Genomic DNA, 57,671 nt, shown 5'->3' with positions numbered 1-57,671 from the left:
GCGATTAGACATTCATCCAATCTATTCCATCCAGAGCGCACTCTTAGCTAAACCCAGGCTATCAATATTACACATACAGCCACATATTAACGGTATCTAACGGAAATGTGTGATAGGCACACCAACGTTGGATCATATCTTTATCTAATGTTGAGGGTATTCCATGTACCCCAGAAGTCAGTTTTTCTTTCAGAAAGGTTAAAGCAACCAGATTATGGATATAAAATTCGGGATCAATATACTTCATTGGTGTAGGGTCATTCAGTACAAAATTAACTGGCATTTTATGATTTAAGACTTCATCATCACTAAATTGAGGACCAAATTCATCATAAACCCCTAAATTGGCAAGTATCTTGCCACTAAACCAGGAGTGAGGGTAATTATTCATAATCGCTTTTTTTCCGGTCGCAGTAATCACCACATTTGCGTCGATTAATGCACGTTCGAGTCCGCTGAAGTCTTGGGGATCGAGCGCTTTGATACCTAAGTTTTGAGCGAGATTTCTTTGTTTTTCATTAGGATCTACAACTACAACAGGTACTTTATTTTGAGTACAGAAATAGGCAAGCCCACGACCAATCTTGCCAAAGCCAAAAATAACCCATGATGTTTCAGCTGGATTAATTCCTGTTAATTGAGTCAGAGCCATGTGGCTGCTCTCCGCGCATCCAAAAACTGTTTCCAATTGTTTTGTGAGTGAGCGATCAACACTGATCACTGGAAAATCAAGCACTTGTTGGCTATAGAGTTGATCTCCTGAGCCGGTTAATTCGATTGCTCCAATTTGGGGTTTTCCAAGAAATTGATGCAGTTGGGCACCACAATCAAAATAAAGATCAAAAGTTTCCCCAGCTAGAGTATGTGGATCCTCAACATAACGAATTTTTGCTTCATTTAAACAAGAGATTGCCTGTGGTTGTGCAAAACAAAAATCGGAAGGATTGGTTACCGTTATATCCGCACCTGCTTCAACTAAACAGGCTATTTTTAATAAGGTATTCATCACTAAGGGAACATGGTGGACTACTCGTAATCCGGTTAAAGGACGTGTATTACTCCACTCAGTGAGTTGTTGGTGCATAAAGGGAGCTTCTGTTTGAGGATATTTTTGAAAGAGTTTTTTTAAAGCGTCCTGCATCATGTTTTCAAAATTAGTAGATAATAGCCAATCCTATCATAATTTATTAATGTAGAAATATTTTTTAAGATAAAAAGAGAATTGCTATCTAGCTCCATTGCTTTTAGCCCGGATTATACTGAGATAATCTGGGCTAAAAGACTAAAATAATGCTACAAGGACAATTTATTTTTCTCAGTAGCGGTGTTGTCATCACCGAGCCAGCTTTCAATCCATTGCAAAAATCGAGATATTAAATCGGGTTTTGGGGCTTGGAAAAATGACAGCGGCTGCAATGTCCTTTGGTGATTACGTATTTGTCCTAAATAGCCCAACTCCTCTTTAAATAAGCTCTTTGTATCCGTTTGCTCATCTGTATTAATTTTTTGATTGAGCGAATCAATCCAGTTATCTAATTGAGATAAGTCGTTCGATGTAAAGGCATAGGATTTTTTAATTCGTGCTTTGAGTTGTTCTTGAGCAGTGTACTCATCTTTGAATTTGAGTTGGTCTGCCAAATCTTTCTTTAATTGTGTTCCATTCTCATTCGTTAAAATAGCATATTCTAAAAGATACAACTCTTGTTCGGTTTGCGCCGATGCAATTAAATTCTTGTAATGTAGGGCACGAGTTTGTCCACGATAATAATCAAAATAATAAGAAAAAAAGCTTAAATTTTTATCGCGATTGTTTAGGTAATAATTTAAGGCTTCGGCGCATTGCGTTCTCAAAGCATGGAAATCGGATTGTGCACTCATCGATTGAGTAGGCGGTTCTCCTTTTTTGTGTTGTCGATTTTGGTTTGTTTGAGAAGGATTTAACTGTTGCTGAATTCCGCCATCTTGAGGTTCTCTGGGGTGTGGCGAACCCGGTATGGTTTTTGAAGGAGCTCGATGAGCCTGAGTTTCATGACCTAAGTTCGATTCTTCAATGATTGCAGTGGGTAACACCTCTTCTTTTGTTGGTTGAGGCAAATACTGCAAAATTTCTGGGAGAACAAAATGTGTAGGCAAGTTTGTTACTTCCAAAGCATGCAGGAGTGACTGGATTTTTGTATTGAATTCCTTTCGAGTCTCCTCACTTTGTTCTAAAAGTGGCTTTTTAAATAGTCTGAGTAAACGATAAAGCTCGAGTTCCAATAGGCAAACCTCTTTAAATCGAGGGTTTTCTATTAATTTTTCCAACAGATTATAATGGTTTTCGTCGAGATAATCAGGAGCAATATCTTGTCCTGCAATGATGATTTTTATTTGTGCCAGATGATTCACTATTTCAGAGGATTCAATGGCTTTATCAAGATCAATGTTTTTCTCTTGAATGACCTTTTGACACTCTTCGAATATTTTGTCGAGTTGCTCAAGTGCTCGCTTGAGTGGCAAAAGATTAAATGTATAACGGTAAATTTGATTATTTAAATCAAGTTGTTTTTGCAGCATATCAAGCTCAATTTCTTCGAGTGCTTTTTGAATTTCCTCTCGATGCGGGATTGCCAATTGAGCAAGTACTTGAGGATTTGTGCTTTCCAGTAGTTTAAACAACTGAGGGCGAACGTCCGTCTTGTCATAATGCGCTTTGAGATTTGCAACATATGCTTTAATGATATCCATCCCGTGATCTTGTATCGGTTGTTGCAGCTCAGCATCCAAATCACTTAATTTTTGCCTCTCAATAAGATTTGCTAGAGCAGCCCATTCCTTTTGTTTTAGCGCTTCAGTTAATAATTTTTTGTAGCCATATTTTCTTTCAAATAAAGGGGCGATGCCTTTAAAGAGTACCGGATCTTTCAAGAGGTCTAGAATACTTTTATCGGGATCACTTGGAAGGTCACTTTGAGTAAATAGGCTTTTAAATACCGCTTCATTTTTTTCTTTAACAGCTCGTTTTAAAGGACTTAAAAAGTCTGAACTTGTAAACAATTTTGTATTCTGGAATGTAGGATCTTGTTCCGGATTTTTAATAGAGCTCAATAAGGAAGCTTTAGGGTGTGGTACGTTAGCTTTTAAAAATAATTGATATAGTCTACCGAGCCCCTGGGCATAAACTTTTTCAAAGAAAGCTGAAGCGGATTGATCACCAGCTAATTGCTGGACAGCATATTGTTGTTCACTAGTGCTTAGGATAATTTCCCGCGCCAGTAGCTGATTGGCTATTTTTTCTTGTTTTTTTTCGCAACTAAAAAGAAATAATTCTTTAAAATCCAGTCCGAAGTTAAGCTTGGATTCAATAAAAGGTTCTAAAACAGCATCATTGCCTTTTTCTATGGCTTGTTTTAATAATTCTAAAAGAGGTTGTTTTAATTGAGTTTTTGGAGTTACTCTTCCTTGACTCAAAAATCCAGCGACAACGTTTTTATTGTTATTAACTAGAGCAGAGGTAAAAATTTGCTCCGTTAATTCTGGCTCAATCACCACATTTTCTTTATCCAATAAAAAATCCAATGGAATTAGCATGTGATTTTGTGCCAGCAGCGGAATCAGCTTTGGATTTTCCTTTAAATTGGGAAAAAGTTGCAGCAGTAATTTGATCCCATTTTGATTTTTATTCTGAATTAATTCAGTAATGAACTCTTCAAGTTCAGTTTCTTCCCAGGTTACCTTGGGACATAACGATTTAGCTAGATAAGGAAGCTTATTTTGAAAACAACTTTTGACTAGCTTTTTTTGTTCTTCTGGTGTCAGTTTCTTTAACGAAAGCGCACTGGGTGGGATCTCGGATCCAGCTCTATTGAGTTTAGCCAGTTTTCCAGGGTTTGTAGCTGAATTACAGAGGTGCTCATTAACAAGTTCGGGGTCTTGTTGGACACAAGCCTTTATTACGGAAGGAATATTCCAATTTAAACTGTGTTCAAAAGTGAGTTCTTTGATCTTAGGGCTTGCTTTTGCAAGACTTTTTTCGATGATTGTGTAATCCTCATAATCAGAACACAACAGGAATAATTCACGTATATCCTTAGTATTATGCAGCACATTGTAATTTAGCTGAACTAATGTGGATAGAATCGATAAGTCTTCTTCTTGTAATCCTTTGGCATAGAGAAAATCCAAGGTTTCTGGTTCAAGCTGACTTTTCTTCGCGTTGAGTTTTTCCTGAAGAAATAGGCTCATTTCTTTATTGCCATTCAATAGGGCAAGAGTAAGTGCGTTTTTAATCGTTTCTTCAGAAATATTATCTTTCCATGAGTTCTTTACAAGCTCATTTTTTCTCAAGAAAATCAGTGCATTAAGTAGCGTTGTAGAACCAAGGGCTGTATTTAAATCAATTAAATGATACTGATGCTCATCAATGTTTTTCCAAAGTGTTGGCTGATGCGTTTGTTCTGCCCATGCACGTGCATAAGTTTCAAAAATGGTTGTATCATTACGTTCCGTGCACAAGGTGAGCAAATCTGGATCGTGAGTATCTACAACAAAACCAATTTCAAGAAGTCTTTTCAAAGTTATCGCATCAATATTTTGGACGAGCTCTTTGTTGAAAATGGATGGGAATATCTTGGGATCAATTTTCGCTGTGGTTAAATAAGGTATTAACAGATTTAAAACTTGATGTTGGTTAGTGATGGCTGCATGCTGGATTTGTTTTATGATTTGTTCTGGGGACAACTTATTTAAAAACTGATTTGTTTGAACCGACGGTGTTTCCTGTTTAACAAAAGTTAGAAATTGTAGATGGTTATAAGCAGTTTGATTTTTAGGTTCCTGAGAAAGATTTAATTGATCGAGTACCTTCAATAAGTAGCTGTGATCGGTTTCTTTTTTCATTAACAAACGGTATTCCGTTACTGAGCTGTTAAAAATGAGGCGCAGTTGGTCTTTTAATTCATTTTGTTCATTAGTTGCAGTATAGGTCTGGAGATAATGATCAATTAATTTTTCTGCCTCTTTTTGATTTCCCATACACAAAGTGAGAATAATTCCTTTCAAAACAGCTTTTTTTAGAATGGGTGATTTAGACTTTTGCAGTAAAAGATCATTGAACTCAGGACGAAAATATTCTTTTGATAAGTTGTCGTAATCGATTTTATCTTGTTGAAATAAGTATTTGAGTGTCTCGACATCTCCTGCCATGGCAGCAAAGAAGCTTGAGCGTGTATCGATCTGATTTGCGAAGGCAATTTGATGTAATTCATCATGAGAAGGGTAGTGCTCGGGAGTTGCATTGGGATGAGCAAATGTACGAATAAGGAGACCAAAAGAATTATCCTTGTAATCAAAGCAAATCTTAATTTCTTTGATTAACTCATCAATTGTCTCAAACTCTTTTATTTTTCTATTGTAGTTTGGATCGTAAACGACATATTTTCCGTTTTCAAAAGATAATGCAATTCCATGGTTATGACTGAAAACTAGGTAGGACCGATTCTCTCGGCCAATTTTTTTGAATATTTCTTCCCAGTGTGACTGCTCTGTAGTGAGTCCTAAATTAAATTCATTTTTTAAGGGTTTATTACCTATATTCAAGATTTTTTCAATATCACTTTGCTGAATCTCGTAATTACTATACTCATCAGCATGAAATGTTTTTTCGATTTGGATAATGAAATTGTCAATAGCAGAATTATCACCAATATGATAAGTACTAGGTAGAGAGGCTAACTGATCGAGTAAATCAAAAAACTGTGCCCTTTTATTTTGTAACGTATATTTGATGTATAAAGCAGCAAGTGCGGCACAAATTCCTTTTTTATTCAGTATAAAAGAGATATTTTTTTTTTGCTTTAGGCAAACGTTAACTGCGCTAATAATTTTGCCTTGGTTCGGCATGGGAGGACCCTCTCAATTTTAAATTTTTGACATTATAAGTGACACGTTAATTTAATACAATTCACTATGAACAAAAATTAATCATTCAGAGGTGATTAAGAATTTAAGTAAAGGAAATATAAAAAATATTATGCTTCTAAAATAATTTCTTTTGCAGGCGGTCTTAAATTGTAATTGGAACTCATGCAGTGTCCATAGGCCCCGGTATTGGCAATTAACATGATATCTCCTTCTTGAGTGATAGGTAATAAGCGGTCATATCCCAGTGTATCACCTGATTCACAAATCGGACCTACAATGTGTGCTACTCCGGATTGTTCCGAATAGAGCCGACTTAAGTTAACAATTTCATGATAAGCCCCATATAAAGAAGGCCTAATTAATGAATTCATTCCCGTTTCAATTCCTACAAATTGCACCGATGCTTTTTCTTTACATTGAGTGACCTTAGCTAAAATGATGCCACTTTCTGCGACAAAAAAACGCCCGGGTTCCATCCAGAATCTTAAATAAGGATATTTGGATTTGATTGCGAGTAGTTTTGAGTCAAGTTTTTTCAGATCTAAAGGGCTTTGTCCTGGTTTTTCAATGATTCCCAAGCCACCACCTAAATTAATGAACTGAACCTGAGGGAATTGCTTAAGAAATGAGGTAAGTACTAAAGCAGTTTGTTCCCAAAGTTCTGGAGTAAGAATCCCACTGCCTGAATGGGAATGCAGACCAATGACATGGATGTTATGTTCCTGGGCTAAAATTTTTAGTTGTTCTATATCCTTTTGAGCGATACCAAACTTTGACTCATTGCCTCCAGTCACAACATGTTTGTGATGACCCGCACCAACACCTGGGTCAATACGGACTATGACCTCGCGATTTTTAAATAACTCAGGCCAATTCCTTAGTGGGTACAAATTATCTATTGTCACATAACATCCTGAGTTCATCGCAACTTGATATTCCCTCTTTGGAGCAAAATTCGGAGTAAATAAAATTCGCTTTTTATCGATGTGAGGAAATAGATTATGTATGTGACTTAATTCCTGGATGGAAACGCATTCAAAACCAATACCTTCTTTTTCTAATGTTTTTAAAATTGATGGATGAGGATTGGCCTTGATTGCATAAAATAGCGTGTCGATTGCTTGTAGCGCCAATAATTTTCGTGCCTGGGATGTTTGTGTTGGGCAGTGATAAACATAACAGGGTGAATGATCCTCTGCAAGGGCGAGTAAATGTGTGCGTTCCAGTTCCCACCATGGAATAGCTCGAGTAACTGGTTTTTCCTTTTTTTTGGGGTGGAACACTTTTTCCAGTTGAATGATAAAATTATCCAAAATTGGATTATCCCCAATGAGATAATCGTTAGGTATAGCGCATAATTGGGCCAATGCCTCAAAAAATTGTTCCGTTTTATTTTCTAGAGCATAGTTTTCATAGAGGTTGGCAAGCCCTGCATAAGCAGATGAATTATCTAATTTAAAATCCTTAGTGGATTTTTGTTTGAGACATAAAGTGAGCGCATCAATCATTCGGTTGTGTGTGGGCATTATGAGCTCATGATTCCATTTTTGTCATATGAAATTATAATGCACAGCTTGCTTTAATTCAATTCAAAATGAATTTGGTTTCGTATTATGCACTATGGTGTTTTAAATTTATGCTTGCAATTTTATTGGCACTCAAATAGGCTGTATTGAAAAATAATTATCATAAGGAGTTGATATGTCACAATCTAAAATCAATATGGATGATGCTGGAAAGACGGGCGCATTGCTGGCAATTGGAAATACCCTTTTAGCGCCACTGTATTGGCTTGATGCAAAATTCGGTTTGACTACAGCCATTGTGGCAACCGGCGCTTTTTTATATGGTGCGCACGAGATAGGAAAAAAAAGAAGAGCAGTTGAGAATGGAGTAAATAACATGAATTCTTTTTTTGGTGGTAAAACGGGTGATAAAAGTACAGAGGTTCAAAATGCTCTGGCAAATATTTCCGTTGGAGGCGCAGCGATATTTGATGAAATTATGCCTAGTGATAAAAATGCTCGCCCTTAATGGGTACGTTTTCAAATTATGTATCAAGGAAGTGTAGTATGCCTAGAGATCAAGTAAATCCTGAAAAAACCCTCAAGACTGGTGCATTAATCAGTTTTGGAAATTTATTTATGTCCCCTTTTTATGCCAGATTAGGCCCATTTGCCTCTTTAACTCTAACCGCAGCAGCGGTGTTTGGATTGCATGAGATTGGCAGAAGCAAACAAGCAGGGAATGGTTTTTTCGGCTTTTTTTCAAACAAGCCTAATCCCGGTGTCTCTGATGTAAATACAGCGATGAAACATGTAGTGGAAGGTGGTGCAACGGTATTTGATCAAATTTTTTCTCCTGGGAACAAATAAATGTTGTAAGCTGATGCAGATCAGCGAAACCGGTGATCTCATTGACCTTCACTTATAAAAGCTTCTCCCTTCGTTATGCTCGGGAAGACGGGAATAGGAGAGAAGGGAAGTTTCTTTATGACTCCAATTGGTGAATCTTAACTAACATGCCTATTTGAGCATTATCTAAATAATACACAACATTCTCTTTAAGGCGTTGTTTTTGTGAAATAGTAAATGACGATTGTGGATTATTGGGCGGTGATACTTGGAACTTTGCATCAAAAAAATAATAACTCGCTTGCTTCACATTTAAAGTCCCTTGCATTTGCCAGCCGTTATGTTCAACCATCGGAAAAGCGACACTACTTTGATTATTTGCTGGTTGCCTCCATGAATAATGGGCTAGGACTTGATAGTGAGATTTACGAGTTAGCAAATAGTATTCATCACGCAAGCTTGAAGAAGATGGGGGCAACAATCGGTAAGGTTTTCCTGATTTGTCTGTATCAGTCTTTAAGGATATCGCGTTTGCACCGATTGGAATGAGCGGTGCGTCGATAGCTAGGCCAGTGTTTTGATTTGGGTGTGCAAATAGGATCAAATCAATTTGATAGGGAGATTTGGCTAAGGCCAGACAGGAATACAGAATACTTATTGCTACTATTATTAATCGTTCCATGGCTAATTTATTTTTATTGTTATTGATGTACCATCGTAGTTTAGGTGCAGAATAATTACCCTTCTCCCTATTTAGGGAGAAGGTGTCCACCAGGGCGGATGAGGGCTACGATGATCCTATATTAGTTGAGCAAGTATACCCCCTCTGGAAGAATTCACTCAACAACAATTTTAGGAAACTTGTCTGCATAATTAACTGGTTTTTTGGCCAATTCAATCGCGCTCTTCATTGCTGTTTTAATTAATGTATCCGTTAACTCATCACGGGCTTTAGTTGCAGTGGGAGTGCCTTCATCACAGTTTTCTCTAATGCGTCCATCTAAGGGAAGTTGTCCTAGTAATGTCGTATGGTGCGCAGTACAAAGTGTTTCTGCACCACCTGCACCAAAAATTGATTCTTGATGTCCGCATTGGCTGCAGATATGAGTGGACATATTTTCTATGATACCAAGAACATCAATTCCTGTTTTAGAAAACATATGTATTGCTTTTTGTGCATCAAGTGTTGCTACGTTTTGTGGGGTAGTCACTACTATCGCTGCAGTCAATGGAATTTTTTGTACTAAAGTCAGTTGGATATCACCCGTACCAGGGGGTAAATCAATCAATAAATAATCCAAATTATCCCAAAGGGTAATATCCAGCATTTGGATTAGGGATTTGGCAAGCATCGGACCTCGCCAGATTATCGCTTGGTCACTGTCTGTTAGATAGCCAATAGACATGCTTTCTATTCCATGGGCTTTTGCAGGAAGATAATGTTCGCCACTCACTTGCACCGGTTCTGTTTCGCCGAGCATTAAAGGCATACTAGGGCCATAGATGTCTGCATCTAAAATGCCTACCCGCGCACCTAATCGAGCTAATGCAGTTGCTAAGTTAACGGTTATAGTAGATTTCCCGACTCCTCCTTTTCCGGACGCTACAGCAATAGTATTTTTTACTCCACGTAAACCTTTGCCTACGAGTTGTGTTTTGTGAGGTTTAATCCATTGATTGACATGAATTACTATCTCTTGATTAGGAAATGCTGATTGTAAGGCTGCGAGAAACAGGGGTTTGTAATTTTCTTCAAGCAAATTACAAGGAAAGCCTGCGGTAAGAGTGACGAGCAACTGATTGTCAGCCATTTCAAGGCTAAATTGTAAGTTCATTTCCTTACCTGTGAGGCCGAGAAACGGATCTTTTAGAGTATTTAGTAAGTGAATTACAGTATTTTCAGTGGTCATGGCTTAACCTTGAATGGAAAAGAGGAATGATAGCGCAGAGGTGGGTCTGTTTACAATTCTACTATCTTGGCCAAAATGGCTCAATCTAGCGAATTGTAAATAGACCCTAGGAGAAAAGATTCTATGTGATGAGCATTTCGGAGGGCTCGTATTGCCAATTAGTCCAATGATTGCTCAGGAGATAATAAATCCCGCAATAGATGGGTAAAGGTGTTTGTTTTGATATATAAGAACCGTACTCATTCAATTGATCTCGGTGTTTTCTCAAGGATGTTTCATCCTCTTTTCCTGTTTTGAAGTCGATAATCCAGCGTTTTCCTTGATCCTCAAAAGTACGATCAATAATCCGGGTAATCGGTCTATTTTGCTGTTCTACCAATAATTCGTATTCGTTTTGTTCTTGATGATGTTTGCTAATAATCCACAACCCTATTTGATCCTTAAACATTCGGGTGATTTGTTCTTGCATATTGAGCAGGGCCTCATGTTGCATTGATTCATCGAAGCCTAGCTTCCGTAATTCATAACGGGCTAAACTCCAGGGGATTTCGGTTAGGGTTTTAGGATGATTATCACATATCCATTGCAATAATTGGTGCGTTACTATACCGATGAGTCGAGGAGTAGTCGTTGATAAAGAGGAAGATGTTGTCTTGGCATGGGTGAGCATTTCAAGGGTTTCAGAAGTTTTATTTTGATAATAAACGAGGGGTAAGCGTCCGATTTTCGGTAAAAGCTGGTTTGATTCTTCAATACTGGATAAAGGCTCTTCTGCAATAAACTCTATATTTTTCAGAAGATTTCGAAATGAAGTTTTAGAAGACTTTTCTGAGTGATCCGTTAAATACAAACGCGACTTTGCTCGTGTTACAGCAACATACAGTAATCGTTGTGCTTCATAACGACTTTTTACTTCATCTAACTGACTTAAGTAATCATATAAAGCACAATGGTCTTGATGTGCCGCGTGGATAGGGGACATCAGCAACAAATTACCATGTTTCTGAGTAGGTAAATTGAGCCAACGTAACATTGGATTATCACCACGATTGGGTTGTGCTCCCAAACCAGGTAGAAATACAGTATCAAACTCCAATCCTTTAGATTTATGAATCGTCATCACGTGTAACCGAGAAGGATTTGCTTGTTGTGAATAGAGTTTATTAAGTTCTGCGAGAAATTCATTCATATCCGATAAGCGACCGTCTTGTTGATAACGATCAAGCAAGGTCCAGAATTGTTCCAGGTCATTGAGTTGATTGGCATTTAGAATATGTTCAATATGTAATTCTTTTAAGGTTCTGATCACCCAGGCTGAGAGTTGGGTTTCATATCTTTGGCTGAGTGATTTGTGCATGACACGTATCAAATAACTCGCGCGAATCCTGCCTTCTTCACTGAGGCCTGAGATCTTGTCTAAATGTAATAAAGCGAAGTAAATCGATTTTTTCTTATTGAACTGGGCTATGGCATGAATATCACTTAAAGACAACCCACAATAAGGACTACGCAGGACAGCGAGCCAGGAGAGGCGATTGGCGGGTGTCAATAAAGCTTGAGTTAGTGACCAAACATCACGTAAGTGGCCTAGATTGGCCAATAAAGTAATATCAGTGCCTTGATAGCGGATTTGATGTTGGCGTAAGAGACGAATGATTTCGCTAAGTTGGGTTCTTGAGCGCACAAGAATCGCCATAGTTTGCTCAGGATCAGTTTGCAGCTCCTGTTGGATGATTTCTATGAGTTTTTTTGCTTCCTGTTTTCGATTTTTAAATTGCAGGGCTTGTACCATGCTGCATTCTTTATTTTGAATGACATTGACACTAGGATGAAATGAAACGGCCCCAGATTCTATATCGACTTGCTTAGGGAAAATATGGGTGAACTGATTATTTACCCAATTAACAATGGTTTGTGTAGAGCGAAAATTACAGCTTAACTCTAGAGACTGAAGTGTAACAGGACCTATACCTTGTTCTTTAGCACGAAAGAATAAGCCTACTTCCGCTTGCCGAAAACGGTAGATGGATTGCATGGGATCGCCCACAATAAAAAGGGTTCTTCCATCGCCTTCTTCCCATCCCAAAACTAGTTTAGTTAAAAGTTCAAATTGGGTAATCGAAGTATCCTGAAACTCATCAACCAGAATATGTTGAAGAGTATGATCTAAATACAAAGCTAAATCAGTTGGATTTTCTTCATTACCTAAGGCATTTAATGCTTGCTGAGCTATGGCAGTAAAGTCAATTTCATTGTGTTCGCTAAATAAAACGTGCAAATGACCTACAAGGATAGGGAGCAACACAAACAGGGCTTGCAGAACTTCCCATTGCTCAGGATCATATTCTGGTGCAGGTAAGTTACTGACTTGGATTAACGCTTCCAGGAAATCAGGGTACTCATTTAAATCAGTGAGTAATTCTTTGCTTGCATTTTTAAGTCTCTTGTATTCATCAGCAGGGCAGGAGGAACTAAGCAAGCCAACATGATGATCAAAACTTTTACGTAAATTGCCATCACCAGTAAGCAATAATTTACTTAAGGCGGTTGCAGTTTCTTGATTTGTCTGTTGAAAATCATACCAATCTTTGAGACGGTAACGTGGCGAACTCGGGTTGTTTTCTATAATCGCTAATTCACGTGCAGATCGAGTCAATTCCTCACATAGATGTGGGGGGAGACTTTGTTTGAATCGCTTTAACTCGTGTTGCTCTATAAGTTGGAGTGCTCGTTCAAAAGTCGATTTTTCTTGAGTGCGCGCTTGAAATAAAGGGGCTAACCATTGATCCCTTTGAGATAGGAGTGTGGTAAAGAGTTCTAGCAGTCGATCTTGACGGTTATCCACATGCAACAAGAGCGTTTTTATTGCTTTTTGGTATTCTGGTGTTGTCAGAGCAAATTGAATACAGCGTCGTCCTGCATTTAAATAATGATTCTCTACTTTTTCCGTAATTTGTGAATAAGCAATTTGTTTTTCCAAAAGAGGAATTGCTTGATTGATGCTTTGGCATAAGGAGTCAATCGTAATCACTCTCAATCGATTCGGCTGTTGCAATAAATTCCATTGAAAATGTGCATCTCGTTGAAGCGCTTCTCCAGCGAAAGCAAGTGTCTTTTGTTGATGGGGTGTATCGGCTTTTTTTTTATTTGCTGCTTGCTGTAAGGCATGCACAATACGTTCGCGCATTTCGCTTGCTGCTTTACGCGTGAAAGTTAGTGCGATAATTTGTTCTGGGGCAGTGACTGTGCTTAACAGTCTCAAATAACGTTGGGTGAGAATTTCAGTTTTGCCTGAGCCTGCAGGAGCTTGTACGATAAATGATAAGGAAGGATCCGTAGCTTGGCTTCGTTGATCACTGTCGACTAACATTGTTTTAATCCCTGTATGTTTATTTTTTGAGAATGTAAGATGTCTTCACTCGTCTTGGCAGGCACCTTATCCCCATGTAACTTAGGCCTTGGCCCAACATCACTGAATCACAATCGTCGTTGAGCCAAGGCCATAAGCTATATGGGGAGAAGGAAGACTTATTCAATAACGATTTCTTGTGCTGGTGGGCGCAAATTGTAATGTGAACTCATGCACCGGCCATAAGCTCCTGCGTTGGCGATTAATAATACATCACCTTCCTCTGTCACGGGCAATAATCGGTCATAGCCCAGGGTGTCACCTGATTCACAAATTGGACCAACTATATGGGAAAATCCGGCTTTTTCTTCATACAATCTGCTTAAGTTAACAATCTCATGGTAAGCACCGTATAAAGAGGGACGAATTAGGGAGTTCATCCCTGTTTCGATGCCAACAAATTTTACCTTACCTTTTTCTTTACATTGAGTTACTTTGGCAAGAATAACACCACTTTCTGCCACAAAAAATCGTCCGGGCTCAAGCCAAATTTTAATTTGTGGATAACGTGTTTTTACTGCCATTAACAGGGCATCTAAACTTGTAAAATCCAATGGTTGTTGCCCTGGTTTTTCCACTACGCCCAATCCTCCACCTAGATTAATCGATTGAACGTGTGGGAATTGTTCCGTTAAAGACGCGAGCATTAAAGCTGTTTGTTGCCACAATTCTGGGGTTAGAATGCCGCTTCCTGAATGAGCATGCAATCCCACCACTTGGATATTATGTTTTTTGGTTAATGCGACAACTTGCTCAATATCATTTTGTGTAATACCAAATTTTGACTCATTGCCTCCTGTTGAAACGTGCTTGTGATGGCCAGCTCCAGTACCTGGATCGATACGAATAATGACTTCACGGTTTTTAAAGAGATCTGGCCAGTGCTCTAAAGGATACAAGCTATCAATGGTGACATAACAACCTATATTGAGCGCATACTCATACTCAGTTTTTGGTGCAAAATTTGGTGTAAATAGAATACGCTTTCGGTCTATCTTAGGGAAAAGTTCCAATACTCTATCCAGTTCTTGAATAGAAACACATTCAAAACCGATGCCTTCTTTTTCCATAGTTTTTAAAATCGAGGGATGAGGATTGGCTTTTATCGCGTAAAACAGCGTATCAATCGATTTTAAAGCCAGTAGTTGCTTGGCTCGGGCAGCTTGGGTTTCGCTATGATAAACATAGCAAGGTGAATTGAGTGAGGCAATAGTTAATAAACGATCGCGCTCTTTTTCCCACCACGGAATACTACGCACAGTAGGTTTACCAAATTCTTCATGCCAGCTTTTTGAGTAATAAAAAATTTGAGGGTTATTTTCTATGAGCAAATGATGCAGCTTTTGGCATAATTGATTTGCTTGTGATTCATCAACAACAAACGTGAGGTTCAAATCATTGGATGCAAGCGACATTAAATAGACTTGTTTGGCTTCAAACACTTCTAAAGCTGGGCCAAGTTGTGGCAGTACCGTTCTGATGTGATGACCAACGAGACTTACTGCACTACAGGGTTCAATGAGTTTCGCTCGACCGAATTGATTTAATTCTGCTAATAAAGCATTAATTGCCGGTCGATCATGTATCTTACTGTTGATATCGAGAGATAATGTCACGTTAAACTCAGAAGACGAGAGTAAGTCTACTGAGAAACCATGATGTTTAAAAGCAGTAAATACATCAGATAAAAAACCCACTTGTTGCCACATGTGTAATGTATCAATAGAGATCAATAGGATACTGTTTTTTATCTGAATGGATTTAATGAGTGGGGCCGTTTCATCAATATCTTTAGTGATGAGCGTTCCTGAATGTTCCGGCATTTGTGTAAATTTGACTGACATTGGAATATTGGCTCGACGAACAGGAGGTATGCAATTGGGGTGTAATACTTTGGCACCCATAGTTGCAATTTCCTGCGCCTCATCGTAGTTTAATTTCTTCAATAACCGGGCTTGTGGCAGTTGGTGCGGATTGGCTGTATATATTCCAGGAACATCCGTCCAAATTTCACACGATGCAGCTTGAAGTTTCCCTGCGAGCAGAGCAGCTGAAGTATCCGAGCCTCCTCTGCCTAGCAAAACGGTTTCACCTTGTGGATTTGCAGCAAAAAAACCTTGAGTAATAATGGCTTGAGCGCCACAGGAGATAAATTTTTCAACTAATTCAGGATCATACTCACTCTCACAACGAGCGGATAGATAATTCGCTGGCCCTCCATCAGGAAATGGAATACTGGTTAAGAGTTCACGAGCATCATACCATGTACAATGGATTCCTTCTCTTTCGAGAAAAGCATGGCCTAGGCGAGTCATCATGAGTTCGCCCATACTTAAAATTTCCGCATGAGTTTTGGCAGGAGCTTGTTTCAATAAGGCAATACCAGTGAGCCATTGTTCTAATTGAAGCAGATCTTTAGCAATTAACTCAGGATCTACCTCAAGTTGTTCCGCAAGATTGAGATGACCATTACGAATCTCAGTCAAAATGCTCTGATGTTCATTGATTAAAGCAGCCTCAATGGCTTTTTCAAGTTTATTGGAAACTTGCGTCAGCGCGGAGCAAACAATAACAGGTTGTACCCCAGAATTTATATGTTTCTTAGTAATGGAGGCGATATTATTCCATGTGTTACGAGTTGAAACGCTGGTACCACCAAATTTGGTTACTATTTGTTGCATGATTCATTTCCGCACAAAATTAATACACATTACCATGGAGGGGAGGAGCAGCACAAGTCTCCAGAACACGAATTAAAAATTCAATGGCAATATTACTCATTAATTAACCATGATGGAGTTAATTGCTTCATTATGGATTAATATTCATTAGCTGTTGAATCTAAATAAGAAAAAAGTATTTTGAAGGTGTTTTTAATGATTTGAAAACAGGGTACACTCGCTTTTTAGCGGACGTATTTTATTCGAATTTTGAAGTATGTTATTAAGGAGTAATAAGGAGTGAAAAATATGCACAAACCTTTAAGGACACTAGTTAATGCAGCTGTTATTAGTGTTCTAGCTGCTGCTGGTGGCGCTCATGCAGCTGGATTCTCTTTATACGGAGAAAGCGCTGGATATGCAGTTGGTAACTATGCCGCAGGTTCTGCAGCTGAAGCAGCCGACGCATCAACAGGCTGGTATAACCCTGCCGGTTTAGCTTTGCTTCGTGAGCAGCAAGTGGTTTTCGGTGGTATTGGCATATTTCCCACCCTGAAAATGGATGGCTCAAGTACATTTACTACTTCAACTGGTCTTCCTCCACCTTTCCCTCCTGTCGTTCAATACGTACAAAATTTCGAAGGAGTTGATGGCAGTTATGATGCGTTTGTTCCTTCATTCCATTATGCTTTGCCATTAGGTGAGCGTACTACTTTTGGTTTAAGTGTTACTGCTCCATTTGGATTAGCTACTGATTGGGCTCCTGATTCCCCAGTACGCTATTCCGCGACTTATACCGAAATTTTAACGACTAATATTTCGCCAGAATTGGGAACTCGACTGACTGAGCATTTTGCATTGGGAGCTGGTCTGGATCTGCAATGGGCGCGTGCAAAGTTTAATCAAATGATTGGTGCGCCGACTCTTTTCTTGCTTCTGCAAGAAGATCCCGCTAAGGTTGATTCTTTAAGTTATAACAAAGCTTCATCTTGGGGCGTTGGATTCCATGTCGGTGCGATGGGAATGTTTAATGACAACCACACTCGCATAGGTCTTAATTATCAATCCAGAGTGCGCCATGTTTTCTATGGACATAGTCGCTTATCCGGAATATTGGCTAATAATAATTTTGAATTGGTTTTTCCAATATTGCCTCCTTCAGCATCCCGTACAAATGATGACTTATTTAGTAACCCACAAGAATTCCCAGATGTGGTTACATTAAGTGCTTATCAAGACATCAATGACAAATTGGCCTTATTAGGTTCGGTTGTCTATACCGGCTGGGGTGTGTTTAAAAACATCCAATTAAATAATGTTGCGGTACCCAATATTGGAGCACCACCATTTTTTAATGTGACTCAAGCAAATATTGATAGTAATGTAATCCAAGATTACCATGATTCTTGGCGTGTTGCTTTGGGTGCCAATTATTGGGTAAACCCAAAATTAATGCTTCGTTTGGGTGGTGGTTATGATCAGACCCCTACAAATGATACGTTTAGAAATATTCGCTTACCTGACGTGGATCGTTGGGCTATTGCTGTTGGTGCTCATTATCAATGGCGACCCAATGTTGGTGTTGACGTAGGCTATACTCATTTGTTTGCTGGGTCTAGACCAGATGTTGATTCCTCCCAGGCTCTTTCAACAACCTCTGTATACAATGTAGATATTGATGGCGGTCATTTTGCTGCTGATCTAGTGGGTGCTCAATTGACATGGGTTATTGATAAAGTGCCTGAAGCACCAACAAAATAAATAGTTCAGACATTCTGAATAGTAAAAAGCCACTTTATGTGGCTTTTTTATTTTATGAATTAATGTGTCCAGTTATCAGCCTATTACGCATAAACATCATTCCATGGGTAGAGGAGGCAATGTGCTACCAGCGTTATTGATATTAAATCAAGAGATCCTTTGTTGTAAAATCCTCAGGATGTCGAGGCGGTGAGGAATTTCTAATGTATCTTGGGGGCAGGGCCGTTTTGCTATTTGTTACTTAATTTTATGATTTATCGATAGGTGAATACCGAGATGGAGGCGAGCTCCGCCCCCTAGAGTATATGGAAATTTATCCTTTGTTTATAGTCGCTTCACCAGGTCCATTTACGGTCAGCGTATATCCATTCTTTGATAAATATTTTGGAGTAATATCACCAGAATCAAGATCCATATGAACCTCACCTACTTCTACTGGATTAGAAGTATTAGTAGCCATTTTAATTACTGCTGTACATTGTTTGCCAGTTGTATGTCCATAGCAGGCTAATTTTACGAGATTCCAATAAACTTTTTGTGTTGAATTGCCAGCAGTTGGGTACGCAGAAGGAACGCCTGCTATATAAGCATTTGATTCTTCTGGGGTATTATTGTGAGTGACTAGATAAGCTGGACTTGCAAAAGCTGTGACAGCACTTAAACTTAAAGCAATTGCTGAAAAACCTTTAAATAATAAATTCATTATATCTTTTTCTCCGTTTAATTATAAATGATTGGTTCGTGTTGTCCTTTTCAATCTCTAAAGCAAACTTAATGTTCTAAACCAATCGACTTTTCTACATCGTAAAACGCACCAAGAGTATATCGCAAAATATCTTAGTGTCTATCACCATCAGTCTTAGGCCATTTAATAGCTTACTAAGACTTAAGTTTTTTAGGAAAATTTATTCTGAGATATTAAACGTGCGATATCTTTAGCAAAGTAAGAAATAATAAAATCCGCCCCAGCACGCTTTATCGCAGTTAAGCTCTCTATGATGGCGTGTTCTTCATTGATGAGTTGGTTTTGGGCGGCTATTTTAATCATTGAATATTCACCACTTACCTGATAAGCACAAAGGGGCACCTCAGGGAAATGTTGCTTGAGTCTTGCGATAACATCCAGGTAAAATCCGGCCGGTTTAACCATCATCATATCAGCACCTTCCTCCAGGTCTAATGCGGTTTCTCTTAAAGCTTCAGCACCATTGGCGGGATCCATTTGATAGCTCTTGCGATTGCCAAATTTGGGTGCTCCCTGTGCGGCCTCTCTAAAAGGTCCATACAGGCAAGAGCAATATTTCGCACTGTAACTTAATATAGGGATATGCTGATATCCTTGGGCATCTAATGCATTACGAATCGCATGGACCATCCCATCCGTCATTCCGCTAGGCGCGACCCAATCAGCACCAGCTTTTGCATGACTTACAGCTTGTTTTGCAAGAAAAGTTAATGTCTTATCGGTATCAATACATTCGCCATTGAGTACACCACAATGTCCATGATCTGTGTACTCACAAAAACAAAGATCAGTAATAATTAAGATGTCTTTATTCACAGTGCGAATTTTTTTTATCGCTTTTTGAATGATGCCTTCATCATTGAATGATTCACTGCCGTATGCATCTTTATGTTTAGGAATACCAAATAGCAGGACTGCAGGAATACCTAAAGAACTAAGTAATTCAATTTCCTGAGGAAGGCAATCGAGGCTTAATTGAAATTGACCAGGCATAGCACTTATTTCTTGAGGCTCATGAATGAGTTCGCTAATAAATAAAGGAGCGATAAATTGCTGAGGATGCAACCGTGTTTCTTTAACTAAAGCACGAGACATCGCATTGCTTCTTAAACGAGTCAATCTTAAGGGAATGGTGTAATCGGTCATGGAATTGATCCTGTTATTTGTTCATTTTTGTAAGGCTCGTAGTGAAGAGCCAAAATAAAAGTGGAGGTATTTTAACATAACTCATGTAGCGTGAGTGAAAATGCATGGAATTCGAGTTGCGAAATTTCCCCATCCCGATAAAGGGATCTCCGTGCGAAGCAGGGGTGTTATGATGGGAGAACCCTCGCTACGCTCGGATCGCTTGATTACTTCAAGAGATGAGGCAGATGATAACCAATTTAGTATTTCCTTTTTTTAATTTTCTTATTTGAGGTATACAAAAAATCAATGGCGCTACTGGTATCACTGTTGCTTATTTGAATACTAAAAAATCTGTTGAGTAAATATCTGAGGGTCAACATATTGGTATCTGTTTGTGAGAGACCAATGTTATAGCTTAAATAAAGGCGTTTTGAGAGCGATTTACCAACCACCAATGAAGTTGTGTCACTTGAGGTGTTCGTGATTTGATTGTAATTCGTATTGGTTTGCACATTAAAATCAATACCTGCAGTTTGTTTGAGTTGCTCTAAAAGTTGGAGGCTGTTGGTATTACTTCCCAAGTTCATCGACGATATCGCTGCGAGCAGCAATTGTCCTCCAGCCTTATTGGCCTGATTTGCTGGTCGCCTTAGAACAAGCATGGAAAGAATATCAGCTTGAGAAAGAACAGCAGGCTCAGAAAATAGTTGAATTTTCGGACGAGTTAACCGACCTGTTACTTCCACTCCTAAAGTCATGGTTTCCCCATAATTAATGTTTTGCAGGTTCGTACTATTAAAGTCTAAAAGTTGGCTGGAGCTGGCAAAGGTTGTGGGAGAAATACTAATTTTTTTTGCTGCACGCACATTAATTTCTGGAGTAGAAATCGGTCCTCCAGTAAAAATGAGTTGTCCTTGTTGTATCGCTAAATCTTGTCCATAAGCCTTATAAGTACCGTTTCTAACTGATAATTCTCCATATGCATTAATTGAATTCTGTTGCGATTGTTTTACATGCAGTGTTCCATCCAAATTCCCTTTTAATCCTTTAACATTGATGGCCACTTCTTTACCCATTTCAAGATCAATATCCATGCCGTTAATTAGTGTAAAGGAGGGGGATGCTTTCTCTTTACGCTTATAAACTACGTCATCGGGTAATGAAATACTGTTGTGGAATGAGCGAGGTTGAATTTCAGCATAAGGAACCAAAATGGTACCCGAAAGAGTTTGGGTTGTTGGTGTGATATTCAGATTAAGTTTTGGGGAAATATGGATTTTATATTCGCTGGTTTGAACCAATGGAAAATTTTCTCCTTCTAGAGTGAAATTCCCCATAAATTGGGTACTTAAATTTCCTTTTCCGCTAAGTGATAAATGATGGCCTGCAGAGACTACCGAACCTATTGCTTCCCAGGATCGTTGTTTACCGTGTACATTCATCTCAAGTGCATCAAGATGAAGTCCTATTTTAGGCAATGAAAGGCTGGTTTTACTGAGTATGAGTCGACTTTCAATAGTATTTTTATTCAAAGTACCGCTTATTTTTAATGAGGCAACCAATTGTCCTTTTAAGTTATTAATTTCTGGACTGATTTTTTGTAAAAAGTCCAATGAGCTTACATTCAATGATAATTCACCGTTTATGGGTTGGTTGTCTTTTAAGCCAGTATCAAGAGCAAATTTAGGTAGTTTAAATTCCAGTTTTAAATTTTTATGGTCATCAATGGCCAAAGTGCCAGTACCTTTAAGCTGTTCAGGTGAAAGGATGATTTTTAGAGAGCCCCCCTTAAATTGCAGACGAGGGAGGGTATCCTTATTAGGTGTTTGGTAAAAACCGGGATGTATCTTGAGTAGTAAGTGTCCCTGATTTTTAGCGCTGGTCTCCCCTTGAGCAGATAAATTGGTGTATAAGCCAGTATGCTGACTCGATACCGTGTCAGGTTGCGTCAGATTCCCATCGAATGTCCATTGCCATGGGAATCTTCCACGAATATTTGCATCCATCAGCCAATGATCATTGGGGGAAGTGTTTGCTTTAGAGTGTAAGTTAATTTGCATGTTAGGTAAGACGCCAGTCGCGGTGATTGTTCCCTTTTCACTAGCCATGACTTTATCTTGTGCTTTGTACCATTGCATGCCATGCCATTGAGCAGTTATTAATTGGCTTTCTCGCAGAGAATGAGGCTGCCATTGAACGTCTAGTTGTTCTATTTTTAATTTAGAAGATTTATTTTGATACTCAATTCCGCTCAAGACAAAATGATTTAATAAACTGCCCTCAATTTGTTGCACTTTAATAGTGCCTGGTAGATACAAATGGCTGAATTGAATGAGGGATCTTAAACCTGACTTTGTTTCTAATAAAAATAAGGCTATCCCTGCAAATAAAATAATAAATAAACAGCTAACATAAAGGATCTTAACTAAAATTCGGAGCGTTTTTAGCAGGAATCGCTTCATAAGTCGGGTCCCATGCTGATCACCAAACGTGGGCTATTGCTATCGCGCTGCCATCGGCCATTAATTGCCTGTGCTAATCCTACTTTAATTGGACCTACAGGTGAAACCCACATTAAACCACCGCCTGCATCATAATAACTTTTTAGAGGAGTTGGATTGTAAATCGCTCCTGCATCATAAAATGCAATTAAGTACCAATTTTTTTTGGTTTCTTTTTGAATTTCAAAACCAGCGTAACTTATTATTCTACTTGGACCTATTGAATTAAAACTAAACGCTTTTAAATTATCCGTTCCTCCTAAAAGTAATGCAAGTGATAAAGGCTGCTGGTTAATATTATTAATTGCAGTAAATCCTTGAATTGCATGTCCATAAAGGCGTAAGCGGAGTGGTTCGATTCGCATTGCAGCTTTCATGTCTAATGAAGCTTGAGCAAAATTAATAGTCGATAAAAGGATTTGATTCGCAGCAAGACCATTAATGGTGATGTTATATCCGGAGGGTGAGAAGAGGAGACCTTGAGTTTTGCTCCAGGTAATAGTTGCCTTGGGATACAGTAAAAATTGTTTTGTATTTTGTTGAAGTGCGTAATGAAATCCTTCGTAAAGCGAGTTTATAGATAAAGTACGTTGATAATTGGTTATTCGATGTTGTTGGGCAAGTGAGATAAGAAACGAATTACTGTATCCCGCACTGTAGTTTAAATTTGAAAAATTGCCTGTAAGTGTGTATTGATCCTGAATGGGGTTTTTCCCAGGAATAACATACTGGGCCTGTAATGCGTTTTGCACAAAAGAACCTTGAGCCATGAGATTGAATTTATGTCCTTGGCGATTGACGGGTATTACATGCAAAGCAGCACGACCACGAACGCCCGTATCTGTTCCATAACCCGCACCAAGAGTATAAGAGTATTTAGATACAGGCTCGGTATAAATTTGTACAGGTACTGTTGGGTTTTCGGTAATTTGTGGCTTTACAAGTACCGAACTAAAATATCCGCTATTTGATAAATCATTATTTAACTGGAGTACTTTATCACCAGAATAGACTTGTCCAGGGTGAAAAGGAACAAAACGGTGCAATAAGGCTGGATTAATGTATGTAGGATTAAATTGAACTTGCCCAAAATAAAAAAGAGGGCCCGTGTCAAGAATTAGGGTGATTTCTGCTGTATAGTTCTCTTCATCAATTAAAATTTCACTTTTTTTAAAGCCTGCACGCATATAACCTTGGTTTTCTGCTGTATCAAGCAGTTTTAATTTGGTTTGCTCGTATTGTTCGGTAAAAAGAGGGGCTCCAGGAGCGAGCGGTATATTTTTTATTGCATCCCGCAACATGCGGTTATGTGAACCTTCCCCGAGCAGCTCAATTTTAAGTCGCGAAATCATGACTTGAGGACCAGCATGAATAATAACAGTCAACTGATGAGCGTCAGGTCTTTGTAGTTTCACTTCCGCTTTAAAATAACCAAAAGGTTGAATTGCCTGAATGACATGTTCTTGTAACTCATCTAAGCTGAATTGGGCAAGGGGTTTTAATTTTTGTAATTCATTCAAACGTTTTTCAACATTGGCTTCGACTTTTCCAGAAACTCCAGAAATTGTAATTGATACTGAATCATTGCTTTGAGCAAATAATGCAAAACAGGTAATGAGAAGTATCAGATAAATGAGTTTTTTCACGATAGTCTCAATACTCGTTTCACTTAAAATGTCCTCTTGATTTGCATAGGAATCATTTTTAAGAATATACACTTATTCGACATATAAAGGCTAGGCATCAACTGTTTCCATACTCTTGAATCGATATATCAAATCAAGAGCCTCTCTTGCAGTTAATCGATCCGGATCAATTTGAGCCAGTTCGCGTAAAATGGGTGATTGGGGTTGCACTTGGACTGATGTGTGTATTGGAGTGGCTGAGGGATTCTGATTTTGAATATGATTTAAGTGCGCATGAGCGATTGTTAAAACCTCAGCAGGTATCCCAGCAAGTTCTGCTACTTCAAGTCCATAACTTCGATTCGCATGTCCTGGTTCGACTCGATATAAAAAGATAATCCGACCAGATTCCAAGGATGCTTGTAAATGAACATTCCGAACGCAAGGCCATTGTTGGGGAAGATTGGTTAACTCAAAGTAATGTGTGGAAAATAAAGTATATGCTTTAATGGTCGTGGCGAGATAAGCGCAGCTGGCATAAGCCAAAGCCATACCATCATAGGTACTGGTACCGCGGCCAATTTCATCAATTAAAACAAGGCTCTCATGAGTTGCCTGTCTTAAAATTTGTGCCGTTTCCGTCATTTCTACCATAAAAGTTGAACGACCGGAGGCTAAATCGTCACTGGCGCCTATACGGGTAAAAATTCTATCGATAGGGCCTAAAGTTACTGACTTAGCAGGTACGAAACTGCCAATATGAGCTAATAGCACAATTAAAGCGGTTTGTCGCATGTAAGTTGATTTACCGCCCATGTTGGGCCCGGTAATGAGCAATATATTTTGCGATGGTTTGAGTTGTAGGTCATTCGCGATGAAGCGTTCTTGCAGTAACTGCTCAATTACTGGATGACGGCCTGCTTCAATAGAAATTTGTGACTCAGGTACTAGAGTAGGGCAACACCAATTGAAACTTTGAGCCCGTTCTGCAAGAGTTGCTAATACATCCAATTTGGCCAGTGCTTGTGCTAAAAGCGTTAATTCGTGTATATGGTTCTGGATTTCGATCAATAGATTTTCATAGAGCCATTTTTCCCGCGCCAAAGCCTTAACTTGTGCTGACAACACTTTCTCTTCAAATTGCTTTAACTCTGGGGTGATATATCGCTCCACATTTTTTAAGGTTTGCTTTCTGTGGTAATGAGGAGGTGCTTTTTCTGATTGGCCTTTTGATAGCTCGATGTAATATCCCTGTACGTTATTGAAGCCAAATTTCAGACTTGACAGACCAGTTTTTTGTTTTTCTTCTTGTTCTAAATGGATAAGTTTATCATTGGCACGCGTACTGAGGATTCTGAGCTCATCCAATTCTTCATCAAAACCTGGGGCGATCACCCCGCCATCACGAATCAATACGGGAGGATTTTCTATAATCGCTGTCGCAAGTATTTGCTGGAGTACAGGTAACGGTTTAATATGTCTTTTTAATTGAACTATGAGCTCGCTTTGGTGATGAGTAAGTACGGTATTCAATTCTGGAAGTAATGCTAAAGTATGACTCAACGCAACCAAATCACGTGGACGAGCTGATTTTAAAGCAATACGCGAGACAATCCGTTCTACATCACAAGTTTGTCGCAACAACTCATGGAGTGACATGCTTTGTTGCAATTGCATGATTTCCAGTACGGCATTCTGTCGAGCTTTAATTAGGTTATGTTGTTTCAGCGGTCTTCCTAACCAACGCTTGAGTAAACGACTGCCCATGGGACATGCGGTTTTATCCAACAACGATAACAAACTGTTTTCATGGCTGCCGCTCATATTTTCAAATAATTCCAGATGTTTTTGGGTCGAGGCATCCAGTTGCAAGTAATCATGGGTATGTTCAAGCGTCATTGTTGTTAAATGGGGAAGAGCTTGTTTTTGTGTCGTATGTAAATAAGATAATAAAGCACCCGCGGCAATAAGGGCATTAGTATGATCTTGCTCACCGAACGCTCTAAGATCATGTACTGCAAATTGCTCACATAAAAGTTTTTTAGCATGATCAATGTGAAATTCCCAACCTGGTCTCATTTTAATTGGGAAATTCAGGCAGTATTCTTCCAAGGGAGATGTTTCTTGTAAAAGTAATTCAGCAGGCTGCAACCGTGTTAGCTCCGCGCTAAGCTGATTCGTTTCGGTTAATTCCAGTAAATGAAAACGGCCACTACTGAGCTCAACCCAGGCAAGGCCAATTTTTTGTTTTTGGTGATGGATTGCCAGTAATAAATTATCTTTTTTAGCATCTAAAAGTGCTTCATCAGTCACTGTTCCTGGAGTAATAATACGAGTAACTTGGCGTTCAACAGGTCCCTTGCTGGTTGCAGGATCCCCTATTTGTTCGCAGATTGCTACTGATTCACCTTTTTTAATCAATCGTGCTAGATAATTCTCCACTGCATGATAAGGAACGCCGGCCATAGGAATTGGTTTGTCAGCAGATTGACCGCGATGGGTCAAAGTGAGATCCAACAATTGTGACGCACGTTTGGCATCATCAAAAAATAATTCATAAAAATCGCCCATACGATAGAACAAGAGCATATCAGGGTATTCTGATTTTATGCGTAAATACTGTTGCATCATTGGTGTATGGGAAGTGGTCATGAAGGTTTTTTATTTGAGTGGAAAGTGGGGCGATTTTAGCAAAATCATTCAAGGTAGAGTAGAGGCTTTAGAAGGAAGAGCATGTGGATAGCCAAATCCGCTTAATGAAGAAAAAGATTAGGTCGCGGAAACGTGGCAATTAACTAGTTTGCCATAATGTAATTTCTATTTGGGTAATGAGTCTATAAAGCCAAAAAAGCCTGAGCTAGAGACACAAAAGGAAGCAATTATTTTTACATAATTGTCGTGACAAACTTCAATAAATAACCCTAGCTTCAAGAGTAGAATCTGGGATATTATCAATTACTTATCATGGAATGGCAAAGGAAAATGCTATGTTAACTGCGAAGGATGTTAAGTCTGTTGAGGCCGCAAAACAAATTATTGAAGAGCGAAATCTCACTCATGTCAAGGTTGGTTTATTTGATGTGGATGGGGTGATGCTTGGCAAATATATGAGCCGTAATAAATTCTTCTCGGCTCTGGACAATGGTTTTTCTTTTTGTGATGTAATCTTAGGTTGGGATTCCAAAGATAAACTTTATGATAATGGGAAATATACCGGGTGGCACACTGGTTATCCCGACACTTCAGTACGCATTTTGCCAGAGACATGCCGAGATCTTGTTTTTGAAGAGAATCAACTGTTATTTATGGCGGAATTTTCAGGGGAAGCAGAGAATTTATGTCCGCGAGCATTGCTTCGCCGAATTATTAATAAAGCAGATTCGATGGGATTTGACGCTTATGCAGCCCTGGAATATGAATTCTTCATGTTTGATGAAACGCCTGAAAGTATACGCTCTAAAGGTTTTCGTGATTTAAAACCCATGACCCCTGATTTTTTTGGTTACTCAATGATTCGAAATACCGTTCATTCGGAATTATATCATCAAATCCTCAATATGAGTGAGATTATGGATTTTCCTATTGAAGGTTTGCATGCTGAAACAGGTCCAGGGGTAATAGAAGCAGCGATTGCTGTAGATAAAGCTGCAGAAGCCGGCGATAAGGCTGCATTATTTAAGACCTTCATGAAGGTCTTAGCACAACGAAACAATAAAATAGCAACCTTTATGGCTAAATGGTCACCACACTATCCAGGACAAAGTGGACACATCCACCTGTCCTTACGTCATAAAAATAATAGGGGTAGCGCTTTTTTCGACCCTACAATGCAATATAACATGAGTAAAATTCAAAGACATTTCGTGGCAGGACAACAAAAACTCATGCCCGAATTTTTAGCCATGGTTTCTCCTACTGTGAATAGCTTTTCTCGACTCATTCCAGGTTTTTGGGCCCCAACAGATGCGACATGGGGGGTAGAGAATCGTACCACAGCATTACGCGTTATTCCGGGAAGTGATAAGTCACAGCGTGTTGAGTATCGTTTAGGTTCTGCTGATTCGAATCCTTATTTGGCTTTGGCAGCAGCTTTGGGATCAGGTTTGTATGGAATTGAGCATGAACTGGAGCCCTATCCAGAAATTAAAGGTAATTCTTATTCGCAACAGCATCAATCGGAGCTCGCTTTGCCACGAACCCTGTGGGAAGCTGCTACTCGTCTAAGGGAATCGCGAGCTGCCCATACCTTATTTGGCGAAGCATTTGTTGAGCATTTTGCTGCCTCTCGCGAATGGGAAGAGCGTGAGTTTCGTCGTCATATTACCGATTGGGAATTGGATCGCTATTTTGAAATTATTTAACTTGGATTTTCCAGATCATGAATGAGACATTAAAAACCTATTCACCTATAGATAATTCACTTTATGTGGAGCGAACTTTTGCTCAAGACGATGCGATCCAATTGACATTGGAACGTGCATCAAGCGCCAAAAAACAATGGGCTAATACCTCCCTGACTGAGCGTGAGCATTATTGCCACGCTGCAGTAGATGCTCTAGTTGCCAATAAGGAAGAGATCGCCTGGGAAATCTGTTGGCAAATGGGAAGGCCAATTCGCTATGCTCCAGGGGAGATTAATGGCTTTGAGGAGCGTGCTCGATATATGATTGCTGCCGCAAGTGCTGCACTCTCGCCGATTAGATTGCCTGAAAAAGCAGGTTTTATTCGTTACATCAAACGCGAGCCACTAGGACTCGCTTTTGTCATAGCGCCCTGGAATTATCCTTACCTTACCGCTGTGAATGCAATTATCCCAGCCATAATGGCTGGGAATGTAGTCTTGCTGAAGCATTCAGCGCAAACGCCGCTGGTTGCAGAGCGATTTGCTCAGGCATTTAAAGCAGCAAATCTCCCAGAAGGGGTTTTCCAATATTTGCATCTGACTCATGCAGACACAGAAAGGGTTTTACGTCACCCAGCAATCAATCACGTTGCTTTTACCGGTTCTGTTGCGGGTGGTGAGATGGTGGAACGTGTAACTGCCGGGCGTTTTTTGAGTGTTGGATTGGAACTTGGAGGAAAAGATCCGGGGTATGTTCGTTTTGATGCAGATATTGATCAAGCAGTAGAAACGCTGATAGATGGAGCGTTCTTTAATTCAGGTCAATCGTGTTGCGGTATTGAGCGCATTTACGTTCACAAAGATGTTTATGAGCAATTTGTGAATAAAGCGGTAGCATTGGTGATGCAATATAAACTTGGACGTCCTGATGATCCGGAGACTACTTTAGGACCACTCGTAAGGCCTTCTGCTGCGGAATTTGTTCGTGCTCAGATTCGAGAAGCAGTGGCACAAGGTGCTGTAGCGCATATTGATAGTCAAAAGTTTGTTATGGATCACCCAGGATCTGCATATATGGCACCCCAGATTTTAACGGAAGTAAACCATAAAATGAGGATAATGACGGAAGAAACATTTGGACCTGTGGTGGGTATCATGTCCGTTGACAGCGACGATGAAGCGATTGCGTTAATGAATGACAGTGATTACGGTTTAACGGCAGCTGTCTTTACTCAAGATATCGACCAGGGAGTCGCCATTGGTGAACAGCTTGAGACTGGAACATTTTTTATCAATCGTTGTGATTATCTGGATCCTGCTTTGGCCTGGACGGGAGTCAAAAACTCTGGGCGTGGATGTACACTTTCTGCTATAGGATATGAGGCATTGACCAGGCCTAAATCTTTTCATTTAAAAACAAACGATTAGGTTTTTTTATACAATTTGCAGCATTTTGTCCAAGAACTAAAATTGTAAACAAACCCCAGCAAGGGAGCTATAAATGAGTGCATTATCAATGAAAGCTAATTGGAATTATCCTACTTTGATAAGGGTAGGGGCGGGACGTGCACGCGAACTTACTGAAGCGTGCCGTACTCTGGGCATGAAATCCCCTCTGTTAGTCACAGACAGCAACCTTGCAAAATTACCGATGATTGAAACAGCATTAGCAGATTGTCGAGATGCGGGTTTACATGCTGCTTTGTTCACTGATGTAAAAGCGAACCCCACCGGTGAAAATGTTGCTGCTGGTGTAGATGCTTATCGAAGTGGTCAACATGATGGGGTTATTGCTTTTGGGGGCGGCTCAGCTTTAGATGCTGCGAAAGCAATTGCATTAATGGTTGGCCAAACTCGTCCTCTATGGGATTTTGAAGACATAGGAGATAATTGGCGAGGTGTCAATGTTGCCGGTATAGCGCCTGTTATTGCCTTGCCAAGCACAGCCGGCACTGGTTCAGAAGTTGGGCGTGCTTCGGTTATAACCGATACACAACACCAACAAAAAAAGATAATTTTTCATCCAAAAATGTTACCTTCCATCGTTATTTTAGATCCAGAATTAACGGTTGCTTTACCACCGAAAATTACGGCAGCAACAGGTATGGATGCATTATCTCATTGCCTGGAGGCCTATTCAGCCCCCAATTATCATCCAATGGCTGAAGGGATTGCTCTTGAAGGTATCCGTTTAATCAAAGAACATTTGCCTCGAGTAATGCAAAATGGAAATGATTTAAATTCCAGGACACAAATGCTTGTTGCATCAATGATGGGAGCAACCGCATTCCAGCGTGGGTTAGGTGCAATGCATGCGCTCGCTCATCCTTTGGGCGCAATATATGATGCGCATCACGGTCGATTAAATGCTATTTTGATGCCTTATGTAGTGCAAGCCAATCGCTCAGAGATAGAACAAAAAATAGCGCGCCTAGCGTATTACTTAGAGATTGATAATGGATTTGATGGGTTTCTAGAATGGATACTGCAATTGCGCCGTGAACTAGGCATCGAACACAGCCTGGTTGAAATTGGCATCGATGCACGTGATGTGGCTCGTATTGCGACCATGGCGACTGAAGATCCCTCAGCGCAAAGTAATCCAATTCTTTTTGATGCGTTGCAATACAAAAACATTCTTACTGCCGCGATTCATGGAGATCCTCATCCTTTGTAGATGAAGCGATTATATTGGCAGAGGCGCCCTGAGGAATATCATGAATATTGGAATCTTACAATGCGATGAAGTAGAAAAAGGGTTGATAGCCATTCATGGTACGTACCCAGAGATGTATATTAAATTTCTACAGCAAGCAGAACCAAATTTAACCTTTAAAATTTATGATGTTCGTCAAGAGGAATTACCAAGCGATATCGATACTGCAGATGCCTATGTGATTACCGGTAGTCGTCACGGTGTCAACGATGGTTTTCTCTGGATTGCTGCGCTTGAAGAATTTGTTCGCCGTCTTCATGAGTCAAGAAAAAAAGTCATAGGGATTTGTTTTGGCCATCAGCTTATCGCGAAAGCATTAGGGGGGGCAGTCATTAAATCGCCTAAGGGCTGGGGGGTAGGAATGTCCGTAAATAAAATGACACAACATAAATCGTGGATGTCCCCATCCCTTAATCAACTTAACCTGCTCGTTAGCCATCAGGATCAAGTTGTAGTTCTTCCTTCAGAAGCAGAGGTTCTGGCCACAAGTGATTTTTGTCCCTTTTATATGCTGCAAATTCGTGACAACCTATTAACTGTTCAAGGTCATCCCGAGTTCAGTAAAAGCTATTCCCAAGCTTTGATTGAACTGCGTAAAAACAGACTTGGTATGGAAATAGTTGAGCGTGGATTACAATCATTACAGCAACCCTGTAATGATACCGTATTTGCCGAGTGGATTATTAATTTTTTGAACTTTTGAAATACATATTGTCACTGTTGTTGACTTTTTTATTGAAATATCAATAGGTCATGGTTGAATTTAAATTTATTTGCTAGAATCTAAAGGGATTTAAAAAAATATTAAATTTATAGGGAGAATGAAATGAATCGTTTCGCGTTAATTGCAGCTACTGGTTTTTTAGCACTCGCTTTAACTGCATGTGGTCAGCAAGGTAACAAACCTACTGCAGGAACTGAAAATACTACTACAACAACTCAACCAGCTCCAAATCAACCTGCTGGTGGAACTCAAAATCAAACGCAACACTAAGTCTTTAACCTGGGTGAAGGCGTAAGCCATAACCCAGGTTCCTTTAGGTATACTCATGAGTTCCTTTGATAGTCTCATCAAAGAAATTGCCGCCATTTTAAAGAAAAAGAACTGGCAATTAGTTACGGCTGAATCATGTACTGGCGGACTTGTCGCAAGTTATCTTACAGAAATTCCCGGAAGTTCTATTTGGTTTGAACGCGGATTTGTTACCTACAGTAATTTAGCTAAAGAGGAATTGTTGTCTGTTCCTAAGCAATTAATTGAGGAATATGGCGCAGTGAGTGAGCCTGTTGCCCAAGCTATGGCGACTGGTGCTTTACTACACAGCGCGGGACATGTTGCCGTATCCGTTACGGGCATTGCTGGCCCAGATGGAGGCAGTCTTGAGAAGCCTGTGGGAACCGTGTGCTTTGGTTGGGCCGCTAAAGACATGAATCCTAAAGTAGTAAAAAAACAACTTACCGGAAATCGACAAGAGATACGCCTGGCTGCATGCAAAGTGGCATTATCAGGCATTCTTTCTTACATCAAAGATTAATAGATTAAGAGTATGAGTTTGCTTGGAGGCAAAACAGCTCATGCTTATCTCAAAGAAATAAATATTCATTCTCTTAATTGTTTACTCACTATGAGTTGGCTTGTTGTCTATAATTTAAACAATAGACAGAGTAGACCATGGAGGGCTTATGCATACATTCAATAGCGGAAATAAGATAACGGTTTATAAGACAGGTGATCGAGATCTTACAGTAGTCAAGGGAGTCTCAGGGGTGCTCTACCCATTCTACAAATCATCAGGTGTTAATAGTGGAAGCAGTGAAACCTGGTTTCCCTGGATGGGCTACTTAGAGCATCACCCTCTTAGTAAAACAGATCCCACGTTTAATAATAAACTCTACATGGTCAAACCCGTTGAGAGAACTTTATCGGAGGAGTCAAAAGGAATTATCAGAAATCACCTTGGAGCATTGGCCGATACTTTTATTAGTCGTATGGGCAATGATGAAGCATTAGCGATTTCTTGTTCTTTTGGTGGCGGAGAGTGGGATAAAGAGAAACATCCAGGATTTCGTAATGATATATTGAGTGCTTTTTCAACAAAAAAATTCGTTCTGCCTATTAAAGAGGAAGACATTCTTTATAAAGAGGCCATTATGGAGAGCATACCCGAAGTAGAGAAAGATGAAGTAGTGGATTTTGTGGGTAAAGGATATGAAGGTCAAATTATGAATTCCCATGCAAAAATGGCTACTCATGTGGAAAATATTATTGCTCAGGAATCAGATAAATATGTCTCATCCTATTCAATTCAGGACGAACAAAGGTTCCCTACTACTGAGGAGATTGCTCCACTTGGACATGCTCGAGAATTAAGGGAAAAATATGTAGGGTCAATACTTAAGGTAGTTGGGGAGCACCGACCAGAAAGAGAACAAGAAAAAGCGAAGCTAGAAAAAAAGCTTGGTTTAGATGGAGATGAGATTGAAGGGGGTATAAAGTTTAACTAAAGCAAAATAGGGCTGTTTTAATTTTGGTTCATCTAAATCAGTGTTAAAGCAGCCGTTTGTGCAATTATTGCATTATAAATTATCCTAAAGATGAGAAATGGGGCTGGTAGATCGCTTAGCCCCCATTTTACTTCATACAGCTCTAAGTGTTTTTTTACGCTCTATGCTTGGACAAAAAACTTTTTTAAACCGGTGAATCAATTTGCTGCTTATTCTTATCTGTGTGATAATTTTACCCTTGCATAAACTACCTGGAAAATATTATGGAAGAAAATAAACAAAAAGCATTATCAGCCGCCCTCTCGCAAATTGAACGTCAATTCGGTAAAGGCTCAGTGATGCGTATGGGCGACAGCACCGTATCTCGAGATATCGAAGCCATTTCAACAGGGTCTTTAGGATTAGACATTGCATTGGGAATTGGTGGATTACCTAAAGGACGTATTGTTGAAATTTATGGACCAGAGTCCTCTGGTAAAACAACACTCACATTGCAAGTTATTGCCGAGTGTCAAAAAATGGGTGGAACAGCCGCATTTATTGATGCAGAACATGCTTTAGATCCAAGCTATGCGCAAAAACTGGGTGTTAATGTGGATGAGTTACTGGTTTCTCAGCCAGATACCGGGGAACAAGCACTGGAAATTACCGATATGTTGGTACGCTCAGCCGCAGTGGATGTAATTATTGTCGACTCTGTTGCTGCGTTGACTCCCAAAGCGGAAATTGAAGGAGAAATGGGGGATTCTCATGTTGGTTTACAAGCTCGACTCATGTCACAAGCTTTACGTAAATTGACTGCCAATATTAAACGCTCCAATACCCTAGTTATTTTTATTAACCAGATTCGTATGAAAATTGGTGTCATGTTTGGCAGCCCTGAAACAACTACGGGTGGTAATGCACTGAAATTCTATGCTTCTGTTCGCTTAGATATTCGCCGTATCGGGTCAATTAAGAAAGGTGAGGAAATCTTAGGTAGTGAAACACGAGTTAAAGTAGTGAAGAATAAAGTGGCACCACCATTCAAGATGACGGAATTTGATATTCTCTACAATGAAGGAATTTCCCGTGAAAGTGAAATTATCAATTTGGGTGTTCAACTCAATCTAATTGAAAAATCTGGAGCTTGGTACAGCTATAAAGGAGAGAAGATTGGCCAAGGCAAAGATAATGTGCGTTTATACTTGAAAGATAACCCTCAAGTTGCAGCTACTCTTGAGCAGCAAATTCGTACTGAGCTTTTAGAGAAAAAGCTGCCTATGCTTGCGTCAGCCAGTGCGGAAGAGTTTGAGGCTGTTGATGACTAAAGCTTTTGATAGTGCTGTGCGCCTACTGTCCAGGCGCGAGCACAGTGCACTTGAGCTTTGTGAAAAATTGAAACAAAAAGGATATAGTGCCACAGAAGTAAAAGAAGCATTGGATGAATGTCTACGCTTGGATTTACAATGTGATCGACGTTTTGTAGAAGTATACAGTCGTTCACGTATACGTCAGGGTTATGGACCTTTAAAAATAAGTCAGGAATTGAGTAGTAAAGGAATTGATAGGGAATTAATTCAGCAATTCTTACACCATGAAGAGGATAATTGGTTGACTTATGCTTTGGATGTTTGGAATAAAAAAAGCAAAGGACAACTTGATTTATCTTTTGACGAATTGCAAAAACAACAGCGTTTTTTGCTGTATCGTGGATTTGGAATGGATACCATTGTTCAAGTGAAAAAAGAATTGAAAAAATAAAAATGAAATCGTAGTCTTGAGGAAAAAAACCGCTGTGTAGCCCGGATTAGCGCAGCATAATCGGGAGCTCCGATCCTAATACGGGGCTACAAGTGGAGAGCCATCGCCAGGTTCGTGATGATGAAGCGTTCCGCTGCGCCGCCCCAGGTTATGATTAAAAATTAAAATTAACTCAAATTGGTGTTGATTAGAAAATGAAAAGTTCTGAAATTAGAAAAGCCTTCTTTGATTATTTCACACAACGTGGTCATCAACTCGTGGAATCCAGCTCTTTAATTCCTGCAAATGATCCTACTTTATTATTTACCAATGCAGGTATGGTGCAATTTAAGGATTTATTTTTAGGACTTGAAACACGTTCTTATCAACGAGCTGTTACTGCACAACGGTGTGTGCGTGCTGGTGGAAAACACAATGATTTGGAAAATGTGGGTTATACCGCAAGGCACCATACTTTTTTTGAAATGTTGGGTAATTTTAGTTTTGGCGATTATTTCAAGCGAGAAGCCATAAAATTTGCTTGGGAATTTTTAACTCAAGTTCTGCGTTTACCCGAAGAGCGTTTGTGGGTGACTGTTTATAAAGAAGATCAGGAAGCAGAAGATATTTGGTTAAAAGAAATGAAGGTTTCCCCTACACGCTTTTCACGATGTGGTGAAAAAGATAATTTTTGGTCCATGGGGGATACTGGTCCTTGTGGCCCTTGCACTGAAATTTTTTATGATCATGGTCCTGAAATCCCAGGTGGTCCTCCAGGAAGCCCTGATGAAGATGGGGATCGATATATAGAAATTTGGAACCTGGTATTCATGCAGTTTAATCGGGATAAGGATGGAAACCTACATCCGCTACCCAAACCTTCTGTGGATACAGGTATGGGTCTCGAGCGACTCGCAGCAGTAGTGCAAGGCGTACACAGCAACTATGAAATAGACAGTTTCCAGTATTTAATAAAATCTATTGCAAAACTTGCTGATATTGCCGATTTAAACCATACCTCGTTAAAAGTAATTGCTGATCATATTCGTTCTTGTGCGTTTTTAATTGCTGATGGAGTAATTCCAGGCAATGAAGGCCGCGGGTATGTGCTGAGAAGAATAATTCGAAGAGCGATAAGACATGGTAATAAGTTAGGTTTGCCAACTCCATTTTTTTCTAAATTGGTAGAGCCTTTAATTGAAGTCATGGGAGATGCTTATCCTGAATTGATAAAATATAAGGCGCATATAGAAAAAATTCTTAATCAAGAAGAGAATCAATTCGCTCGTACTCTGGATCAAGGTTTACGCTTATTGCAAGAACAAATGCATTCTCTTGGTGGCCATGAAATATCAGGGGAAATCGCATTTAAGCTGTATGATACTTATGGTTTTCCTGTTGATTTAACTGCCGATATCGCCAGAGAACAAGGTCTCTATGTGGATATGGATGGTTTTAATCAATTGATGCAACAGCAACGCGAACAATCGCAGGCAGCCAGTCAATTTAGCGTCGATTACAGTACTAGTGCTCCATTGGATTACCAATCTGATTTTCATGGGTATGAGAAAAAAGAGATGGAGTCCAAAATTATTGCCTTGGTTCAGGATGGAACAGAAGTGAACTCTTTAAACGAAGGCATCAAGGGCGCTATAGTCCTTGATCATACACCGTTTTATGCAGAGAGTGGGGGACAAGTAGGCGATAAAGGATTCTTAACAGGACCAGGTTTTAGTTTTCGTGTCGATGACACACAAAAGAAAGCTCAAGCCATTGTGCATTATGGAGAAGTAGTCGAAGGTACTGCGACCCTGGATCAGTTAGTTAAAGCGCAAATCGATAACGAACGTCGAGAGGCAATTCGTTTAAATCATACTGCAACTCATTTGTTGCACGCAGCACTTAAAACAGTCGTCGGGCCACAAGTCCAGCAAAAAGGTTCATTAGTTGATGCAGAGCGCGCGCGTTTTGACTTTTCTCATTTTGAATCATTAACTGCGGAACAAGTACAAGCAATTGAACAATTAGTCAATGACCAAATTCGTGCAAATAATGAAGTTGTAACCCAGATTATGGATATTGAGTCTGCTAAAAAAAGCGGTGCCGTCGCTCTTTTTGGGGAAAAATATACCGATAAAGTGCGTGTATTATCCATGGGCGAATTCTCTAAAGAACTTTGTGGCGGAACACATGCACGAAGGACGGGCGATATCGGGTTGTTTAAAATCGTTGCCGAATATGGGATTGCCAGTGGGGTACGACGTATCGAGCTGGTGACCGGTCGTTATGCTTTAATTTGGGTGAATGAACAACAGTTTTTGTTACGTGAATTAGCGTCTTTATTAAAAACCACAACCAATAATCTACCAGATAAAATCACGCAACTCATCTCTGAAAATAAAAGTTTGGAAAAAGAAATTACCAAATTACACAGCGAGAAAGTACAAAAATCAGGAGCTGATCTGGCCAATGAGGTAGAAAAAATCAATGGAATTAGTTTGCTTGTGAAACAATTGGAAGGAGCAGACAGTCAAACCATGCGCACTACTTTGGATCAATTGAAATCAAGACTTGATTCAGCTGTGATTGTTTTATTTACACTCGATGAAAATAAAATGAATGTGGTTGCTGGGGTGAGTAAAAATATTTTAGGCAAAGCTCCTGCTGCGGCCACTTTGGTAAGACATCTCTGCGGGAAAGGCGGTGGCCGGGATGATATGGCCCAAGGTGGCGGTGTTGCTCCGGATGACTTGGAGAAAAAGATAGAAGAAATTAGAGAAATGGTTCGCCATTCATAAATGAATTGGATGTAGCCTGGAATTTTTTCCAGGTTACTTTTGTAAATAAGCATATATAGGGAGATGACATGCGTTTTTTACAAGAGTTTAAACAGTTTGCCCTCAAGGGAAATGTAATTGATCTTTCTGTCGCAGTGGTTATTGGTGCTGCCTTTGGCAAAATTACGAGTTCATTAGTTAGTGGCATTGTCATGCCTTTGATAGGCCTATTATTAGGCGGAATCAATGTTGCAAATAAAACATTTACCGTCGGTGATGCGGTGGTGAAATGGGGCGAGTTTCTCCAGGCAGTGATTGATTTCACCATCATTTCTTTTTCAATTTTTATAGCAATTAAAATGATTTCTTTATTAAGGAAAAACGAAGAAAAGAAAGAAACGCCACCAACAAGGGAAGAAACTTTATTAGCTGAAATTCGGGATCTATTGAAGGAAAAAACAGGCCCTCAAAGCGAATAAGGTGTTTGTCAGTAATTTTCTATTGCGTGTCGCATGGTTGTAAGATGCCTTTGATTAGCACGGGTTGATCAGGGGCATTTAGCCCTCATCCCGAGGGTCAGATTATCCTCACATTTTTTGTCATCAGTCTGCAAAAATCTTAGTATTTGTAACTCTGCTATAATTTTAAGAAACAATCTTAATAAGGACAGTCATGAGTGGACTACTCAATTTAATTGCCGTAATTGTTATTTTTGGGGTAGTGTTATGGTTGATAGACACTTTTATCCCTATGCCTCCATCAATTAAAAGTCTGTTAAATGTGCTGGTACTTATTGTTCTAGTGATCTACATTTTACAATTTTTTGGATTGATAAAAACCATCTTGCCTATGATTAAGATCATAAAATAACTACATCTATTAGATATTTCTCATTGCCTGGGTGATGGCGAAGCCGTAACCCGGGTTCCACTAAAAATCGATAGGATTCAACATCAAATCTTGCCCATTTTTTTATATAGAAAAAATGGCACTCGAGTGATAATTGCCATAATCATTCGCCAGAAATGAGGATAATAAAATATCCTTTTTCTACGCATCAAAGCCTTCCAACAGGCTTTTGCACAAGACTCTGGTGGTGCAGCATAAAAAATTCCCGGAAGGCCATAGGTTTGTTTGGTGTCAATAAAGCCTAAGCGGGCGATGGTGATGTGTTGATTATTGTTGGCAGCCTGTTGTAGGCCTTGAAGATAAACTTCGATACTTGCTTTACTTGCACCATACAGACTGTTTTTGGAACGTCCTCTACATGCCGCAACGGAACTTAAAAAAAGTAAATGATGTTCTTTTTGCTGACGATTCAAATAGCTGTGGATGACTAAGGTAGTCGTTAGAATATTGAGTCTGATGAGGTGGGTTATTGTCTCGACATTAAGATGCTCGTTATCGGTGAAATCACTGTGGGCAATGAACAAATCCAATTCATTCTCAGTTGTTTTAAATGCAGTGATTAATGTATCGACCTGTTCCATCAGGTCCACAACAAGTACATCGCAATTTATTTTGTATCGAAGCATAATATCGTTGGCAATGATTTGGAGCTGCTTTTGTTGGCGTCCTACCAACAGTAATTGATGCCCCGAGCGAGCAACGATATGTGCAAATTTTTCGGCAATAATGGAGGTTGCGCCGAGTATCACCCAAGTTCTTTGCGTCATTTAACAATCCCTAATCGTTTTGCCAGATCAGAGTGCATTGTACAGCCATAATGGCCTAAAATCTGAGAAAATTGTTGATGATTCTCATACATGCTATGAAATTGTTGTTCATTCAAAAACAAATCCTTAGCTAAGTAAATTCGACCGTTAAGTTCAGTGATTCGCTGATTCATCGCCGATATTGCTTGTGTTGCCTGAGGATTATGAACGAAATCAACGGCTAAGGTAAATCCTGGTTTACAAAAAGAGAGTAAGCCCTCACCGGGTTGGGTAAACAACTTGAGGACTGCGAGAGTAGGGGTAGCTTTATTAATCCGCATTAATTCGATTAACTGCTCCAAAATAATTGCCGCATGATCGACATCAAATACAGCTTGGAATTGAAGCAATCCTTCAGGGCCATAAAGTCTATTCCAGTGCATGAGTTTATCAAGTGGATTATTAAATTGTTCCAGTGCTAATTTTTCTTGACCTTTTTTACTGGTAAAAAAATGCTGATTAAACAATTTCATATTCCATCGCTTGAGCAGAGAACATGGAATTTTAGGTACGGTATGGATCTTTGGTTTTTCTGCGTTGATTGGTTCACAATGATCCGCTGTAGAAAGAATGGCTCGAGGGGTGGAATTCAGAAGATCAAGCCAAGATACCTGATAGTCATGATGAATACCCTCGGCTACCATATATTCAGTTAATGCCTGGATGGATTCAAATTGCTTGTGTTCAGCATGAACAAAGCGAGGCGCTTTTTTTAGACGAAGTTCGGCTCGAGTAATAACACCGGTGAGTCCTAAGCCTGCAATGGTGGCATGAAATAAGTCGCCGTTTTCCTCACGGCTGCAATGAAGTTTTTTATTGCCTATGAGTAGATCAAATCCAAGGAGATGATGGCCAAAACTCCCAGATTGGTGATTGTTTTTTCCATGCACATCATGAGCAATTCCACCGGCTACGGTAGCATGAACGGTACCAGGAAGAACTGGAGGAATGAAATCAGGATGTACTAAAAATAAATCTTGGAGTGATACTCCAGCTTCACATACTATAATCCCGGTCTCATGATTAAAATCGATAAAATGATTCAGACGCGCAGTGTCGATAATCAAACCATCAGTATTAAAACAACTGTCGTTATAACTTAAGCCTGAGCCTCGTACGAGAATGTTTTGCTGAGGATTATGAGCAAGATAATCAGCAAGTTGCTCTTCATTATCTGGACGTATGCAAAACGATTGACTAAAGCGTGCACGGCTAAAATTAGTGAACTTTCTTGTTTTGCAGTGCATTTTTTCTTCATTCAATTATATTCTATACTAAGACTATAATTCATTTAGGAACACATTTAAAAGGAATTATGATGAAAACTTGTTTAATCATTTTTGGATTTTTCTTTTCTTTTTCAGTTTTTGCAGCGGATATCCCTCAAGATAATTTAGGCGCACAAAAATATGACAAGTCGCAGTGTTTCAATAATACAACCCAAGATTGTATTAATTCACAATGCTTGAACTCAGATCAAATTGATTGCCAGGATAATTGTCGAAGAATGGCACAAGCGAAATGCCAGCAACAAACGAATGAATAAAGTTGCTTGTATTTTTACCCATTAATTTGAGTACATTGTCAAATGATTGGCATATGATTTTTTTGACTGTCAAATTTAATAGGCTCCTCATCCTGCGTTCCGTCATCACGAGGTCAACTAGGACTCTCTCAAAATACTGTGCTGCAGCATGGAGAGTTCTTGCTGAACTCGGGATGAACAGGGTGGCTTGGGCTGACGAGTGTTGCTTGGGTGATGGGAACTGAGCAGTATCCAAGTTGCATGTCCTAGTCCGATGACAACACTTTATATAAATGGCATATAGTTTGCATAACGTAGATATTCAATAGAAAAATCAGGTGGTTCCTTGAATTTAATGAGTGAATTCAAGTTTAAAATTAGTATGGATTGCTGATATGGCTGATAAAAACGTTTTATCACAAGAAGAAATAGATGCTCTGCTGAAAACTGTGGATGAACATCCTGAAGATCTCCATCAAGACTCAGAAGAGCCTGCAGTTTCTGATGAAAAAGGCGACAATAAAAAAGCAAAAGCGAATAAAAAGAAGGTTACTGAGGCTGTATTTGAGACAGTAGAGATAAAAGACGAAAATGATGTAAAAACACTGAATTTTACGGCTCAGGAACGCATAGTCAAAGGCAAATTACCTGTATTAGATAGAATTTATGATCGCGCTGTGCGCTTATTTGCATCAGATGTCTACAACGTTACCGCCAAAGATTTTGAGATTAAACAAGATCCATTGCTCATTACCAAACACCGCGATTTTATGGAGAGTCTACCCAATCCAAGCTTAATGTGTATTTCTAAATTTAAACCATTACGTGGTAAAGGGATTATTCTTTTTGATAGTACTTTTGTCTACGATCTGGTTGACTATTATTTTGGTGGAAGCTCGCAATTTTTTGCTCAAAAAGACAAAACTGATTTTACTGCTACTGAGTTACGTGTAATGGATGTAATTACCAAGAAACTGATTGCCAACCTGACTCAGGCTTGGAAGCCAATTATACAGCTTGATATTACCAAATTTAATGATGAAACAAACCCACAATTGGTCAATATAGCAGAACCTGAAGAAATGTTGTTAGTTGCACGATTTTCGATGGATTTTGGCAAAGAAACAGGAACTTTTTATTTCATTTTACCGTATTCCATGGTTGAACCGATTAAAGAGCAATTGGAACTTGGTGCTTCTAGACCCGATGATGAAATTGATCCTAACTGGGTTAAATCGCTGAAAGAAGAATTAATGGATGTTGAATTAACGGTAAGCTCTGTAATGGCTGAAACAAAAAGCACTCTAGGGGCAGTGATGTCATGGCAAGTAGGTGATTTTATACCAATGGAAATGAAAGAAGTGGTTACTTTAGATATTGAAGGAATTCCAGGTTTTACGGCAACTCAAGGTGCTGCAAATGAAAAACGCGCAGTAAAAATAATAAAAAACATTAGTTATTAGGAGATAAGTAATGTCTCAAGAAATGGAACAACCCAAACCAGCAAATACTCTTCCTCAGGAAGCTGACAGCGACAAACTGGATTTAATTTTAGATATACCGGTATCTGTGAAGGTAGAAATTGGTCATACCAAAATGACCATTCGTAATTTGCTTCGATTAAACCAAGGCGGGATTGTTGCCCTGGATCGTTTAGCGGGTGATCCGCTTGATGTTTTAGTCAATGGCACTTTAGTTGCGCACGGAGAGGTTGTTGTCGTTAATGATAAGTTTGGAGTGCGATTAACCGACATTGTCACTCAAGCAGAACGAATTAAGCGATTAAGATAATGCAAAGTGCACTCAATCAAGGAGAGCTCATACGTGTGGTGATGGGCCTATTGTTGGTTTTATTACTCATCATGTTATTGTCTTGGGTAGTGAGGCGATTTCATGGTATGCACATGGGCTCGACCAACGGATTTCAATCCATGGCCAGTATGATTTTAGGACCTAAAGAAAAAATCACCTTATTAAAGGTGGGAACTCGTTATTTATTGGTTGGTTCAGGTTCTGGAAACATCACATTACTCCATGATTTTGGCGAACAGCTTCCACCAGGATTTGAGGACACTCTTAATAAACCTTCATTTGCGGCTCTGCTTAAATCGGTTGTGAAATCATAAGATGAACATAATGAATTTAATTACCCATTGGTATCCAATATTCTGTAATTTTCATGAGAAAAGTCTCCGTCATTTCGAACGTCGCGCGGGATCTTATCGCTTTAGCGCAGGGTTGCGATGGGAGATTTCTCCTGACACTCGGGATGACAGTAAAACATCCCGTATTCCGCTACGCTGCACCCAGGCGACACTATTTCTTATTTTATTTTGTTGCTTCCCACTGGTTTTACAGGCAGCACCGTTATCCTTGCCTGCAATGACCGTACAACCTGGTGCCAATGGAGAACAGACCTACAGTGTTAACCTCCAAATTTTGATTTTTATGACGTTGTTAACCGTGTTGCCTGGGATGTTGATGGCAATGACAGCGTTTACAAGAATCATTATAGTGCTTTCTATTTTACGTCAGGCTATAGGGATGGCTCAAACTCCAACCAATCAAATTTTAATTGGTATTGCTTTATTTATGACTTATTTTGTGATGTCACCTGTATTTAATAAAATCAATGACAGTGCAGTACAACCTTATCTCGCAGAGACTATTAAATTTCCTCAGGCCCTAGCCAATGCACAAGTACCTTTACGGGAATTTATGTTAAATCAAACACGCAAAAATGATTTATCCATGTTTGAAAAATTCGCTCAAGAAAATCCCGCTACGCTTAATGAAGTACCAATGAGTGTCGTGATTCCTGCATTTATCACCAGTGAATTAAAAACAGCTTTTCAGATTGGATTTATTTTATTTTTGCCCTTTTTGATTATTGATATGGTGGTATCCAGTGTTCTAATGGCTATGGGTATGATGATGTTATCGCCTTTAATTATTTCATTACCCTTTAAGATCATGCTTTTTGTTATGGTTGATGGTTGGACACTCATTTTAGGTTCACTGGCTTCAAGTTTTGCTATGAGTTAATGCAGCATTACGTCCAGAGTTATAAATTAAGAGGAAATAGGGACTATTTACAATTCGCTATCTTACCACATCATTGCTCGTTGCTTGGGTTGACGTAGGGATGGGGCCGACAAGGTAGCGCTGTAAACAGAGCCCCAAATTATAGGGAAAGAATATGACTCCAGAGTCTGTAGTTTCTATATTCAGTGAGGGTGTGTATTTAATGCTGTTATTGATCACAGTACTCATTCTTCCTGGCTTAATTATTGGTGTTCTCGTTTCTATGTTTCAAGCAGCTACACAAATTAATGAAACGAGTTTGAGTTTTATACCCAAATTATTTATTACCTTTTTGATGCTTGTATTTGCTGGTCCTTGGTTATTGAAAACGATGGTGAATTACACCGATTCGTTAATTACCAATATTCCTTACTTAATAGGCTAATTCAAGATGAAGCTGGATTATCCAACAATTATCGGTATGATAAGTCAGGCTATTTGGCCAATGGGTCGTATTGGCGGGTTATTGCTTACAGTACCAGTATTTTCTTCTGTCTTATTACCAGCGCGCATTAAAATTATTTTCCTTTTTGTTTTAAGTTGTGCCTGTGCCTTTATGGTTCCTAAAGAACTTTCTTTTCTGAATTTCAAAGGAATTTTTTTAGGATATATCCTCCAGGAATTGCTCTTTGGTTTGTTAATGGGATTTGTCTTACAACTCGTTTTTCAGGTTTTTGTTTTGGGTGGACAAATTATTGCAATGCAGGCTGGCCTAAGTTTTGCAGTGATGATGGATCCTGCAAGCAGAGCCAGCGTCCCACTTGTTAGCCAGCTTTACTCCATGATGATGACCTTAATTTTTTTGGCACTTAATGGTCATTTGACTGTTTTTGAAACCTTATTGGATAGTTTCAGAATCATGCCTATAGGACAGCTTTCAGTGACTCAATCTATGGTTTGGAATGTCATTTTATTTTCGGGCTGGATGTTTAAACAGGCCTTATTGATTTCAATTCCGGCTTTATTGTCTTTACTTATTGTGAGCCTTGCATTCGGAATTATGTCTCGTGCAGCACCACAATTGAATATTTTTTCCTTAGGATTTCCTATAACGTTGATCATGGGAATGGTTGTGATTAAGGTGGGTTTGCCTAGTGTTGCCGCACAAATGGCAGATCTTATCAAAGATGGAATGCGTTTTATGATAGGGATGTTGCACTGATGGCAGAGCAAGAACAAGCACAAGAAAAAACCGAACAGCCCTCGGCCAAACGGCTCAAAGAAGCACGAAAAAAAGGTCAGGTTGCTCGTTCAAAAGATTTCAATACCACAGTGACCTTACTTTTTACTGCTTTAGGATTTCTTATTTTTGGTAAACAGTTAGCGCATCAGATGGCAACAATGATGCGTCATGCCTTTGAGTTTGATACACGCGTTATTATTACGCCCATGACAAGTTTAGAACGTTTATTTTTTCTAGCCAAGATGGGATTTTGGTCTTTAATACCTTTATTGGTTGTAATTTTTCTGATTACTTTGGCAGCTCCTTTGCTTATGGGCGGCTGGGTGTTTAGCGCGCAAGTGATACAACCTAAGTTTTCACGACTCAACCTATTTCAAGGACTTAAACGAATGGTTTCGGTGAAAAGTTTTGCCGAAATGATTAAATCGTTTTTCAAATTTCTTTTAGTCGCAGTTGTAGCCATAGTGGTATTGAAAGCACAAGTACCTGCCTTGTTAGCTTTGGCTCATGTTCCCATAGAAACAGCAATTGGCAGCGGTGCTTTGATCGTAGTGAAGTCATTTGTATTAATTACTGCCAGTTTGATTGTGATTGCAGCTTTTGATGTGCCTTTTCAATTGTATGAACATCAAAAAAATATGAAAATGACGATGCAAGAATTGAGAGATGAATATAAAGAAACAGAAGGTAAGCCGGAGGTAAAAAGTGCAATTCGTCGCGCCCAGCAAGAAATCTCGAGGCGGCGGATGATGAATGAAATATCTAAAGCGAATGTCGTGTTAACTAACCCCACGCATTATGCCGTAGCAATCAGTTATAAAGAAAAGAGTCATAAGGCACCCATAGTTGTGGCAAAGGGCAAAGACTTGGTTGCTTTTCAAATAAACAAAGTTGCAAAATCACATCAAATTCCCATTATTTCGGTGCCCCCCTTAGCACGTGCGCTCTATTTTTCTACCAAATTAAATAAGGAAATACCCAGAGGACTCTATGTCGCTGTAGCCCAGGTTTTAGCCTATGTGTTTCAACTGCGAGATAAGGAACGTTACGATTATAAACCCACGGTATTACAGGATGTTCCTATTCCGCCCGAATTAGCGCGCAAAGCAGAGGAGAATGCTAATGAATAAAGCATTGCACTACATTCAATATTGGCTGCGTCAAGGTTTAGGTACGCCTTTAGTGCTGGTCATGATGCTTGGCATGATGATGCTGCCTTTGCCTCCTTTTTTATTGGATGTGTTCTTTACTTTTAATATTGCTTTATCCCTTGTAGTGCTGTTAGCAGTAATATACAGCGAAAGGCCTCTCGATTTTGCTGTATTTCCAACCGTGATACTGCTTGCTACCTTGTTGCGATTGTCGTTAAACGTTGCGTCAACTCGCGTGGTGTTACTCAATGGATATAAAGGAACGGATGCTGCTGGGCATGTGATTCAATCATTTGGTGAAGTAGTTATTGGTGGAAACTATGCTGTAGGCCTTGTCGTATTTATTATTTTGGTAGTAATCAATTTTGTTGTGGTCACTAAGGGAGCGGGGCGTGTATCTGAGGTCAGTGCGCGTTTTACTTTAGATTCTTTGCCTGGGAAACAAATGGCGATCGATGCTGATTTGAATGCGGGTTTAATCAATCAAGAACAGGCAATAAAACGTCGATTAGAGGTAGCCCAGGAAGCAGACTTTTATGGTTCTATGGATGGTGCCAGCAAATTTGTTCGTGGTGATGCAGTAGCTGGAATTTTAATTCTGGTTGTAAACATTATTGGTGGTTTGATCATTGGTGTTTTTCAACATGGAATGAACGTCTCTGATGCGCTGCATAATTATATCCTATTAACTATTGGTGATGGTTTGGTTGCGCAAGTACCCTCTTTAGTTTTATCAACTGCCGCAGCCATTATTGTTACGCGAGTTTCTAGTGCGCAAAATATGGGACATGCCGTGATTTCCCAATTGCTGGCTAACCCACGTTCGTTAATTATTGCAGCGGCAATTATCGGATTGATTGGTATTATCCCTGGAATGCCTCATGTCGCATTTATTTTACTTGCTGCAGGTTTGTCGGGAATTGCTTATTTGTTTCAACAGCAAGAAAAGGTAAAACGCAAAGAACAACTCAATCAGGAAAATGAATCTCTGGCCATGCAAACTCCTAGTATTTCATCGGAACTCTCATGGGACGATGTGAATCCAGTTGATGTGATTAGCCTCGAAGTAGGATATCGCCTGATCCCTCTAGTGGATCAGTCACAAGGCGGTGTTTTACTATCTCGCATAAAAGGGGTACGCAAGAAAATATCTCAAGAACTGGGTTTTTTAATTCCCTCTGTGCACGTACGTGATAATTTGGATTTAAAACCTAACCATTATCGAATTAGTTTGGCGGGAGTTGTAATGGGAGAGGCCTCAATTCATTTAGATCGTAGTTTGGCTATCAATCCAGGACAAGTTTTTGGCGAAATTGAGGGAATAAAAACTCATGACCCAGCATTTGGTATGGAAGCGGTTTGGATAAATGAAAGTCAAAAAGAGCAGGCACATACTTTGGGGTATACTGTAGTAGATGCCTCAACAGTCGTTGCCACGCACCTAAGCCAAATATTAGAGCAAAACAGTCAACAGTTATTAGGTTATGAAGAAACACAGCAGCTGTTAGATAAGCTTGCAATAAATTCACCTAAATTGGTAAAAGAGCTGGTCCCAGATGGACTTTCATTAGGCATGGTCAGTAAAGTATTACAAGGATTATTAGTAGAACACATTCCTCTCACTGATATTCGAACCATAGTCGAAACTTTGGCGGAACTAGCGCCAAAATCTAAAGATACAGAGTACCTAATCAGTCAAGTACGAATTGCCTTATCACGATTAATTACGCAAAAAATCAGTGGCATTCATGAAGAGCTGCCGATCATCACATTAAAACCCGAGTTGGAACAATTATTGCAAAACATTATTCAGAGTAGTGGATCTGGCGGCGTAAATTTTGAGCCAGGAATGGCAGATAAGATACAACATTCTTTAACACAATTAGCAATGCAACAGCAGGCAAAGCAGGAGAGTTCAGTTTTGGTTGTACAACCGGGGATACGCGCAGTGTTGGCACGATTTGTGCGTAATATCTCTCATGACTTTCATGTTTTGTCATATCAGGAGATTCCTGATAACAAACAAATAAGAATAGTAGGCACAGTAGGATAGAAATGGACAAATTTTTTTCATGGAACAGTAACCTAGGCCAGGAAAAAAAGGCGCTAAAGAGTATAAATTTCTCAGTTTTCCTACAATCGGACTACAATTTCTATAGAGGCATTGCGTGAATAGTGGCAAATTTCTTCATAAGCAGGAGGCTTTATGAAATTAAAACGTTTTGTTGCGGCCGACACACGCAGCGCTATGAAACAAATTAAAGAGACACTTGGTGCTGATGCCGTTATTTTGTCCAGTCATCATATAGAGGGTGGAGTAGAGGTCGTTGCTGCAATTGATTTTGATGAAACCATTCTATCCGCTTCTGCGGCAGTTGCTTCTGCCGAGCCACCGAGTCAGATTAATAAATTTCAAATGCAAACACCTCTTGATGATATGCGTCAAGAAATTCAAACGTTAAGAGGCATGCTTGAAGCCCAATTACGGGGTAATGTGGGGGTTTATGAGCCCTTGCATACCATTTTGCTGCAGAAACTTTTGTATCTTGGCGTAAGTCATACGACCGCTGCTGCTTGGGCATGTTCGGTACGCCCCGATTTTAATCAGCAAAAAGGATGGGAAGCCATATTGAATTTAATTTCTGAGCAATTAACCATTCGTGACAACCATAGGATAGAAGAGGGGGGCGTTTATGCTTTTGTTGGACCCACTGGTGTCGGAAAAACGACGACCCTGGCCAAAATTGCGGCGAGATTTACCCTGAGATTTGGGGCAGATAAGTTAGGTCTTGTGACGATGGATACGTATCGAATTGCCGCACAAGAGCAACTCATGATGTATGGAAAAATTTTGGGGGTAAAGGTTTGTGTTGCTCAGGATGAAGTCTCTTTGGCGCGAGTACTACGACAATTAAGTGATAAGAAATTAATTTTGATTGATACCGCGGGAATGAATCCTGCGGATGAACGAGTTGTAAAACAAATGCATGTATTGAGTACTTATTTGCAGTCGATTTCGAAAGTTTTGGTTTTACCTGCAACCAGCCATTATCAAGTATTAATTGATGCAATAAGACGTTATGAAGCAAATCAAGTCGATCAGTGCATTTTAACCAAGCTGGATGAGTCATTAGCTGTAGGTGGCGCACTCAGCGCACTCATTGAATCAGGCTTGGGGGTCAGCTATCTCACACACGGACAACGTGTCCCTGAGGATATTAAAATGGCAACACGTCACCAGCTTATTGAGCTGCTTGCGGAGCAGGAAACACAATTGTTTCAGTCGGACAATGCTGGGAAAGCACATCAAGGTGCTGGGAGAGAATATCATGTCTAAAGTAAAGCAGAATGTAAGTGATCAAGCTTCTGGTCTGAGGAATCTATCACGTGCGAAACCCATTAAAGTAATTGCTGTTTCTGCTGGGAAAGGAGGTGTAGGTAAGAGTAATGTTTCCGTTAATCTGGCAGTTGGTTTGGCTCAGCTTAATAAAAGAGTCATGATACTTGATGCCGATTTAGGATTGGCAAATATCGATATCATGCTCGGATTACACACTAAATATAACCTGTCTCATGTAATTCAGGGAATCTGTCATTTAAGTGACATTATTTTGCCAGGACCTAATGGCATTAGTGTCATTCCTGCAGCCTCAGGGACAGAGTTCATGACGCAACTTTCCTCACCAGAACTTGCCGGAATTATCGATGCATTTAATGAACTCACCGATGATTTAGATTACATGGTTATAGATACCGCTGCGGGGATTTCAGACACCGTTCTAAGTTTTACTCGTTCATCGCAAGAATTAATCGTCGTTGTATGTGATGAACCTACTTCATTAACTGATGCATATGCTTTAATTAAAGTAATGAGTAAGCGTTATGAATGGACTCGCTTTCATATACTGGCGAATATGGTGAGAAATGAAAGAGATGGGCGGGAACTATTTAACAAATTATTCAAAGTTTCCGAGCAATTTCTTGAGGTTCAGCTAGACTATTTAGGAGCGGTACCATTTGATGAACACATACACAGGGCAGTAAAAATGCAAAAGCCTGTATTAATTGCTTATCCTGATTCTGCTGCTGCTTCGGCACTCAGGCAGTTAGCTGATGAAGTCTCTGAATGGCCTCCCAGTGCTTTATTGGGTGGTAATACCAGTTTCTTTTTAGAGCGTTTGGTTGCAGGTGAATTTTAAGGAGAATATTGTGGATGCTTTGGCTGCCTATAGCAAAGTAAATCAGCAAATCCAAGAAACGCTGGTAAAAAACCATGCCTTGTTGGTTAAACGCATCGCACATCATTTATTGGGGCGTTTGCCTCAAAGTGTGCAGTTGGATGATTTAATACAAGCGGGAATGCTTGGATTGCTGGAAGCAACAAAACATTATGATTCTTCCAAAGGTGCATCATTCGAAACCTATGCAGGAATTCGAATTAAGGGGTACATGCTTGATGAGGTAAGACGTAATGATTGGGTGCCTCGTTCTGTATATCGAAATTCAAGAATGATTTCTGAAGCAGTAAAACATGTCGAGCATCGGTTAGGTAGAGAAGCTAAAGATTCAGAAATTGCAGCTGAGCTTGGCATCTCACTAGATGAGTACCATGAAATGTTACAAGACTCAGTGAGTAGTCATTTATATGGCTTTGAAGATCTGGGTGTTACCGATGATGTTTTGCAAGTCGAAGATGGATATGCTGAACCTCATGCCAATGTATTCCATAGTGATTTAATGAGTCGTTTATCGGAGGTTATTCGCGGATTGCCGCATAAGGAGCGAATGGTCCTCTCTCTATACTATGAACAGGATTTGAATTTAAAAGAAATTGGGGAAGTTATCGGCGTCAGTGAATCACGTGTTTCACAGATTCTTAGCCAGGCAACACATCGGATTAAATCACGTTTACCGGAATAAAAAAGAATGGATGTTTTAACTTTACTAGGGATGTTAACCAGTTTTCTAGCCATTATAATCGGCCAAGTGTTTGAAGGCGGGAATATGCAGGCATTAGTCAATTTGTCTGCACTGTTTATCGTGCTTGGAGGAACAATTGGTGCGGTTATGGTACAAACACCGTTGAGTACCTTTAGGAGAGCATTTACTATTTTACCTTGGGTCATCAGACCCCCCAAACTTGAATTTGAATCCTGCCGTAACAAAATGTTTGAGTTGGCACGAAAAGCGCGTCAATTGGGATTACTTTCTTTGGAAGAACATTTGGAAGTTGAAAAAAATCCACTCATTAACAAAGGATTGGAGTTATTGGTTATTGGTGTAGATAAACTCACTATCAGACAAGTTCTCGAGGATGAGATTGAGCGAATTGAAAATCATGACCTCCATGCAGCACAAGTTTTTGAAAGTATGGGAGGGTACAGCCCAACTATAGGAATTATGGGAGCAGTATTAGGGCTGATCCAAGTTATGCGACATTTAGCCGAGCCGAGCGAATTGGGATTAGGTATTGCAGTTGCTTTCGTAGCTACTATATATGGTGTTGGCATGGCTAATCTTATTTTTTTACCTGTGGCGAATAAATTAAAAAGTTGTATTGCCCATAAGGTGCACTACGATGAGATGATAGTGGAAGGTTTAGTCGCCATCGCCTCTGGGGAAAGTCCCGGGATCTTGTTGTTAAAACTCAATAACTTTGGCCAGCACAAGAAAGATGAAATCAAGAAAAAAAAGAAATGAACAACATAACGACCATCATCGTTGGGTAGTCTCCTATGCAGATTTCATTACCTTGCTTTTTGCATTTTTTGTAGTGATGTATGCTATTTCTTCCGTGAACACCTCAAAATACAAATCGCTTTCGGAGGGGATGAAATCGGCGTTTAATAATAAAGATGCGGCCCGTGCGCTTAAGTCAACGGACAATAAAAAAGACGGACCACAAACCCAACAAGTTCATGGGCTCTATAACGATGGTCTTGATGAATTAAGCCAATCGTTATCAGAATTAGAAGATGGCAATTATAAAATTGACCGCCAGGAAGGCTGGATTGAGCTGGACATCAAATCAGGAGCCTTGTTTGAGTCAGGTGAAGCAGATTTAAAACCAGATGCTTTTGTTAAGTTAATGCGATTGGCGAGTAAAATTAAAAAATCATCCGCTATTATTGCTGTAGAAGGGTATACTGATAATGTCCCTATAGAAACCCCTCAGTTTCCTTCAAACTGGGAACTTTCAGCCATGCGTGCGGCGGTTGTTGGCCGGACTTTAAATTCATTTGGCATTTCAACGGAACGTATTTTAGTAACAGGTTATGGTGAACAATTTCCAGTTGCAGACAACATCACAGATCAAGGGAGAGCGGCAAATCGTAGGGTCAGTATCGTTATCGCCTTGAATCGAAATGTTCCTCGTCTTTTGAATCCGGCATTAAGTGAGCCAACTCACCGCGTAGTCATCGGGAATTCTGGAAATAAGGATACAAAATGATTATTTTTCTTTTAAGCTTAAATGCAGCCATTCTTTCATTAGGAGTGAATTACCTATTAAATCAGCGAAAAAAATTAATCGCTTTTCAGGAAAAGTTAGATACACAACAAAAATCAATCGATGAAATTACCAAAGATCACCCCATGTTAATTCATGCTGATTTATTATTTTCCAAGCAATTAAAGGAAATTAATACGCAATTAATCAGCATGGATAATCAAATTCAAGATTTGGAAAATAAACGAGATAATGATGGGGGTTATCGTCATGCTTTGCGTATTTTAGAAATGGGTGGTAATCGAGATGAAATTGTCGAAAGTTGCCATTTGTCTCCTGCTGAAGCTGATTTACTAATGAACTTACAAGCCTACCGAACAGCAATGAAAACTTCATAAAGTTGTTTTTTTCATTGCATTCACGGTAAAATCTCAAGCTTATTTTTTACTAGGTTAAGCTTACATAAAATTGTAGCTCGGATTAGTCATGTATTCCGGATTAGTATCGTGTAATCCGGATTAGAAGCATGCGGTTACAATTAGAGCATTGACTCAATCACTATTTTTTAAAGAGACACTTATGTTAGAAGTAAACCAAATTAATCTTAATCTGGTGGATCTTGAGAAGCGAGTAGAAGCGCTTAGGGGGTATCTTTGACTTTGACGCTAAAAGTGAGCGCTTGGAAGAGGTTGTTCGTGAACTGGAATCGTCTTCAGTTTGGGATAATCCGGAAGTTGCTCAGGCGTTAGGACGTGAAAGAACACAGCTTGAAGCAGTAGTTTCTACTTTAACTCAATTAAATCAATCCATTATTGATTTCCATGAATTATTTGAGATCGCACGGGAAGAAAATGACGAACAAACGATAAATGAAATTGGTGAAGAGTTATCCTCTGTCGAGCAAAAAGTTGCTGATCTTGAGTTTCGTCGGATGTTTTCTGGGAAAATGGATAATTCAAATGCTTATTTGGATATTCAATCCGGTTCAGGTGGAACCGAAGCCCAGGATTGGGCTGAAATGTTATTGCGCATGTATCTGCGTTGGGGGGAACAACATGGATTTATTACTGAATTAATTGAATGTTCTCCTGGCGAGGTCGCTGGTATTAAAAGCGCTACAATCTATTTTAAGGGCGAGTATGCTTTTGGATGGTTGCGTACAGAAACTGGGGTGCACCGTTTAGTTCGAAAATCTCCTTTCGATTCGGGAAACAGGCGACATACTTCTTTTGCTGCAGTATTTGTTTCACCTGAAATTGATGATGACATTGATATAGAAATTAATCCGGCTGATTTACGTATCGATACCTACAGAGCATCCGGAGCTGGGGGACAGCATGTTAACCGAACCGATTCGGCAGTACGTATTACTCATGCTCCCAGTGGGATTGTAGTACAATGTCAGAATGATCGAAGCCAACATCGTAATAAAGATCAGGCAATGAAGCAGCTGCGTGCTAAGTTATATGAATTGGAAATGCAAAAGAAAAACGCGGAGCAGCAGGCATTAGAAGCCAGCAAATCAGACATAGGTTGGGGATCTCAAATCCGTTCTTACGTATTAGATCAATCTCGTATTAAAGATCTACGCACTGGTGTTGAAACGAGCAACACCCAGGCAGTATTAGATGGTGCATTGGATCAATTTATTGAAGCCAGTTTAAAGGCAGGAGTAGGGCAGCATGAGTGATGAGCAAATAGAACATATCGATGAAAGCGAAGTTTATTATATTCGTAAACAAAAATTGGCTGAATTACGTACAAAAGGTTTTAATTTTCCAAACCAATTTCGTCGTGAAAATTTAGCTCAGGAAATTGTAAAACATTACGATTCATTAGATAAGGAAACCTTAGCACAACAACATGTTAAAGTAATTGTAGCGGGTCGTATTGTATTAAGACGTATTATGGGAAAGGCTAGTTTCTTCCATATTCAAGATTTTTCTGGGCGTATACAAGTATACATTCGAGCGAATGATCTCCCTGAAGAGTATGAAGAATTTAAGCATTGGGATTTAGGCGATATAGTCGGTGTTCAAGGTGAGCTATTCAAAACAAATACAGGTGAGCTGACAGTACATTCGGAACGTATAGAATTATTAACGAAATCATTGCGCCCTTTGCCTGATAAGTTTCATGGCCTAGCTGATCAAGAGGTGAAATATCGCAAACGATATGTTGATTTGATTGCCAATGATGAAAGTCGACTTACGTTTTTAACGCGCTCACGATTGATTCAAGCGTTTAGACAATTTATGGATAAAAACTACTTTCTGGAAGTGGAAACACCCATGATGCATCCTATTCCAGGCGGTGCTATGGCTCGACCTTTTGTTACGCATCATCATACATTGGATATGACCATGTATTTGCGTATTGCCCCCGAACTTTATTTAAAACGTCTTGTTGTAGGTGGTTTTGAGCGAGTTTATGAAATTAATCGTAATTTCCGCAATGAGGGTATATCAACACGTCATAATCCAGAATTTACAATGGTTGAGTTTTATCAAGCATACGCAGATTATAAGGATTTGATGAATTTTACTGAGGAATTATTACGTTATCTCTGTGATACGGTAATAGAAAAGCGTCAAGTTGAATATCAAGGCCAAATTATCGATTTTGATAAGCCATTTGCCCGCATGACTGTAAAAGAGGCAATTTTACATTACCATCCGGAAATTGATGCGCCTCAACTTGAGAGCATCGTGAGTTGTCGTGCGATTTTACAGAAAAAAGGTTTTCCTTTTAAAGAAACTGACGGGTTAGGTAAGCTGCAAATTATATTGTTTGAGGAAACTGTTGAACATCAATTATTTCAGCCTACTTTTATTACGGGTTATCCCACTGAAATATCACCTTTGGCCCGCCGCAGCGATGATGATCCAGAAGTAACGGACCGTTTTGAATTCTTCATTGCGGGTCGAGAAATTGCTAACGGATTTTCTGAGTTGAATGATGCAGAAGACCAAGCAGAACGTTTTCGTAAGCAAGTTGAAGAAAAGGATGCTGGTGATCTAGAAGCCATGCATTTTGATAGTGATTATATCGAAGCTCTCGAATATGGCTTGCCTCCCACAGCAGGAGAGGGCATTGGAATAGATCGCTTAATTATGTTATTTACCAACTCACAGTCAATACGTGATGTGATTTTGTTCCCTCATCTGCGGCAATAAAATGAAATCCATCTCCTGCTGTGGGCATAGAGGTGGAGGCATTGTTTATTAAGTTAAGAAGAAATCCCTCTCCCATTAGTGGGAGAGGTGTAGAGGTGAGGGTACATTTGCTGTAATCAAATACCCTTATCTGCCCTGAAGGGCACCTTCTCCCCTTTGAGGGGAAGGGACAATACAACCTGAATGTTCTAGAATGTACCCAAAGATCCTGATGGTAACAATCAGGCTACATTTTTAGAGTTTTGTAGGGCTCCCAAGTACAAAAATAATAATAATTATCAGGAGGCTTATGTTTGTTACTCAACTCCAGAAGGCGATTACCTACATTAGAGAAACGCAAGAGATAGCCCTATTTATTACAATGGCTGATACAAGACTATCAGCGATGTTTCGTATATCACCTTTATTTTACATTACGCTGCCTTTTATAGGTTTTTTGTTGACTGTAAATGCGATAATTAATGGATATAAACTTGCAAAAGCCAGCAATCGCAATTTTGATCAATGGTCTCTTTTTCTAACTTCTGCTGTGTGTGCGGTATTAGCAAGTATATCACTTTATGGCGCCGCTCTATCCAAACTATTTAGTTTTAGCTTTGCAGCAGGTCCTTGGTTTTTTTTTAGTAGCTTAGCCTTATCATTAGGGCATCAGTTGGTAATGTTGGCACTCAATTCATATAGAGCCTATGAGTCCCCACAAAACAGTACTCAGCGAATGCATTACATACAGGCGGCTTTCAATAATTTGTTTGTGATAACTTTCTTAGCTGCTGCTTTAGGAGCAGTTGTATTTGCGTTGCTCTTTCCTGTTGTTCCTGCTTTAGGTACGGTATTTTCCCTTGCGGCGGTATTGTTTACTGGAGTTGATATCTTGTGGCGTATGATTCCTCATGAGATAAAAAAATCCATCAAGGGGTGGTTTTATTTGAGTAAACCTGATGTCATCCAAGATGCGATTGCAAATCAGGAGGAAACGTTAACACCCCAGGATTCCAACGAAATGGAGCCGAGACATCATAGACTGTTTACCTGTTGTGATTACAGCGCACTGATTCGAACAATGGCTTTGGAAAAGGCCAAACCTTATCTGTTAGAACTCATTCGTCAGAAATTAATGAGGTTAACGCAAAATGAAGATCCACAGAATGAGACCATAAAAGATAAAGTTTACTTATTAACAGCCATGTCAAAAGTCATACAAAGTTCTGAAGAAATCTCTAAAAAGGATATGTTGACGAAATTTCCCTTAGCTTTTCAACACTTTTGGGCTGAAAAGGGAGAGGTTGAGCAATTATTTGATGCTGTACTTGTTTTTCGAAACAGAGAGCAAGCA

The 57,671-nt window shown here is 39.5% G+C and carries 46 protein-coding genes and 1 pseudogene (1 of these 47 running past the window's edge); 33 read left to right on the top strand and 14 right to left on the bottom strand.

What is annotated here, in order from left to right:
• Positions 1–67 precede the first annotated feature (67 nt).
• From ACF8MK_RS15900 to lysA, 3 genes and pseudogenes are all read right to left on the bottom strand, one after another.
• Entirely contained in the window at positions 68–1,144 is a 1,077-nt protein-coding gene (locus ACF8MK_RS15900) for a saccharopine dehydrogenase NADP-binding domain-containing protein (RefSeq protein ID WP_392537473.1), read from the bottom strand.
• A gap of 149 nt (positions 1,145–1,293) precedes the next feature.
• On the bottom strand, positions 1,294–5,880 hold the full coding sequence (locus tag ACF8MK_RS15895) for a hypothetical protein (RefSeq protein ID WP_392537472.1): 4,587 nt from the start codon (positions 5,878–5,880) through the stop codon (positions 1,294–1,296).
• Between the two features lie 128 nt (positions 5,881–6,008).
• A pseudogene (gene lysA / locus ACF8MK_RS15890) lies at positions 6,009–7,262 on the bottom strand (diaminopimelate decarboxylase); the annotation flags it as partial.
• 340 nt (positions 7,263–7,602) lie between these two features.
• On the opposite strand from lysA, the gene ACF8MK_RS15885 reads away from it, so the two are divergent.
• Both ACF8MK_RS15885 and ACF8MK_RS15880 read left to right on the top strand, forming a co-directional pair.
• Positions 7,603–7,935 carry a hypothetical protein gene (locus ACF8MK_RS15885; protein WP_392537471.1) on the top strand — a complete coding sequence of 111 codons (333 nt, stop codon included), beginning with the start codon at positions 7,603–7,605 and terminating at the stop codon, positions 7,933–7,935.
• 38 nt (positions 7,936–7,973) lie between these two features.
• Positions 7,974–8,276, top strand: coding sequence for a hypothetical protein (locus tag ACF8MK_RS15880; RefSeq protein ID WP_392537470.1), 303 nt, complete (start codon positions 7,974–7,976; stop codon positions 8,274–8,276).
• A gap of 115 nt (positions 8,277–8,391) precedes the next feature.
• On the opposite strand, the gene ACF8MK_RS15875 is transcribed toward ACF8MK_RS15880, so the two are convergent.
• The 4 genes from ACF8MK_RS15875 to ACF8MK_RS15860 form a co-directional block, all read right to left on the bottom strand.
• A complete protein-coding gene (locus ACF8MK_RS15875) occupies positions 8,392–8,937 on the bottom strand; it encodes a CsiV family protein (RefSeq protein ID WP_392537469.1) in 546 nt (181 codons plus the stop codon).
• A 154-nt stretch (positions 8,938–9,091) separates the two neighbouring features.
• Positions 9,092–10,165 (bottom strand): iron-sulfur cluster carrier protein ApbC, encoded by a 1,074-nt coding sequence (apbC, locus tag ACF8MK_RS15870; RefSeq protein WP_392537468.1) that lies wholly within the window; start codon positions 10,163–10,165, stop codon positions 9,092–9,094.
• Between the two features lie 121 nt (positions 10,166–10,286).
• On the bottom strand, positions 10,287–13,535 hold the full coding sequence (locus tag ACF8MK_RS15865) for a UvrD-helicase domain-containing protein (RefSeq protein ID WP_392537467.1): 3,249 nt from the start codon (positions 13,533–13,535) through the stop codon (positions 10,287–10,289).
• 158 nt (positions 13,536–13,693) lie between these two features.
• Complete coding sequence (locus ACF8MK_RS15860) at positions 13,694–16,255, bottom strand: bifunctional aspartate kinase/diaminopimelate decarboxylase (protein ID WP_392537466.1); 2,562 nt, start codon at positions 16,253–16,255, stop codon at positions 13,694–13,696.
• A 279-nt stretch (positions 16,256–16,534) separates the two neighbouring features.
• Between ACF8MK_RS15860 and ACF8MK_RS15855 the strand changes: the two genes are divergently transcribed.
• Positions 16,535–17,995, top strand: a complete 1,461-nt coding sequence (locus ACF8MK_RS15855; protein WP_392537465.1) for an OmpP1/FadL family transporter — start codon at positions 16,535–16,537, stop codon at positions 17,993–17,995.
• A gap of 313 nt (positions 17,996–18,308) precedes the next feature.
• Here ACF8MK_RS15855 and ACF8MK_RS15850 read toward each other — a convergent pair whose 3' ends face one another.
• From ACF8MK_RS15850 to mutS, 5 genes are all read right to left on the bottom strand, one after another.
• The gene (locus ACF8MK_RS15850; RefSeq protein ID WP_028381973.1) at positions 18,309–18,698 is read right to left on the bottom strand and encodes a hypothetical protein; all 390 of its coding nucleotides are present in this window, start codon (positions 18,696–18,698) and stop codon (positions 18,309–18,311) included.
• Between the two features lie 192 nt (positions 18,699–18,890).
• The gene (hemB, locus tag ACF8MK_RS15845; protein ID WP_265702465.1) at positions 18,891–19,886 is read right to left on the bottom strand and encodes a porphobilinogen synthase; all 996 of its coding nucleotides are present in this window, start codon (positions 19,884–19,886) and stop codon (positions 18,891–18,893) included.
• Between the two features lie 239 nt (positions 19,887–20,125).
• Positions 20,126–22,330, bottom strand: a complete 2,205-nt coding sequence (locus ACF8MK_RS15840) for a translocation/assembly module TamB domain-containing protein (protein ID WP_392537464.1) — start codon at positions 22,328–22,330, stop codon at positions 20,126–20,128.
• The gene (locus tag ACF8MK_RS15835; RefSeq protein WP_392537463.1) at positions 22,327–24,015 is read right to left on the bottom strand and encodes an autotransporter assembly complex family protein; all 1,689 of its coding nucleotides are present in this window, start codon (positions 24,013–24,015) and stop codon (positions 22,327–22,329) included. The genes ACF8MK_RS15840 and ACF8MK_RS15835 overlap by 4 nt, the downstream gene beginning before the upstream one ends.
• A 90-nt stretch (positions 24,016–24,105) precedes the next feature.
• Positions 24,106–26,646, bottom strand: coding sequence for a DNA mismatch repair protein MutS (gene mutS / locus ACF8MK_RS15830; protein WP_392537462.1), 2,541 nt, complete (start codon positions 26,644–26,646; stop codon positions 24,106–24,108).
• 335 nt (positions 26,647–26,981) lie between these two features.
• Between mutS and ACF8MK_RS15825 the strand changes: the two genes are divergently transcribed.
• From ACF8MK_RS15825 to ACF8MK_RS15770, 12 genes are all read left to right on the top strand, one after another.
• Entirely contained in the window at positions 26,982–28,355 is a 1,374-nt protein-coding gene (locus ACF8MK_RS15825) for a glutamine synthetase family protein (protein WP_392537461.1), read from the top strand.
• 17 nt (positions 28,356–28,372) lie between these two features.
• A complete protein-coding gene (locus tag ACF8MK_RS15820) occupies positions 28,373–29,764 on the top strand; it encodes an aldehyde dehydrogenase family protein (RefSeq protein WP_392537460.1) in 1,392 nt (463 codons plus the stop codon).
• 73 nt (positions 29,765–29,837) lie between these two features.
• A complete protein-coding gene (locus ACF8MK_RS15815; RefSeq protein ID WP_392537459.1) occupies positions 29,838–31,013 on the top strand; it encodes an iron-containing alcohol dehydrogenase in 1,176 nt (391 codons plus the stop codon).
• A gap of 40 nt (positions 31,014–31,053) precedes the next feature.
• Positions 31,054–31,755, top strand: a complete 702-nt coding sequence (locus ACF8MK_RS15810; protein WP_392537458.1) for a GMP synthase — start codon at positions 31,054–31,056, stop codon at positions 31,753–31,755.
• Positions 31,756–31,878: 123 nt separating this feature from the next.
• On the top strand, positions 31,879–32,046 hold the full coding sequence (locus ACF8MK_RS15805) for a hypothetical protein (protein ID WP_265702454.1): 168 nt from the start codon (positions 31,879–31,881) through the stop codon (positions 32,044–32,046).
• Between the two features lie 55 nt (positions 32,047–32,101).
• Entirely contained in the window at positions 32,102–32,587 is a 486-nt protein-coding gene (locus ACF8MK_RS15800; RefSeq protein WP_392537457.1) for a CinA family protein, read from the top strand.
• A gap of 148 nt (positions 32,588–32,735) precedes the next feature.
• Positions 32,736–33,557, top strand: a complete 822-nt coding sequence (locus ACF8MK_RS15795) for a hypothetical protein (protein ID WP_392537456.1) — start codon at positions 32,736–32,738, stop codon at positions 33,555–33,557.
• 263 nt (positions 33,558–33,820) lie between these two features.
• Positions 33,821–34,867: a recombinase RecA gene (gene recA, locus ACF8MK_RS15790; protein ID WP_028381962.1), complete on the top strand. Its 1,047-nt coding sequence runs from the start codon at positions 33,821–33,823 to the stop codon at positions 34,865–34,867.
• Positions 34,860–35,300 carry a recombination regulator RecX gene (recX, locus tag ACF8MK_RS15785; RefSeq protein WP_392537455.1) on the top strand — a complete coding sequence of 147 codons (441 nt, stop codon included), beginning with the start codon at positions 34,860–34,862 and terminating at the stop codon, positions 35,298–35,300. Before recA ends, recX begins: the two co-directional genes overlap by 8 nt.
• Positions 35,301–35,494: 194 nt before the next feature.
• Positions 35,495–38,077, top strand: a complete 2,583-nt coding sequence (alaS, locus tag ACF8MK_RS15780; RefSeq protein ID WP_392537454.1) for an alanine--tRNA ligase — start codon at positions 35,495–35,497, stop codon at positions 38,075–38,077.
• A 68-nt stretch (positions 38,078–38,145) separates the two neighbouring features.
• Positions 38,146–38,535, top strand: coding sequence for a large-conductance mechanosensitive channel protein MscL (gene mscL, locus ACF8MK_RS15775; protein ID WP_265702447.1), 390 nt, complete (start codon positions 38,146–38,148; stop codon positions 38,533–38,535).
• A 193-nt stretch (positions 38,536–38,728) separates the two neighbouring features.
• Positions 38,729–38,926, top strand: coding sequence for a Thivi_2564 family membrane protein (locus tag ACF8MK_RS15770; RefSeq protein WP_265702445.1), 198 nt, complete (start codon positions 38,729–38,731; stop codon positions 38,924–38,926).
• 83 nt (positions 38,927–39,009) lie between these two features.
• Here the strand turns inward: ACF8MK_RS15770 and ACF8MK_RS15765 are convergent, their stop codons facing one another.
• Together ACF8MK_RS15765 and ACF8MK_RS15760 are read right to left on the bottom strand one after the other, a co-directional pair.
• A complete protein-coding gene (locus ACF8MK_RS15765; RefSeq protein ID WP_392537453.1) occupies positions 39,010–39,732 on the bottom strand; it encodes an SDR family NAD(P)-dependent oxidoreductase in 723 nt (240 codons plus the stop codon).
• Positions 39,729–41,018, bottom strand: a complete 1,290-nt coding sequence (locus ACF8MK_RS15760) for an FAD-binding protein (RefSeq protein ID WP_392537452.1) — start codon at positions 41,016–41,018, stop codon at positions 39,729–39,731. The genes ACF8MK_RS15765 and ACF8MK_RS15760 overlap by 4 nt, the downstream gene beginning before the upstream one ends.
• A 68-nt stretch (positions 41,019–41,086) precedes the next feature.
• Between ACF8MK_RS15760 and ACF8MK_RS15755 the strand changes: the two genes are divergently transcribed.
• The 18 genes from ACF8MK_RS15755 to ACF8MK_RS15670 all read left to right on the top strand — a co-directional run.
• A complete protein-coding gene (locus tag ACF8MK_RS15755; protein ID WP_392537451.1) occupies positions 41,087–41,317 on the top strand; it encodes a hypothetical protein in 231 nt (76 codons plus the stop codon).
• 374 nt (positions 41,318–41,691) lie between these two features.
• Positions 41,692–42,759 carry a flagellar motor switch protein FliM gene (gene fliM, locus ACF8MK_RS15750; protein WP_392537450.1) on the top strand — a complete coding sequence of 356 codons (1,068 nt, stop codon included), beginning with the start codon at positions 41,692–41,694 and terminating at the stop codon, positions 42,757–42,759.
• Between the two features lie 22 nt (positions 42,760–42,781).
• On the top strand, positions 42,782–43,087 hold the full coding sequence (gene fliN / locus ACF8MK_RS15745) for a flagellar motor switch protein FliN (protein ID WP_265702634.1): 306 nt from the start codon (positions 42,782–42,784) through the stop codon (positions 43,085–43,087).
• Positions 43,087–43,422 (top strand): flagellar biosynthetic protein FliO, encoded by a 336-nt coding sequence (gene fliO, locus ACF8MK_RS15740; protein ID WP_265702439.1) that lies wholly within the window; start codon positions 43,087–43,089, stop codon positions 43,420–43,422. Before fliN ends, fliO begins: the two co-directional genes overlap by 1 nt.
• Positions 43,423–43,432: 10 nt before the next feature.
• A complete protein-coding gene (fliP, locus tag ACF8MK_RS15735; protein WP_392537449.1) occupies positions 43,433–44,341 on the top strand; it encodes a flagellar type III secretion system pore protein FliP in 909 nt (302 codons plus the stop codon).
• Positions 44,342–44,495: 154 nt separating this feature from the next.
• Entirely contained in the window at positions 44,496–44,765 is a 270-nt protein-coding gene (fliQ, locus tag ACF8MK_RS15730) for a flagellar biosynthesis protein FliQ (RefSeq protein WP_028381951.1), read from the top strand.
• A gap of 6 nt (positions 44,766–44,771) precedes the next feature.
• On the top strand, positions 44,772–45,542 hold the full coding sequence (fliR, locus tag ACF8MK_RS15725; protein WP_265702436.1) for a flagellar biosynthetic protein FliR: 771 nt from the start codon (positions 44,772–44,774) through the stop codon (positions 45,540–45,542).
• Positions 45,542–46,693, top strand: coding sequence for a flagellar biosynthesis protein FlhB (gene flhB / locus ACF8MK_RS15720; protein ID WP_265702434.1), 1,152 nt, complete (start codon positions 45,542–45,544; stop codon positions 46,691–46,693). The genes fliR and flhB overlap by 1 nt, the downstream gene beginning before the upstream one ends.
• Entirely contained in the window at positions 46,686–48,767 is a 2,082-nt protein-coding gene (gene flhA, locus ACF8MK_RS15715) for a flagellar biosynthesis protein FlhA (RefSeq protein WP_392537448.1), read from the top strand. Before flhB ends, flhA begins: the two co-directional genes overlap by 8 nt.
• 153 nt (positions 48,768–48,920) lie before the next feature.
• Positions 48,921–50,051 (top strand): flagellar biosynthesis protein FlhF, encoded by a 1,131-nt coding sequence (flhF, locus tag ACF8MK_RS15710; RefSeq protein WP_392537447.1) that lies wholly within the window; start codon positions 48,921–48,923, stop codon positions 50,049–50,051.
• Positions 50,044–50,913, top strand: coding sequence for a MinD/ParA family protein (locus ACF8MK_RS15705; RefSeq protein ID WP_392537446.1), 870 nt, complete (start codon positions 50,044–50,046; stop codon positions 50,911–50,913). Before flhF ends, ACF8MK_RS15705 begins: the two co-directional genes overlap by 8 nt.
• Before the next feature lie 10 nt (positions 50,914–50,923).
• On the top strand, positions 50,924–51,634 hold the full coding sequence (locus tag ACF8MK_RS15700) for an RNA polymerase sigma factor FliA (RefSeq protein ID WP_392537445.1): 711 nt from the start codon (positions 50,924–50,926) through the stop codon (positions 51,632–51,634).
• A gap of 6 nt (positions 51,635–51,640) precedes the next feature.
• Positions 51,641–52,414 (top strand): flagellar motor protein, encoded by a 774-nt coding sequence (locus ACF8MK_RS15695; RefSeq protein WP_265702429.1) that lies wholly within the window; start codon positions 51,641–51,643, stop codon positions 52,412–52,414.
• Positions 52,389–53,165 (top strand): flagellar motor protein MotB, encoded by a 777-nt coding sequence (locus ACF8MK_RS15690; RefSeq protein ID WP_392537444.1) that lies wholly within the window; start codon positions 52,389–52,391, stop codon positions 53,163–53,165. Before ACF8MK_RS15695 ends, ACF8MK_RS15690 begins: the two co-directional genes overlap by 26 nt.
• A complete protein-coding gene (locus tag ACF8MK_RS15685; protein WP_265702426.1) occupies positions 53,162–53,560 on the top strand; it encodes a DUF2802 domain-containing protein in 399 nt (132 codons plus the stop codon). Before ACF8MK_RS15690 ends, ACF8MK_RS15685 begins: the two co-directional genes overlap by 4 nt.
• A gap of 181 nt (positions 53,561–53,741) precedes the next feature.
• Positions 53,742–54,852, top strand: a protein-coding gene (gene prfB / locus ACF8MK_RS15680; protein WP_126325168.1) for a peptide chain release factor 2 whose coding sequence is annotated in 2 segments (ribosomal slippage) — positions 53,742–53,816 and positions 53,818–54,852 — 1,110 coding nt in all. Because the reading frame shifts where the segments join, the coding sequence is not laid out codon by codon here.
• A complete protein-coding gene (lysS, locus tag ACF8MK_RS15675) occupies positions 54,845–56,338 on the top strand; it encodes a lysine--tRNA ligase (RefSeq protein ID WP_392537443.1) in 1,494 nt (497 codons plus the stop codon). The genes prfB and lysS overlap by 8 nt, the downstream gene beginning before the upstream one ends.
• 289 nt (positions 56,339–56,627) lie before the next feature.
• A protein-coding gene (locus ACF8MK_RS15670) for a hypothetical protein (RefSeq protein WP_392537442.1) crosses the window boundary here: on the top strand, positions 56,628–57,671 show its 5' portion. The gene runs 42 nt beyond the window's last position; only the first 1,044 of its 1,086 coding nucleotides appear in the window; its start codon is at positions 56,628–56,630; the stop codon falls past the right edge of the window.

The organism is Legionella sp. 227, from assembly GCF_043161935.1.
Lineage (GTDB): Bacteria > Pseudomonadota > Gammaproteobacteria > Legionellales > Legionellaceae > Legionella > Legionella sheltonii.
Note: the sequence above shows the minus strand (reverse complement) of the source record. Positions and strands in the feature narration are given on the sequence as shown.

Bases quoted from the DNA above. Each gene is read 5' to 3' on its own strand.
- ACF8MK_RS15860 (WP_392537466.1), bottom strand. From the start codon at position 16,255: ATGCAACAAATAGTAACCAAATTTGGTGGTACCAGCGTTTCAACTCGT.
- ACF8MK_RS15815 (WP_392537459.1), top strand. From the start codon at position 29,838: ATGAGTGCATTATCAATGAAAGCTAATTGGAATTATCCTACTTTGATA.
- ACF8MK_RS15800 (WP_392537457.1), top strand. From the start codon at position 32,102: ATGAGTTCCTTTGATAGTCTCATCAAAGAAATTGCCGCCATTTTAAAG.
- ACF8MK_RS15690 (WP_392537444.1), top strand. From the start codon at position 52,389: ATGAAATCAAGAAAAAAAAGAAATGAACAACATAACGACCATCATCGT.
- ACF8MK_RS15880 (WP_392537470.1), top strand. From the start codon at position 7,974: ATGCCTAGAGATCAAGTAAATCCTGAAAAAACCCTCAAGACTGGTGCA.
- recA (WP_028381962.1), top strand. From the start codon at position 33,821: ATGGAAGAAAATAAACAAAAAGCATTATCAGCCGCCCTCTCGCAAATT.
- recX (WP_392537455.1), top strand. From the start codon at position 34,860: ATGACTAAAGCTTTTGATAGTGCTGTGCGCCTACTGTCCAGGCGCGAG.
- ACF8MK_RS15885 (WP_392537471.1), top strand. From the start codon at position 7,603: ATGTCACAATCTAAAATCAATATGGATGATGCTGGAAAGACGGGCGCA.
- hemB (WP_265702465.1), bottom strand. From the start codon at position 19,886: ATGACCGATTACACCATTCCCTTAAGATTGACTCGTTTAAGAAGCAAT.
- ACF8MK_RS15850 (WP_028381973.1), bottom strand. From the start codon at position 18,698: ATGAATTTATTATTTAAAGGTTTTTCAGCAATTGCTTTAAGTTTAAGT.
- ACF8MK_RS15895 (WP_392537472.1), bottom strand. From the start codon at position 5,880: ATGCCGAACCAAGGCAAAATTATTAGCGCAGTTAACGTTTGCCTAAAG.
- lysS (WP_392537443.1), top strand. From the start codon at position 54,845: ATGAGTGATGAGCAAATAGAACATATCGATGAAAGCGAAGTTTATTAT.
- apbC (WP_392537468.1), bottom strand. From the start codon at position 10,165: ATGACCACTGAAAATACTGTAATTCACTTACTAAATACTCTAAAAGAT.
- ACF8MK_RS15825 (WP_392537461.1), top strand. From the start codon at position 26,982: ATGTTAACTGCGAAGGATGTTAAGTCTGTTGAGGCCGCAAAACAAATT.
- ACF8MK_RS15770 (WP_265702445.1), top strand. From the start codon at position 38,729: ATGAGTGGACTACTCAATTTAATTGCCGTAATTGTTATTTTTGGGGTA.
- fliQ (WP_028381951.1), top strand. From the start codon at position 44,496: ATGACTCCAGAGTCTGTAGTTTCTATATTCAGTGAGGGTGTGTATTTA.
- ACF8MK_RS15695 (WP_265702429.1), top strand. From the start codon at position 51,641: ATGGATGTTTTAACTTTACTAGGGATGTTAACCAGTTTTCTAGCCATT.
- ACF8MK_RS15865 (WP_392537467.1), bottom strand. From the start codon at position 13,535: ATGTTAGTCGACAGTGATCAACGAAGCCAAGCTACGGATCCTTCCTTA.
- fliM (WP_392537450.1), top strand. From the start codon at position 41,692: ATGGCTGATAAAAACGTTTTATCACAAGAAGAAATAGATGCTCTGCTG.
- ACF8MK_RS15820 (WP_392537460.1), top strand. From the start codon at position 28,373: ATGAATGAGACATTAAAAACCTATTCACCTATAGATAATTCACTTTAT.
- fliO (WP_265702439.1), top strand. From the start codon at position 43,087: ATGCAAAGTGCACTCAATCAAGGAGAGCTCATACGTGTGGTGATGGGC.
- flhB (WP_265702434.1), top strand. From the start codon at position 45,542: ATGGCAGAGCAAGAACAAGCACAAGAAAAAACCGAACAGCCCTCGGCC.
- mutS (WP_392537462.1), bottom strand. From the start codon at position 26,646: ATGACCACTTCCCATACACCAATGATGCAACAGTATTTACGCATAAAA.
- ACF8MK_RS15840 (WP_392537464.1), bottom strand. From the start codon at position 22,330: ATGAAGCGATTCCTGCTAAAAACGCTCCGAATTTTAGTTAAGATCCTT.
- mscL (WP_265702447.1), top strand. From the start codon at position 38,146: ATGCGTTTTTTACAAGAGTTTAAACAGTTTGCCCTCAAGGGAAATGTA.
- ACF8MK_RS15900 (WP_392537473.1), bottom strand. From the start codon at position 1,144: ATGATGCAGGACGCTTTAAAAAAACTCTTTCAAAAATATCCTCAAACA.
- flhA (WP_392537448.1), top strand. From the start codon at position 46,686: ATGAATAAAGCATTGCACTACATTCAATATTGGCTGCGTCAAGGTTTA.
- flhF (WP_392537447.1), top strand. From the start codon at position 48,921: ATGAAATTAAAACGTTTTGTTGCGGCCGACACACGCAGCGCTATGAAA.
- alaS (WP_392537454.1), top strand. From the start codon at position 35,495: ATGAAAAGTTCTGAAATTAGAAAAGCCTTCTTTGATTATTTCACACAA.
- ACF8MK_RS15760 (WP_392537452.1), bottom strand. From the start codon at position 41,018: ATGCACTGCAAAACAAGAAAGTTCACTAATTTTAGCCGTGCACGCTTT.
- ACF8MK_RS15875 (WP_392537469.1), bottom strand. From the start codon at position 8,937: ATGGAACGATTAATAATAGTAGCAATAAGTATTCTGTATTCCTGTCTG.
- fliN (WP_265702634.1), top strand. From the start codon at position 42,782: ATGGAACAACCCAAACCAGCAAATACTCTTCCTCAGGAAGCTGACAGC.
- ACF8MK_RS15765 (WP_392537453.1), bottom strand. From the start codon at position 39,732: ATGACGCAAAGAACTTGGGTGATACTCGGCGCAACCTCCATTATTGCC.
- fliR (WP_265702436.1), top strand. From the start codon at position 44,772: ATGAAGCTGGATTATCCAACAATTATCGGTATGATAAGTCAGGCTATT.
- ACF8MK_RS15685 (WP_265702426.1), top strand. From the start codon at position 53,162: ATGATTATTTTTCTTTTAAGCTTAAATGCAGCCATTCTTTCATTAGGA.
- fliP (WP_392537449.1), top strand. From the start codon at position 43,433: ATGAATTTAATTACCCATTGGTATCCAATATTCTGTAATTTTCATGAG.
- ACF8MK_RS15705 (WP_392537446.1), top strand. From the start codon at position 50,044: ATGTCTAAAGTAAAGCAGAATGTAAGTGATCAAGCTTCTGGTCTGAGG.
- ACF8MK_RS15795 (WP_392537456.1), top strand. From the start codon at position 32,736: ATGCATACATTCAATAGCGGAAATAAGATAACGGTTTATAAGACAGGT.
- ACF8MK_RS15810 (WP_392537458.1), top strand. From the start codon at position 31,054: ATGAATATTGGAATCTTACAATGCGATGAAGTAGAAAAAGGGTTGATA.
- ACF8MK_RS15755 (WP_392537451.1), top strand. From the start codon at position 41,087: ATGATGAAAACTTGTTTAATCATTTTTGGATTTTTCTTTTCTTTTTCA.
- ACF8MK_RS15805 (WP_265702454.1), top strand. From the start codon at position 31,879: ATGAATCGTTTCGCGTTAATTGCAGCTACTGGTTTTTTAGCACTCGCT.